Source organism: Pseudomonas fluorescens (assembly GCF_902497775.2).
Lineage (GTDB): Bacteria > Pseudomonadota > Gammaproteobacteria > Pseudomonadales > Pseudomonadaceae > Aquipseudomonas > Aquipseudomonas putida_F.
In genome coordinates this window covers 3,736,760-3,793,286 of sequence record NZ_OZ024668.1, presented here as the reverse complement: position 1 = coordinate 3,793,286, position 56,527 = coordinate 3,736,760, and the positions used below count along the sequence as shown (strand labels likewise).

Here is a 56,527-nt window from a genome sequence, read left to right as displayed (position 1 = left end):
AGCCCAGGGCATTTCCACCGTGGTGGTCAATTATTCGAACCAGAGCTGGCAAGAAATCGCCACCACCTTGGGCAAAGCCACTGGCCACGAGGCGCAAGCCCAGGCGGCAATCAAGGCCTTCGATGATTACGCCGCGCAATCCGCTGCCCGGATCACGCCACCCAAAGGCGGGGTGAGCATTGTCGGTTACAACATTGGTGGCAGCTATTCCATCGGGCACGCCTCCAGCCCGCAGGCACGCTTGTTCAACGTGCTCGGGATCAAGGTCGCGAGCCTGCCGCCAGCCTTGAGCAGGGAGGTCACTCGATCCGCGGATTTCGAGTTCATCTCGCGCGAGAACCTGTCTGCAGCCATCAGCGGTGAAAGCGTCTTTCTGCTCGGTGCCACTGACGCCGATGTGCAAGCGTTTCTCGCCGACCCGCTGCTGGCCAACCTGCCGGCGGTCATCAGCAAGCAGGTCTATGCCCTGGGCCCGACCTCGTTTCGTATCGACTATTACTCCGGTCGACAGATGATCGACACCATTGCCCGGAACCTGCGCTGAATCATGGCGATGGCCGGGCAGTTCGCCTTGAGTTTGTCCCGATCTCGGCGCCCGCGCTCATCGGGCCTGGTGATCGGCCTGGGCGTGCTCGCCCTGTTGGTGGTCTGCAGCCTGCTGATCGGTTCACGGGGCATTGGTCTGGCTGACATCGCTGATGCTTTCTGGCGGTATGACCCAGGCAACGATCAGCATCTGGTGATTCGAGAACTACGTATTCCCCGCACTTTGGTAGCCATTCTCACCGGTTTGGCCCTGGGCGTTGCCGGCGCACTGATGCAGGCGCTCACCCGTAATCCACTGGCCGAACCCGGGTTGCTGGGTATCAATGCCGGGGCGGCACTGGCGGTGATCATTGGCGTGACCCTGTTCAAACTGGTGAGCATCGTCGAGTACCTGGGTTTCGCCTTTGTCGGTGCCGGGTTGGCCGGGGTTGCCGTGTTCATGCTGGGCCAGGCTCGTGAGACCGGTACCAACCCGGTGCGTCTGGTGCTGGCCGGTGCAGGGCTGTCGGTGATGCTGGGGTCTGTCACCGGGATCATTCTGCTCAATGCGCCGCTGGAGGTGTTCGAGAGCTTTCGCAAGTGGTCGGCGGGTTCGGTCGAAAGCAGCGGTTTTCAGACCTTGGCGGTGCTGGCGATCGTGGTTTCTTTGGGGGTGGCCGTGGCGGTGGCCATCGTCGGCAACCTCAATGCCCTGGCGCTGGGCACGGATCTGGGTCAGGCCCTGGGGGTCAATGTTCGCGCCACCTGGTTACTGGCTTGCCTGGCGATCATGCTGCTGGCCGGGGCTGCTACAGCGGCCGCCGGGCCGATCGGCTTTGTCGGCCTGGTGGCCCCGCATCTGGCGCGAAGGCTGGTGGGGGCGGATTATCGCTGGATAGTGCCGTACGCCGGGTTGTTTGCCGCGATTCTGCTGCTGGGGGCCGATGTCATCGGGCGGGTGGTGGCAGCACCTGCAGAAGTCGCGGCCGGGATCATTGTGCTGTTGATCGGTGGGCCGTTTTTCATTGTCATCGTACGCAGGTTTCGGGTGAGCCGCTCATGACCGGTTCGGTGCTGCGCCTGGGGCGCTATTCGCTGCGTTGGCGGCCACGCACTGCCTTGGTTTGTGTGCTATTGGCGCTACTGGTGGTGGGCCTGGCGATTGTTTTGCTGGGGGTCGGGTCGTTGCCGCTGACAGCCCGTGAGGTGCTCGACAGCCTGCTGGGGGGAGGGGCCAACCCGACTGCGGATCGGGTCATTCAGCGCGTTCGCCTGCCTCGGGCACTGACCGCACTGCTGGTGGGCGGGGCGTTGGGCATGGCCGGAGCGATCTTCCAGTCGATTTCGCGCAATGCCCTCGGCTCGCCGGACATCATCGGTTTCACCACCGGGGCGGCCAGTGGCGCCATCGTGCAGATCATCCTGTTCGATGCCGGTCCCTTGGGAACCTCGCTGGCTGCGGTACTGGCCGGTGTCGGCACCGCGTTGCTGGTGTTTGTAGTGTCGATGCGCGGACGTAGTACGGGCGGCTATCGCCTGGTGCTGGTGGGGATTGGTGTCGGCGCCATGCTCTCGGGCTTGAATACGGTGCTGCTGGTTACCGGCGACCTCGATCGGGCCATGTCGGCACAGATCTGGCTGGCGGGGTCGCTCAATACCCGAACCTGGTCTCATGTGCTGCCGGCGGCGTTGGGGTTCATCGTCATTGTGCCGGTGGTTGTTTGCCACGCTCGGCGTATCGACCTGCTGGAGATGGGCGATGACGCTGCCAGCCAGTTCGGTATTGCCCCGGAGCGTACACGGCTGATCTTGGTCTTGACCGCGGTGGGGTTGACCGCGATTGCCACTGCCGCTGCCGGGCCCATAGCCTTTATCGCCCTGGCCGCGCCGCAACTCGCCCGGCGCTTGACCGGCGCGCCAGAAGTACCGCTGGTGTCCGGGGCGCTGATGGGGGCGGTGCTGTTGCTGGGCGCTGACCTGCTCAGCCAGCGCCTGGCTTTCAACCTCAACTTGCCCATCGGCTTGAGCGCCGGATTGCTGGGCGGTTGCTACCTGCTGTGGCTGCTGTCGCGTAGCAAGCGGGTTTGATTCAGGCAATCAATAGGGGGTTTTGGGAGTCCTGGCTGGGATGTTGAGGCTGTGGGCTGATCCAGTCGCTTTGGCGCGGCTGATGGCCCCTTGCGCCTTTACGGCCCGAAGGTGCTACGCACTGCCCCTACAGGCACCTACGCTCAGCCTCCTGAAGTCGCTTTTCGCGGCGCCTGGAAGTGAGTGCATGTCACGTGACAGTTCCATGCCTACCTTTTCCCAAGAGAAAAGTAGGCCGCCGTAAAGGCGCAAGGGGCCAGCAGCCCCACACTGAATGGATAAACTCGCCGTCTCAACATCCCAACCCTGGTTTCCTGAAGAGCCAAAAAAAGGCCAATGCACGGGCATTGGCCTTTAGTGATTGTGCCACGGAATCAGGAAGCGTCAGCTGCCATCTCGGCGTCATGGGCAATCAACGATACCAGCGCATTCTGCTGGCGATGGGAAAGCTGGCGGAAACGTTGCAACAGTTCGCGCTCGTGCAGGGACAGTTCCGGGCTGTCCAGACGCATGCTCAGTTCTTCACCCAGTGCACCTTCCTGAATAAGGCTCTGTTCCAGGCGAGCGATGATTTCCGAGTTCATGCTGCGGTGGTGGTTGCGCGCTACCTCGGCAATGCGCTCACGCATTCCGTCGGGGAGGCGGACGACGAATTTGTCAGCAGTGCGGCTTGAGTAAATAGCCTGTTTCATTGGGCGCATATAATTGACCGGTTTTAGTTCAGGGGGAAGCGGTTCTCGAAATTGGCCGCACGATGTCACTACGACCATCCCGGCGTCAAAATGTTCAACCTGAATTGTGAATGAGGCGTGAATCATGCCTCATTATCGCCGGTTCCTTGGCGTCAATTCTGTGACAAATATTGAACCGGATAAAGGCGTTTTGCCAGTACCAATTATCAGAAATGAGCACTGGTTTGAAAAGTTTTCATTTTCTCGATTTCCGGCTCAGTGGACCTTCGTCGGCAACGGCATGCATCAGGCAGAAAAGGCCCTGGAAAGCGTCTAGAATGCGCGTGCTTTCCTACCATTGAGCATAGTGGCTATGCAGCATGACGCAAGCGCGACGCGGCGTACAGTGAACCCGGGTCGTCTGGTGTACCTGATGGGACCATCAGGAGCCGGAAAAGATTCCCTGATCGATGCGGCGCGCCCTGAACTGCAGCGCCTGAACGTGCACATTGCTCGGCGCGTGATCACCCGTTCGGCCGAGGCCAAGGGTGAAGATGCCATTGGTGTCTCCCCCGAGCAGTTCCAGCGCCTGAGCGCTGAGGGCGCGTTTGCCCTGCAGTGGCAGGCCAATGGCCTGGCCTATGGCATACCGGTGCAGATCGATGCCTGGCTGGCTGAGGGGCGCACGGTGCTGGTCAATGGCTCGCGCGCGCATTTGCAGCAGGCCCGCGATCGCTATCCGAACCTGTTACCGGTGCTGTTGCGGGTTGATCATCAGGTGTTGCGCCAGCGCTTGCTGGCGCGCGGCCGGGAAACTGCGCAAGACATCGAGCAGCGTCTGGCACGGGCGCAGCAGGTGAGGGTAGAGGATGGTGAGGTGCAAGTGCTGGACAATTCCACGTCCTTGGCCGATGCAGTTCAGCGCTTGCTGGGGCTGTTGCGCGAGCAGGGTCTGCTCGGCGCTAATTGAAACCTAGAACACCAACCGTTCGCTGCTGACCTGGGGGGCGCCTTGTACTTGCGCAGCCAGGGTGCCGAACACCGCCGGTTGCGCCTGTATCGCTGGCGCCGCGTGTGCCTGCACAGGCACGGCAACACCATCTGGTTGCACGACCAGCCCAACCAGAGCGGCCAGGGCCAGGGCGTTGAGCAGAAGCAGGGTGCTGTTCATGGGCATGCTCCGTAAAGGTGAGGGCTGACCTCAAGCCACTTTTTATGAAGTGATCAATGCACACTGCATGCCAGCCTTTTTACCGAGTTTTACCCTTTAAAATCAGTAGCCTATGCATCTTTTTCAAGGGCTTTCCCGTGCAATCTGCAATGATGGCTGACTGCCTCATTGCAGATTGCACGATCTGTTAAAAAGCCCACAGGCAAAAAGCCCCACGGATGACATGACAAATGCCGGGCTGCTGGTTAACATGCACGCCGTCCTTGCCGCGCGACGCTCGTTGCCGGCTTTGTGTCTCAGTAGCTCAATTGGATAGAGCATCCCCCTCCTAAGGGGAAGGTTGGCAGTTCGAACCTGCCCTGGGACACCATCTCACTTTTGCCTCTCTGGCCATTCTTCTGACTACTGCGTTTCTCTGTGGCAACGGCGCAGCTGCATGAAGAGTCAATAAAGCCCCTGAAAATGAAAAGACTATTCATCGCTGCGCTCGGGATTTTATCGTTGATTCAGGCATCCGCGTCCTTTGCGGATAATGCCAATGGGAAAAATCTGTTTTTACAGCGGTGCGTCATGTGCCACGGGGCAGATATCAAGGGGACCGGGCCATTGGCCAATAAAAGCAACCCGCCCACCCCTGATCTGACCACCTCCGCTTTCAAGAAGCGCTTGAAAGATTACCCGGGCGTGATTGTTTCATCGGTAATACTTCGTCCCAATGGCGACTTGATTCCCAGAACGTTGCGAGAGAACGGAGTAAAGGTGGCACCCTACGCGTGGAGGGTTCAGGACTTTCGCGATTTGAATCAATACATGAGCGCTGTGATTGCAAAAAGTCAGTGATTTTGCGGCGCCAGGCCGCAGCGTCAGCAGCGGCCTGGGGCCTACCAGTCTTGCCGCAACGGCAACGGCCCTTCATGGGACGCAAACAGCGGCAGCACTTCTTCTGCCAACTCCTGAATCACCTCAGCCGCCGGCCGCGGGCAAAACTGAATGCCCAGCGCCGCGTGATTGACCCCGGCATCCTGCCATTCCCCGAGCAGATCAATCAGCCCTTTGCGCCCGGTCCTGAGCACATAGCCGCCTTGCAGGGCCGTGCGGGGAAAGTCGGGGTTGGCGTCGAGGTCGATCCACTCGTTGGTCACGTGCGGGCGAAAGCCGCCACCGGGAATGCAGTCGCGCCAGGCGCGGATTTTCTCGGCCAGGCGCCGTGGGCCGAGGATGTTCTCGGTGGTGTCGGGGAAGGTCAGCCAGCCATCGGCCTGTTCGCCCAGCCACTGCATGGGCTGGCGCGAGCTGCCGGTGACCAGCAGCGGAATCGTACCGCTGACCGGCTTGGGCAGCAGTTGTGCGCCGCTGAGGTGGCCCAGTACTGATTCAATCGGCTGGTCGCCAGCCTGCAGTAGTTGGCGAAAATACCGCACTGCCTCGGCAAAGCGTTCGCCACGCGCGTTGTGTTCCAGGCCGTAGGCGGGAAACTCCACCGGCCGATCACCGGAGGCGATGCCCATGACCAGGCGCCCGCCGGACAGTTGATCGATGGTGGTCGCGGCCTTGGCCAGGTCGATCGGATGACGCAAGGAGAAGATCGCGCTGCCCGTGGCCAGGGCGATTCGTCGGGTTTGAGCGGCCAGGTAGCTCAGGTAGGCAAAAGGATCGAACAGCTGGCCGGCATCGCCAAAGTGCGGATCGTACAGCGGCACATCACGCACCCAGGCGGCGGCAAAGCCCAGGCGGTCAGTCTCGCTGACCAGTGCGGCCTGGCCATTGAGCACCGCCATGTTGCCGCGGTAGAAGTGCAGCGGCAAAAAGATGCCCAGGGTCAGGTGGTCTGCGGCGAACATGCGTCGATAGCCGGGGTGCTGGGCGAAGGCATGGGCGCTGGCGCCCGTCGGTGTCGGGTTCATCGATAAAATCCTTTTCTCGGTTCAGGGGCCAGTGGCAGGTGCCGGCAGGCGGATGCCGCGTTGGACGGCAGGGCGTTGGCTGACGCGTTCATGCCAGGCGCTCAGATGCCGGTACTGGCTGAAGTCAAAGTCGATAACCCGGGCGATATGGGTCCAGCCGAAGGTGGCGATGTCAGCGATCGAGTAGGTGCTGCCCGCCAGCCAGGGCTGACCGGCCAGGCGCTGGTCGAGGGTGTTGAACAGTTCTTCGCTCAGATGCCGGTAGCGGGCGATGGCCTCGGGGCAGGGCTGTTGGGCGAACAGTTCGAAATGCACGCGCTGACCAAGAATCGGCCCCATGCTCGCCGCGTGAAACTGCAACCAGGTGATGGCTGCCCAGCGTTCGCTGGGGATGCTCGGCAGCAGGCGTGCACTCTTTTCAGCCAGATACAGCAGAATCGCCGCCGATTCGAACAGGGTGATATCGCTCTCGGGATCAACCAGCACCGGAATACGGCCATGGGGGTTGAGTTTGAGAAAGTCAGCCTGGCGATGCTCGCCATGGTCGATCTGCACGTGCTTGAGGGTGTAGGGCAGCCCCAGCTCTTCCAGGGCGATGGTGATCTTGAAGCCATTAGGTGAGCTATCGCTATAAAGAATCAACGGCATGGGCCTTCTCTTCAGGATGGTTCAGAGAAGGGCTATGCTAGGCAGGTCTTGGCCGATTGAAAAACGATCAATCCTGCGCTAAGACGATAGATTTTCTAAACCATGGAGCGGGTGAAAATGGGCGCGGTTATACCGTTGTTGGCATTGCGGGCCTTCACTGAAGCGGCGCGTCTGGGCAGCCTCAAGGCGGCCGCCGAGCGCATGGGTGTAACGCCGGGCGCGGTCAGTCAGCAGGTACGCCTGCTTGAGGCGCGTATGGGCGTGGTGCTGTTCGTGCGTGGCCGCCATGGCGTGCACCTGAGCGAAGCTGGCGCGCGCGTGTATCCAGGGTTGCTCAAGGGCTTCGATCAGATCGAGGCATCGCTGGCCTTGCTCGAACAACTGACGCCGGGCAAGACCCTGACCATCAGCACCGTGCCGTCGTTCGCGGCCTCCTGGCTGGTGCCGCGCCTCGGCCGATTCAATGCCCTGCACCCGCAGATCGAAGTGCGTGTCGAGGCTTCGGCCAAGCTGGTGGATTTGCAACGTGAGCGCATCGATGTCGCCCTGCGCCATGGGCTCGGACAGTATCCGGGGCTGGAGTCTGTCCGCCTGATGGCGCCGGTTTTGCTACCGGTAGCCAGCCCGCAGTTGCTGGCGCAAGGGCCGGCTTTGAAACGGCCGGCCGATTGCCTGAAGTATCCGTTGTTGCACGATGCCGATCGCGCTGACTGGATGCTTTGGCTGCAGGCCCATGGCGTGGCCGATGACCCGCGGGCGGCACGCGGTGCCAGTTTCGAGGATGACCTGCTGCTATTGCGTGCCGCGGCTGCAGGCCAGGGCATAGCCCTGGTGCAGGACACTCACGCTGCAGAAGACCTGGCCAGCGCCAAGCTGCAACTGGCCCTCGACAAACCCTGGCCCGCGCGTTTTGCCTACTACCTGGTTTGTCGTGAAGAAGCCTTGCAGCGCTCCGAGGTTGTCGCGTTCGTAGACTGGGTCAAGGCTGAAGTTGGTGAGATGGAAAGGCGCTGATTGCAGCGTCAGTCAGCGGCACCCCTGGGCGAGCGGACCAAAGTATCAGGCAGGAGCATGTTCCGTTCGGCAGGCTAGCGCCAGATCAATGATCCGCTGTTGTATATCAGTCGACAGGTGCGAATGAATCGGCAGGCACAGGACCTGACGCGACACTTGCCAGGCATGGGGCAGGCCCTTTATGTCGGCGCTGGGCAGCCCACGATACATCGGGAATTCGGTGATCAACGGATAGAAATACCGGCGTACCAGGATATCGTCCTCTCGATAACGCCGGTAAAGCTCATCGCGGGTGCATCCGAAGCGCTCGGCATCGACCAGTATCGGGCAGTAGGCATAGTTCCATTCAAGCCCAGCCGCAGGTTCGAGCAGGCGCAGGCCTGGTACGCCTTCCAGGGCTTGGCGGTAGCGTTCGAAGACCTCCCGGCGCCGTTCCAGCGCATTATCGATGTGACGCAACTGCAGCAAGCCAAAGGCTGCCTGGACTTCATTCATCTTGCCATTGATGCCGGGCGCCATGACCGTGACTTCATCGGCAAAACCGAAATTCTTCAGGTAGTCGATGCGCTGCTTGATCTTGGCATCGGGGCAGATAATGGCGCCGCCTTCGAACGTATTGAACACCTTGGTCGCATGAAAACTCAGGATCGACAGATCGCCGTGGTTGAGTACGCTCGCCCCGTTGTCGCGAACACCAAAGGCGTGGGCCGCGTCATAGATGACTTTCAGGCCATAAGTGTCGGCGACTCGCTGGAGACCGGCGACATCGCAAGGAATGCCATAACAGTGGACCGGCAGGATCGCGGTGGTCGCCGAGGTGATGGCTTCTTCGACGCGCTTGGGGTCGAGGTTGTTGGTCAGCGGGTCGATGTCGACGAAGACTGGCTTGAGGTTGTTCCACAGCAGCGAGTGCGCGGTTGCGACGAAGGAGTAGGGCGTGGTGATGACTTCGCCGGTGATGCGCAGCGCCTGCAGTGCGGTGACCAGGGCCAGGGTGCCATTGGAAAACAGCGAGAGGTGTTTTACCCCGAGGTAATCGGCCAGTTCCTGTTCCAGTTGCTCATGAAAAGGGCCGCCGTTGGTCAGGCGCTTGCTGTCCCAGATTTGCTGCAGGTAGGGAATGAACTCCTCCAGCGGTGGCAGCAGCGGGCTGGTGACGGGAACGGATTCGGCCATGGCAATGGGTGCTCGTGATGACTGAAAAATGGCACATGGCATGACAGGGGCTACGCCATGGCACTGAGTCATGGTCCGGATCAACGGGCAAGGGCGCCATGAATCCGACAACTGACTGTGATTGCCCTAGCTCAGCAAGAATTCGGCCAACATCAGCTTTACAGGACGCTGCTGCCTTGGGCGACAGCAGCGCGCAGGTGGGGTCAGGCGCTGAGGTCTTTTTCCCGATTGTCATAGGTGGTGCCTTGGTTGGCATCTTGCGTCGCGGTCAGGTTGGCCACCAGCTTGGCTGACACTGCCGGCCCTTGCAGCTCGGAGTTGAGGCTGGCCAGCGACTCCAATTCGGTCTGCTTTTTCATCTGCTCGGCGATCTTGCGTTCGATCTTGTCCTTTTCGGCTGGCGGCAAGGCCTCGAATTCTTCCTGGCTGATGCCCAGTTCATTGAGCAGCTTGAGCTTGATCTTCTGGGCTGGGCTCAGGGCCATGTATTCGCGAAACTCCTGAGCGGCGCTCTTGCCGGTTTCGCTGGTGCCGATACTGGCCTGCTCGCGCATGTCGACATCCGGGTTCTGCAGCTGCACCTTGAGTTTGGCGAAGGCTTCCTCGCGGGCGTCTTCGGCACTTTGCTGCGAGGTGTTGGCGTGGCTTTGCTGCTGGCGGTTGGCGCTGCTGGTCGGCACCGGCGGGCGGAACTGGGCCTGTTCGGCGGCGGCCGCTTCGGCCACGCCACGGGTCGGGTTGATGGCTGGCGTCTGGGCGCCGAGGGCATTGATGCTACTCACCTGATCACGCTCCTTGATGGATGCAAGTTGACCTCCGATCAATGGCAAGTCTTGTGCCAGCTCGGCTGGCAGGGCCACGCGCTAGTATATTCAGGGGTTGGCGCTGTACGGCGGGTAGTGAAACGGAGCATGCTTTGCCCCGAAGAGGAAAACCCTTGCCGTCAGCGGCAAGTCAATTCAAGCCGGCAGCACCAACATCTGGCTGGGGCGCAGTTGCTGGACAAGGGAGATCGTCCATGAGTCAAACGTCAGATGCACCACCTTTGAAGGCCCCGCTCGGCGATTTCAGGGAAGAACAGCTGCAAACCCTGCTGGACCTGATCAGCGACGGGATCTGGGACTGGAACGCCAACACCGGCTACGTCTACCGCAACCCCGGCTGGTACCGGATGCTCGGTTATCCAAGCCACTCGCTGGACAATACCGTACTGACCTGGGAAAGCGTGATTCATCCTGAGGACTATCCGCAAGTGATGGCTCATTTCGAGGACTACGTCAGTGACCGATCCGGGCAATACCGTATCGAGTACCGCTGCCGCTGCCAAGATGGCAGCTTCCTGTGGATCGAGGACCGCGGCCACATCATTGCGCGCAATCAGGACGGCTCGGTGGCGCGCATGCTCGGTGCCCATCGCAATATCGACGATGCCAAGCGCCTGGTCGAGCGCCTGGAGCAGGAGAACCTGTCACTGGAGGCGCAGATCGCCGAGCGCACCCGCGAACTGTCCTGGGTCAATCAGCAACTGCAGCGCCAGCTCGATGAAAACCGCGACCTGGCCGAGCGCGATGCCCTGACCCTGGTGGCCAACCGTTACCGCCTGGAAAAGGTCCTGCAGCAAGAGTGCGAGCGGGCGCGGCGTTTCCGCCAGCCGTTGGCGCTGATCATCATGGATATCGACGATTTCAAGCCGATCAACGATCAGTATGGCCATGCCCAAGGTGACCAGGCGCTGATCGCATCGGTCGAGCGGATCAAGGTGTGCCTGCGCCCCGGTGACTTGCTCGCACGCTGGGGCGGCGATGAGTTTGTCGTGGTGCTGCCGGGCACGCAACGCGAACAGGCACTGCAACTGGCGCGGCAGATTCGCCAGGCGCTGGAGCTGGCACCGCCGGTGGGCGCGCAAGTGCTGACCATGAGTTATGGCGTGGTCGAGTGGCTGGAAGGGGAAGGGCAGGCGCAGCTGCTGTGCCGGGCGGACCAGGCACTGTACCGGGCCAAGGCGGCCGGCAAGGATGAGATCGGTGAATGAAAAAGGACCCGCTGCACGGGGCAGCGGGTCAAATCGGCCTCAGCCGCTTCAGTGTCTACAGATGCAGGGCGTGACCCAGGGCGCGTAGTGCCGCTTCCTGCACCGCCTCACCCAGGGTCGGGTGAGCGTGGATGGTGCCGGCGATATCTTCCAGGCAAGCGCCCATTTCCAGTGACTGGGCAAAGGCGCTCGACAGCTCCGAGACGCCCACGCCAACCGCCTGCCAACCGAGGATCAGGTGGTTGTCGCGACGGGCGACCACGCGCACGAAGCCGCTTTTCGATTCCAGGGTCATGGCCCGACCGTTGGCGGCGAACGGGAACTGTGCAACGATGCAATCCAGGCCCTCCTGCTCGACCTGCTCCGGGGGTTTGCCGACCACTACCAGTTCCGGGTCGGTGAAACACACCGCGGCGATGGCAGCCGGCTCGAAGCGTCGTGACTTGCCGGCAATGAGTTCGGCAACCATTTCACCCTGGGCCATGGCCCGGTGGGCGAGCATCGGTTCGCCGCTGATATCGCCGATGGCCCAGACGTTGCGCATGCTGGTCTGGCACTGCTCATCAATGGCAACCGCCGCACCGTTCATCTTCAGCGCCAGGCTCTCAAGGTTGAAGCCCTGGGTGCGCGGTTTGCGACCCACCGCAACCAGCACCTGGTCGCTGCTCAGTTGCAGTAGCTCGCCTTGCGGATCGCGAACCTGCAACGCTTGTTTGTCGGCATCGTAGCCTTCGACGCTGTGCTTGAGGTAGAGCTTGATCCCCAGCTTCTTGAACGACTCGGCCACCGGCGCGGTCAGTTCGCTGTCGTAGGTCGGCAGGATACGCTCGCGGGCTTCGACCACGCTGACCTCCACGCCCAGCTTGCGATAGGCGATGCCCAGCTCCAGGCCGATGTAGCCGCCGCCGACCACGGTCAGGTGCTTGGGCAGGGCCTTCGGCGCCAGGGCTTCGGTGGAGGAAATGATCGGGCCGCCCAGAGGCAGCATCGGCAGTTCGACGCAGCTGGAGCCGGTGGCCAGCAGCAGGTGTTCGCACTGGATGCGCTGGCCGTCGACTTCGACGTGCTTGCCGTCGAGAATCTGCGCCCAGCCATGGATCACCTTGACCCCGTGCTTTTTCAGCAGGGCGGCGACGCCGCTGGTCAGGCGATCGACGATGCCGTCTTTCCAGGCCACGCTCTGGGTGATGTCCAGGCTCGGTGGCGAGACCTTGATACCCAGGTTCGACTGCTGGCTGTGCAGTTGGGTCTGGTGGAACTGCTCGGCGACGTGGATCAGCGCCTTGGACGGAATGCAGCCGATGTTCAGGCAGGTGCCGCCCAGGGCTTGGCCTTCGACCAGCACCGTGGGAATGCCCAGCTGGCCGGCGCGAATGGCGGCGACATAGCCGCCGGGGCCGCCGCCGATGATCAGCAGGGTAGTGTTGAGCGTCTGTTGCATGGTCACTCCACAAACAGGCTGGCAGGTTGTTCGAGCAGGCCGCGGATGGCCTGGATGAAGAGTGCCGCGTCCATGCCATCGACCACGCGGTGATCGAACGAGCTGGAGAGGTTCATCATCTTGCGAATGACGATCTGGCCGTTGATGACCATCGGCCGTTCGACCATGCGGTTGACTCCGACGATCGCCACTTCCGGGGTGTTGACCACCGGTGTGGTAACGATGCCGCCGAGAGCGCCAAGGCTGGTCAGGGTGATGGTCGAGCCCGACAGTTCTTCACGGCTGGCCTTGTTGCCGCGGGCGGCGTTGGCCAGGCGCACGATCTCGCCGGCGTTGCTCCACAGGCTGCCGGATTCGGCATGGCGCAGCACCGGCACCATCAGGCCGTTGTCGCCCTGGGTGGCGATGCCGACATGCACCGCGCCGTGGCGGGTGATCACCTGGGCTTCGTCGTCGTAGGTGGCGTTGATCTGCGGGAACTCGCGCAGGGCGACGACCATGGCGCGCACCAGGAGCGGTAGCAGGGTCAGCTTGCCGCGGCTGTCGCCCCACTTCTTGTTCAGGTGCTGACGCAGCTCTTCGAGGGCTGTCACGTCGATTTCCTCGACGTAGCTGAAGTGCGCGACGCGGCGCTTGGCATCCTGCATGCGCTGGGCAATCTTGCGGCGCAGGCCGATCACCGGAATCTGCTCGCTGTCATTGCGTTTGGCATAACCGCCAGGAGCGCTCTGGCTGCTGGTGGTCGGCTGCGCCAGGAAGGCGTCGAGGTCGTCGTGCAGGATGCGCCCGGCCGGGCCGCTGCCGTGGACGTAACGCAGCTCGATGCCGGCATCCAGGGCGCGCTTGCGCACGGCAGGCGAGGCCAGTGGGCGTTCGTGGGCTTGGCGCGGGACGATAGCGGCGGGCTGGTGGGCCGAGGGTGCGGGTGCCGCCGGTTTGGGGGCAGGTTCCGGGGCCTTGGCAGGAACCGCTGGAGCCTCTTCGCGGGGCAAGCCCGCTCCCACAGGTGCTGCTGGCGCTGCAGCAGGTTGGCTGGTGCCTTCCTGGTGGTTACCGGCGCCTTCGACTTCGATGCGGATCAGCTCGCTGCCCACCGCCATGACTTCACCGGGCTGGCCGCCCAGGGCCAGGACCTTGCCGCTGACCGGCGAAGGGATTTCGACGGTGGCCTTGTCGGTCATGACATCGGCCACGACCTGGTCTTCAGTGACGGTGTCGCCAACTTTGACGAACCATTCCACCAGTTCAACTTGTGCGATGCCTTCACCGATATCCGGCATCTTGATGACGTGCGTGCCCATTCAGACCTCCATGACCCGTTTCAATGCCGCACCCACTCGCGAAGGGCCGGGGAAATACGCCCACTCCTGTGCGTGCGGGTAGGGGGTGTCCCAGCCGGTGACGCGTTCGATCGGGGCTTCGAGGTGATGGAAGCAGTGTTCCTGGACCAGCGCGATCAGCTCGGCGCCAAAACCGCAGGTGCGCGTGGCTTCGTGGACCACCACGCAGCGGCCGGTCTTTTTCACCGACTCGACGATGGTTTCCAGGTCCAGCGGCCACAGGCTGCGCAGGTCGATGACCTCGGCGTCGACGCCGGTTTCTTCAGCGGCCACTTGCGACACGTAGACGGTGGTGCCGTAGGTCAGCACGGTGACGTCCTTGCCCGGGCGGGTGATCGCCGCCTTGTCCAGCGGCACGGTGTAGTAGCCATCCGGCACGGCGCTGGCCGGGTGTTTCGACCACGGGGTTACCGGGCGGTCGTGGTGGCCGTCGAACGGGCCGTTGTACAGGCGCTTGGGCTCAAGGAAGATCACCGGGTCGTCGTTTTCGATCGAGGCGATCAGCAGGCCTTTGGCGTCATAGGGGTTGGACGGCATCACGGTACGCAGGCCGCAGACCTGGGTGAACATCGCCTCAGGGCTCTGGCTGTGCGTTTGCCCACCGTAGATACCGCCACCGCACGGCATGCGCAGGGTCAGCGGGGCGACGAACTCGCCGGCCGAGCGATAACGCAGGCGGGCCATTTCCGAGACGATCTGGTCGGAGGCCGGGTAGAAGTAGTCGGCGAACTGGATTTCCACCACCGGGCGCAGGCCGTAGGCACCCATGCCCACGGCGGTGCCGACGATGCCGCTTTCCGAGATCGGCGCATCGAAGACCCGCGACTTGCCGTACTTGGTCTGCAGGCCTTCGGTGCAACGGAACACGCCACCGAAGTAGCCGACGTCCTGGCCGTACACCACGACGTTGTCATCGCGCTCTAGCATGATGTCCATGGCCGAGCGCAGGGCCTGGATCATGGTCATGGTGGTGGTCGCCATGGCGGTTTCCAACTGGATTGAAGTGTTGTGATCGTTCATCTCAGATCCCCAGTTCCTGGCGCTGCCGGCGCAGGTGCTCCGGCATCTCCTTGTAGACATCCTCGAACATCGAGGCCGGGCTCGGCATCTGGCCACCGGCCAGGGTGCCGTACTGCTCGGCTTCTTTCTGCGCCTTGATGATCTCGGCTTCGAGCTCGGCGGTAACCGCCTGGTGCTCTTGCTCGGACCAGTGACCGATGGCGATCAGGTGCTGTTTGAGGCGGGCGATCGGGTCGCCCAGGGGGAAGTGACTCCAGTCGTCGGCCGGGCGGTACTTGGACGGATCGTCCGAGGTCGAGTGCGGGCCGGCGCGATAGGTGACCCATTCGATCAGTGTCGGGCCCAGGCCGCGGCGGGCGCGTTCGGCGGCCCAGCGCGAGGCGGCATAGACAGCGATGAAGTCGTTGCCGTCGACGCGCAGGGAGGCGATGCCGCAACCCACGCCACGTCCGGCGAAGGTGGTCGATTCACCACCGGCGATGGCCTGGAAGGTGGAGATCGCCCACTGGTTGTTGACCACGTTGAGGATCACCGGCGCGCGGTAGACGTGGGCAAAGGTCAGGGCGGTGTGGAAGTCCGATTCGGCGGTGGCGCCGTCACCGATCCAGGCCGAAGCGATCTTGGTATCGCCCTTTATGGCCGAGGCCATGGCCCAGCCGACCGCCTGGACGAACTGGGTCGCCAGGTTGCCGCTGATGGTGAAGAAGCCGGCTTCGCGCACCGAGTACATGATCGGCAACTGGCGGCCTTTGAGCGGATCGCGCTCGTTGGACAGCAGTTGGCAGATCATCTCTACCAGCGAGACGTCGCGGGCCATGAGGATGCTTTGCTGGCGGTAGGTGGGGAAGCACATGTCGCTGCGGTTCAGGGCCATGGCCTGGCCGCTGCCGATGGCTTCTTCACCCAGGCTCTGCATGTAGAACGACATCTTCTTCTGCCGCTGGGCGACCACCATGCGGCTGTCGAACAGCCGGGTCTTGAGCATGGTGCGCATGCCCTGGCGCAGGATCTCGGGGCTGACGTCCTCGGCCCAGGGGCCCAGGGCATTGCCCTTGTCATCCAGTACCCGGATCAGGCTAGAGGAGATGTCCGCAGTATCGGCGGCTTCTACATCGACGGGAGGTTTACGAACCTGACCGGCATCGTTCAGACGCAGGTAGGAGAAATCAGTCTGGCAGCCTGGCCGGCCTGTAGGCTCGGGCACATGCAAACGCAGGGGGGCGTACTCGTTCATGCTTTTTTACGCTCGCTCTGTCTTGTGTTTTTGTTGAGCTTTGAAGCGGTCGCTACTGACACCCGGCTTGTGACCAGGGAGTCAGTCTTGTCCTACATGATATTCCGGCGCCTGAAGAATATTTTTCTCAAGTTCGTTGCCTTTGCTTCGGCTTGCGGATAAACATTCCTTATAAAGACAAAAATCAGGTGATTTTCTCTCATGCGCAAACTGGATCGTACGGATATCGGCATTCTCAACAGCCTCCAGGAAAATGCCCGCATCACCAACGCCGAGCTGGCGCGCTCGGTGAACCTTTCGCCGACCCCTTGCTTCAACCGGGTCAAGGCCATGGAAGAACTCGGAGTGATTCGCCAACAGGTGACCTTGCTGGCGCCGGAGGTGCTGGGCCTGGATGTGAACGTGTTTATTCATGTCAGCCTGGAGAAGCAGGTCGAGCAATCCCTGCATCGTTTCGAGGAGGAAATTGCCGAGCGCCCGGAGGTCATGGAGTGCTACCTGATGACCGGCGACCCTGATTACCTGTTGCGTGTGCTGCTGCCGAGCATTCAGGCGCTGGAGCGTTTTCTCGACTACCTGACCCGCTTGCCGGGGGTCGCCAACATTCGATCGAGCTTTGCCTTGAAGCAGGTGCGCTACAAGACCGCGTTGCCGCTGCCGGCCAATGGATTGACGTTGCCAGGGTCAGTGTAGGCAGAAGCGGCGCAGCACTGGCTTGGAACTTGCTTTGGCGCTAGGCGCGGCTCGCGGTGTCGGCTTTTTGGCTGTTCGGCGCGGGTGTCCTGTCTATTTGTCGGTGGTGCCTGAATCCTTATGCTTACGTCGAACCCGCTGGTCAGCATCGTAATTCCTGCCTACAAGGCCGAGTATTTCGAAGCTGCGCTGCTGAGCGCTTGCAACCAGACCTACGATAACCTCGAGATCGTGATCTGTGACGATAATCGCAGCGGCGCAATCGCGGCGATCGTCGAGCGCTATCGCCACAGCAGCCGGGTGCCGATTCATTACTTTCATAACGACCCGGCGCTCGGTGAGATTCGCAATGCCGTCGCCTGTGTCGAGGCGGCGCGTGGCAAGTACATCAAAACCCTGCACGATGACGACGAACTGCTGCCTCAGAGCGTTGCCGCGCTGGTCGACGTCATGGAGCGCGATCCATCGATCGCCCTGGCATCCTCCCGGCGCCTGGTGATCAACGAGGAGGGTGAAATTACCCCGCCGAAGTTGCCTTACATGTTCCCCTTCTCTGGCGACGTGGTGATCGATGGGCCACAACTGGTCTCGTTCCTGGCGCGCTACCCGCTCAACTTCATCGGTGAGCCGAGCTGCATGCTGTGCCGACGTGAAGATTTGCTCGAGCTTGGCGACCAGGTGATGTCGCTGCAGGGCAAGTTGATCCTCGGTTTCGGTGACATGGCCATGGCTGCGCAACTGTTCCAGCGTGGCAACCTGGCCTTGCTTGCCCAGCCACTGACCCGCTACCGGGTGTCGCAACAGCAGGGCAGTCGGGTCAACTGGGTTCAGTTGGAGAGTGGCCAGGGGCAGAAGGACTTTACCCGCAGTGTCTATGAGCTGGGCTGGGCCGACCCTGAAGGGGGTGTACTGGTTGAGGTGGCACCGCTGCAACCGGGTGCATTGTTCCAGCCCGTCAACCTGATGAAGCTGATCATCGACAACTCCATCCGCGTGCAAACGGCGCAGTTTACCGCCCACTGGATGGATGGCCGAGTCTCGGGGACCGAACACAGCCGGTTACTCGCCGAGCATTTGTTGGGGCGGCCGCATCAGCCAAGCATCGGCGTTATTGTCCTCGACCCTGACGCCGATCGTGAAGCATTGCAGCGTACGCTTCACAGCCTGTATCGCCAGGATTCGGCGTATACCCCGCACGTCACGGTACTCAGTGTCGACCCTCAAGTGCAGGATCGCACGTTGCCTTGCTCATTGATGCAGCTGCAACCGCAGGAGCTGGCTGCCCAACTCAATCAGCTGGTTCAGGACAGCAATTGTGATTGGCTGCTGCTGGTTCACGCAGGAGAGGCGTTTACCGCCGCCGGCCTGACTGGCGTCGCCCTGGAGCTGCCGGGTGCTGCTGGATGTGCGGCGGTGTTTGCGGATTACGCCACGCGCGATGCACAGGGGCAGGTCAGCATCGGTTTGCGGCCGGGCTTCAACCTGGACTTGCTGCTCGGCAATCCTTCGGTAATGGCCGGGCACTGGCTGTTCAGCCGCGAGGCACTGCTGGGCAGTGGCGGTTTTAGCGAGGGGTTCAAGGGGGCGATGGAGTTCGAGCTGATCCTGCGCCTGATCAACCAGCATGGCACCAATGCTTTCGGGCATATCCCCGAGCCCTTGTTGTTCAGCGGCGCGCGTGTCATTGAGGCGAGTACCGGGCGTTTGGCCATCGAGCAGCATCTGCATGTGCGTGGCTACAACCAGGTTCAGGTGACGCCGCTCGATACAGGCCACTTTGTCATTGACTACGGACATGTGCACCAGCCGCTGGTATCGATCGTGGTCGTCGCCAACAGTGATCTCACGGCATTGGAACGTTGTCTCACCAGCGTGCTGGAACATACCCCATACCCGCATTATGAATTGCTGGTGGTCGAGTGTGGGGATGAGTCACCGCAGGTCAGTCGGTGGCTGCAGGACGTCGAGCAGTTTACTCAGGGGCAGTTGCGCATTGTGCGTGGCCAGGGCCCGCTTACTGTCAGTGCGGCGCGCAATCTCGGTGCCGAGCAAGCCTCGGGTGAGTTCCTGCTGTTCTTCTCCAGCCAATCGGTCGTGATCCATGGGCAGTGGTTGCAGCAACTGCTCAATCACGGTTTGCGCCCGGAAGTGGCGGTAGTCGGCGGCAAGGGCTTTTCGGCGGACGGCAAGATCTCCCACGCCGGCTTGCTGCCTGGGGTGTTCTCCGGTGCGGGCCGGGTGTTTGCCGGCGAGGCAGGCGAAGCGACCGGGTACCTCAACCGTTTGCAACTCGACCAGAACTACAGCGCAATTTCCCACGATTGCATGCTGGTGCGTTCGGCCCTGTTTACCGAAGCGGGAGGCTTCGATGCGCCGTCTTTCGCTGATGAAGGCGCGGACATCGACCTGTGTTTGCGCCTGGGGCAGCACGGTTACCTGATGGTGTGGGCGGCGCGCTGCATGTACATCAACACGGCCGAGATCGCGCCGTTTGCCGCAGCCACCCAGCATGCACTGTGTGAGCGCTGGCTGGCGAACCTTGCCCGCGATCCGGTCTGCAACGCTAACATTTCCCTGGATGATCGCAGCGCCACCATGCTGGGGTCGCTGGCCTTGAACTGGCGGCCGTTGTTCTGCCTCGGCGCCCCGGTCGTGCTGGCCCACGTCGATCCGCACAGTGACAGCGCATGGCATCGTCTGGGTCAGTCACTGCACCAGCATCAGCAGCGGGCAATACTCCAGGCTGCCCAGGTCGAGCGTATACCCGGGATTGTCGAGCTTGAGCGCTTTGGTGCTCAGGCAATTATCCTGCACGGGCACCCTGAGCAGGCCAAGCTCCAGGCGCTGCGCGATATCAAAAAATACACCAGCGCTGCACGGGTCTATGAGCTGGACGTGCTGCCGCAGACGCGTGAAGACATGCAGTTGCTGCGCGAAATGCTTGCCGAGGTCGATCGGGTGGTGGTGGCCACCTCGATGATGGCGGAGGTGGGCCGGCATCTGCATCACGATGTACGCCTGATCGAGACCCGTCTGAACCCTGAGCTGTGGCTGAACGTGCCGCAGCCTTGCGTACAACGTTCTGCGCGGCCACGGGTGGGTTGGCTGGGCTTGCCGGCCGATGCGGATGATCTTGCCTCGATTGCCGCAGTGATCGAATGCCTGTCCGCCGAAGTGGATTGGGTGATACACGGCGCCTGTCCACCGGCGTTGCGCGGGCATATCAAGGAACTCTATCCGGCCGTTGCGCTGGCACAACGGCCCCAGGCGCTTGCCCGTCTTGACCTGGACCTGGCGCTGGCACCGCTGTGTACCAGCATGGCCAGTGAATTCAAGGGTCCTGAGCGACTATTGGAGTACGGTGCATGTGGTTTCCCGGTGATCTGCAGCGACATGCCGGGCTATCGCAACACCTTGCCGGTCACACGGGTCAGCAACAATGCCGAGGACTGGGTGCAGGCCATTCGTGCGCAGCTCGCCGATCGACCCGGCTTGCGTCAGGCGGGCTTGCAGTTGCGTGCGGCCGTGCAGCGTGAATGGATGCTCGACCAGGCTACCCTTGATGCATGGCGTAGCGCCTGGCTCGGCGACTGAGGCAGATGGCTGCCGGGGCAACCGCAAGCGTTGCCCCAGCGTGAGTGCTTGATATTTTTAACACCCCAGGACTATGTTGAGGGGTCGCCGTTCGCGGCTTGTTAAAAATAACAAGGATAAAGTCATGACGACCAATGGCCAACGTTCTCTCGCCGAGCGATTGACGGGCATTGATGAGATCGAGTGCATTACCCCGGACCTCAATGGCGTGCCCCGCGGCAAGGTGATGACCGCTGAAGGCTTTCTTGAGGGCCGCCGCCTGCAGATGGCCCGTGGCGTTCTGCTGCAATGCATCATGGGCGGTTACCCGGCGGCGCGCTTTTACGGCAGCGATGACGGCGACCTGGCGCTGGTGGCCGATCCACAGCATATTTATCGCCTGCCCTGGAGCGACGAGCCTCGGGCCCTGGCCATTTGCGATGCGGTCGAGCTCAGTGGCGCAAGCTCCGGGTTGTCCAGTCGTGGCCTGCTCAAGGCCGTCATCGCCCGCTATGCCGCCCGTGGCCTGGCACCCGTAGTGGCGACTGAGCTTGAGTTCTTTGTCTTCGCCCCCAATAACGATCCCAAACAGCCGTTTCTGCCGCCGCTGGGCAAGGATGGTCGGCGCGAAGAGGGTCATTCGGCGTTCAGCGTCAGCTCCAACAACGGCCTGCGCCCATTCTTCAACGAGGTCTATCGCTGCATGGCGGCCCTGGGTTTGCCGCGCGATACCTTCATGCACGAGATGGGCGTCAGCCAGTTCGAGATCAACCTGTTGCACGGCGACCCGCTGCTACTGGCCGACCAGACCCTGCTGTTCAAACACCTGCTCAAGGAAGTCGCGCTCAAGCACGGCCTGACCGTGGTGTGCATGGCCAAGCCACTGGCACACACGCCGGGCAGTTCCATGCACATCCACCAGAGTGTGGTCGAGGTGGACAGCGGGGTTAATGTGTTCAGCGATGCCGAGGGCAAGCCGACGCCGACCTTCTACCATTTCATCGGCGGCCAGCAGGCGTGCATGGCGGACTTCACTGCCTTGTTCGCGCCAAACGTGAATTCCTACCAACGCCTGTGCCACCCCTATGCCTCACCCAACAACGCCTGCTGGTCCGAAGACAACCGCGCCGCCGGCCTGCGCATTCCAGCCAGCTCGCCCGTAGCGCGCCGGGTCGAGAATCGTTTGCCGGGTGCCGATACCAACCCGTACCTGGCGATTGCCGCCAGCCTCGCAGCGGGGCTGCACGGTATTGAACAGCAGCTCGAACCGGCGCCGGCGATCCAGGGTGAATTCGAGGTGCCGGATCAGTTGAGCCTGCCTTGTACCTTGCATGCGGCCCTGGAGCGTCTGAAGCGCAGCGAGCTTGCCCGGGAACTGTTCGGCAAGGAGTTCATCGAAGGCTACATCGCCACCAAGACCCTGGAGCTGACCAGTTTCTATGATGAGATCACCCCGTGGGAGCGCCGCGTGCTTGCAGCGCAGGCATAACCGGCGAGGCGTTTTCGCCGCCGTAACGCACTCAGCATCAAGGCAGGTGGCAGACTTCTTCGTGAATGGTCTGCCGCCTGTTTTTTTATCTGCGGCGCCTGCAAGTCGGTTATTTTCACTTATGCTTTCACGCAGTTTTTCCACCAGCTCAAGGAGCCGTTCGGGACGCTGATGCGACAGATCTGGAAGTCTTTTCGCGCGCTGTATTTCGCTGCGCTGATGATGTTGATCGGCTCCGGCTTGTTGAGTACCTACCTGGCCTTGCGCCTGGCTGCCGATCATGTCGACAGTCTCTGGGTCGGTGCGTTGATGGCCGCCAACTATTTCGGCCTGGCCCTGGGCGGCAAGATCGGCCACCGGCTGATTGCCCGGGTCGGGCATATCCGTGCCTATGCCACCTGCGCTGGGATCGTCGGTGCGGCGGTGCTTGGCCATGGCCTGGTCAGTTGGTTGCCGGCCTGGGTGGTGCTGCGGGTGATCGTCGGTTTGGGGATGATGTGCCAATACATGGTCATCGAGAGCTGGCTCAACGAGCAGGCCGATGCCAAGCAGCGCGGTGCGGTGTTCAGCGGCTACATGATCGCCTCGTACCTGGGGCTGGTGCTCGGCCAGTTGATTCTGGTGGTGCATCCAGAGTTGGGGCTTGAGCTGCTGATGCTGGTCGCCATGTGCTTTGCCCTGTGCCTGGTACCGGTAGCACTGACCCGACGGATTCACCCGGCGCCGCTGCGGCCGGCGCCGATGGAGCCGCGCTTCTTTATCAAGCGGGTGCCGCAGTCGCTGAGTACCGTGCTCGGGGCTGGCCTGATCGTCGGTTCCTTCTACGGTTTGGCGCCTCTGTATGCGGCCAAGCAAGGGCTGAGTACCGAGCAGGTCGGTCTGTTCATGGGCAGCTGCATTTTCGCCGGGCTGCTGGTGCAATGGCCGCTGGGCTGGTTGTCCGATCGCTACGACCGGGCTTTGCTGATTCGCAGTGTTGCTGTGGGCCTGGCCATTGTGGCCTTGCCGCTGGCGATCATGCCGACTGTGCCGCTGGAAGTGCTGTTTGTTGCCGGCTTTGCGGTGTCGCTGCTGCAGTTCTGTCTGTACCCGCTGGCGGTGGCGTTCTCCAACGACCACGTCGAGGGCGAGCGTCGCGTTTCGCTGACGGCAATGCTGCTGGTCACCTATGGCGTAGGAGCGAGTATCGGGCCGCTGGTGGCCGGGGTGCTGATGAAGGTGCTGGGCAATCAGATGCTCTATGCCTTCTTTGTGTTTTTTGCCCTGGTACTGGTCTGGCGGATCCGGCCGAAAGCGGTTACCGGCTTGCACCAGGTCGACGATGCGCCGCTGCATCACGTGGCCATGCCGGCGGCAGGTTCGCCGTTGTCGGCGGCGCTGGACCCACGGGTTGACGAGCAGGTAGTGCAGGATCAGATGCAGGCGCCGGTGGGCGCTGAGGATACCGAGGCGCAGGAGGGGGCTGAAGCTGAGGTTGCGGCTGAAGAAGTCAAGCCAGATAAGGTTTGATGTCATCGCGGGGCAAGCCCGCTCCCACAGTAATCCTTCTGTGGGAGGCTTGCCCCGCGATGCGGTTCGACTCAGTAATCGTCTTTATCGAACCGTCGCGCTTCACGCTGCAACTGGTAGACAAAGGTTTCTACCTTGCGCTGCATTTGCCCGTTGAGGTTGTGAAAACGCACGCCAGCGAAGGTGGCGTTGATGCGCTCTTCGAAATGCAGATGGCGCAGCTCGACCTCGACCTGGGACAACCCCAGCGGCGCGCCGGTAGCGAATTTTTCGTAGACCTGGCCCAGTTGCAGGCGCTCTTCGACATTGCCTTCAAAGCGCAGCTTGCAGCCCGTGGCGGAAACATCCAGCAGTTTGCCGCGCAGGGCGCCATTGCCCTTGAGCTTTTCGCCGTCGAGTACGACATCCACCAGTTGGGTCAGCTTCAGCGCTGCGCGAAAGGCATTGCGGCGCTGGTGGTAGGCCACTTCGGTGGGCAGGGTGCCGTGGTAGCTGCGATGGCCATCGGCCTCGACGATGCTCAGCGGCGTGTTGCACTCCCAGGCGATGCGAACGCCATCATGAAAGCCTTCAACGCGAAACGGCTCGCCATTTTGCAGGTAGCGTTCACCGTCACGGGGGATCATTTCATCAAGGGCCAGGCGATTGTCTTCGCGGTCGACGTCGACCACATAGCTTTGAAAGCGCTGGCTGCGTTCGTGGAAAGTGATGATCAGCGGGTCATGGCTCTCTTGCAGCGACCGCAAGTTGGCGGCAATTTCCAAAGGAGTCGTCAGTACCTTTGGAGGCTGCGGAGCTTCTGCTTCATTGAACACGGTTAATCATTCTCCAGGCAAAAACGTCACACGCAAGTTACGGCATTTTGCCAGTATGTTCCGCGCCTTGATACAGGGAATCAAGCCTGGCTGAGCGCCTGTGGCTTGGCGAGGGGAGAGGTCGACCCACGGCTGTCATACAACGAAGGTGCTTCGCCGCCCATGAGGATTTTGATCTGGTTGGCCGTGGTGCTCTGCTGGAGTTGGATGGCGCGACCGTTGCGCTCATTGACTGCCTGGCAGTCGGCCAGCAATTTGCCCAGTGCATCCAGTTGCTGCAGCAGCAGCTCGCCCAGGGATGACTGGCTGGCCAGTTGTGCGACACCCTCGCGGTCCTGGGAAAGACCCAGGCTGGCGAGCAACTCACTGCGCCGCCGGCCTTGCTGATCGAGCTGGATTACCAGCGACTGCTTGCGTGCCAGGATGTTTTCCAGCAGCGGCATGTCGCGACCGTGCAGGGCTGCTGCTTCGGTTTGCAGTAACTCGAGCAGATCTTGCGCTGGAGCAATATCGGTCTCGATCAGTTGCAGCAGAGTAGTGTCGTGCATGGCTGGCTCTTTGGTTCAAGCGTCCTGAAGTCAGCGCGCCAGGGGCTAGCGCTGGGCTTCGAAATTAAGCAGTTTGCTGGCGACGCGGTTGCTGTCGACCTGGTAGCTGCCGTCGGCGATAGCCTGTTTCAACTCGGCCACTCGGGCGCTGTTGACAATCGGCTGATCGCGCAGTTGGTCGCTGACCTTTTGCAACTGCTGGGCCTCGTGACTGAGGTGTACGGTTTCCCCGCTGGCGCTGTTCTCAGCGACGCTGCCGGCCTTGGCCGAAGCCGTGCTGGCGGTGCTTTCCTGGCTGTTGCCAGTGCGCACGCCGCCGGCAACCGACGGGGAGTTATTCAAACGACTGAAGTCGATGACCATGATCAGAAAACCTCTGGGTATTTGGACGCTTGCCTTGTTTTCGGCCAACCCGAAAGAAACTTTAGGCGCAAATGCTCAATGGCGTGCGCGGCCGGTTCGGGGCATCCAATGGGACACAGTTTAGGAAAAGCAGTTCCTGATCGCCAGCATTGTTGTTGATTCAAGTACCTACATGGCCACTTCTACCTGTCCGGGCCCGGTGACCCTGGCCTTGACCACCCGCTTGGAGTTGAGGTTGCGCACCCGGATCTGTTCGCTCAGGCCGCCTTTGCTCAACGCCTCGCCCGGCATGCGCACCGCCAGGCTGCCGCTGCGTGCGGTGATCACCACCTGGTCACCCTTGCGCACCACCTCGGCCTGCTCCAGATGCTGGGGAGTGAGGACCTGATCCATGACCGTTGGTCGGATAAGTTTGAGGCCTACCGCCTGGTCGAGGCTGCCGAGAAAACCCTGGCTGAGCATGCCCACGTCGCGTTCGCGCAGGGCCACGTCCTGTTCGCCGACAATACTGTCGCGCTTGAGCGGGCGGACCACGGTCACCACGTTGCGAAACAGACGTACCTGGGCGGGCACGAATACCGTCCACGGTGAGCTGCCATCGCAGCGAACCCGCACGGTGACACGGCCCAGCGGCTGCGCCGGGCTCTCCAGTGAGGCGCCCAGTTGCTGGTCGCACAGCGGCATGCGCAGGCGCGGGTCGAGGTTGTTGACCTGGATCTCGTAGCGGCCTTCGGTCTGGCTGGTGGCCAGGTAGTCTTCTACGGTGAATTCAAGAAACCCCTGGGTGACACCGATAAGCTGTTCAGGCAAGGTGAAAGCGTCAGCCAGAGTTCGAACGCCAGGGGCCATCAGGCACAGCGCAGCAAGGAAGCCGGGCAGGTGGCGGGTCAGGCGTCGGAAAAATGTCGTTTTCATGTTCATACGATTAAAAAAAGCAAAGCGCGTGCCGACTGGGTACGAAGCTCGAAGCGTTTGGTGAAGGAGTCTGGCATGGCTGGTGTAATGGATTCGGTGAACCAGCGCACGCAACTGGTAGGGCAGAACCGCCTGGAGCTGCTGTTGTTCCGTCTCAATGGCGAACAGCTCTACGGCATCAACGTGTTCAAGGTGAGGGAGGTGCTGCAGTGCCCGAACCTGACCGTAATGCCCAAATCCAGCCCCGTCGTGCGCGGTGTCGCGAATATTCGTGGGGCAACCATCCCGATCCTCGATCTGGCGATGGCGACCGGGATGCCCGGTCTGAGTGAAGAAACCAGCAAGAGTTTCGTCATCATCACCGAGTACAACACCAAGACCCAGGGGTTTCTGGTGCACTCGGTGGAGCGCATCGTCAACATGAACTGGGAGGAGATCCATCCGCCACCCAAGGGCACCGGGCGCGATCACTACCTGACGGCAGTGACCCGGGTCGACAACAAGATGGTCGAAATCATCGACGTGGAGAAAATCCTCGCCGAAGTGGCGCCGACCTCCGAGGCGATTTCCGCCGGCGTGGTCGATGCCGAGGTGCAGGACAAGGCGGTAATGCTGCGGGTGCTGACGGTCGATGACTCGTCGGTGGCGCGCAAGCAGGTCAGCCGTTGCCTGCAGACCGTTGGCGTCGAAGTGGTGGCGCTCAACGACGGCCGCCAGGCGCTCGACTACCTGCGCAAGCTGGTCGACGAGGGCAAGCGTCCGGAGGAAGAATTCCTGATGATGATCTCCGACATCGAGATGCCGGAGATGGACGGCTACACCCTGACCGCCGAGATTCGCAGCGACCCGCGCATGCAAAAGTTGCACATCATCCTGCATACTTCGCTTTCCGGGGTGTTCAACCAGGCGATGGTCAAGAAGGTCGGTGCTGATGACTTTCTGGCCAAATTCCGCCCGGACGACCTCGCCCAGCGCGTTGTTGATCGGATCAAGGCCACGCACTAACGGCCGGGGGCGTTCGCCCCTGGCGGTACATACGATTTAAGAGGCGGCATCATTGTCTACGGGTAATTTGGATTTCGAACAGTTCCGGGTATTCCTGGAAAAAGCCTGTGGCATCCTGCTGGGCGAAAATAAGCAATACCTGGTCTCCAGCCGTCTCAACAAGCTGATGGAACAGCAGGGCATCAAGTCCCTGGGCGAACTGGTGCAGCGTATCCAGAGCCAACCGCGCAGCGGCTTGCGCGAGCAGGTGGTCGATGCCATGACCACCAACGAAACCCTCTGGTTTCGCGATACCTATCCGTTCGAAGTGCTCAAGAACAAGGTTCTGCCCGAGCAGATCAAGGCCAACCCTGGCCAGCGTCTGCGCATCTGGTCGGCCGCCTGTTCGTCGGGGCAGGAGCCGTACTCGATCTCCATGGCCATCGACGAGTTCGAGCGCAGCAACATCGGCCAGTTGAAGATGGGCGCGCAGATCGTTGCCACCGACCTGTCCGGCTCGATGCTGACCAACTGCAAGACCGGCGAGTACGACAGCCTGGCCATTGCCCGCGGCTTGTCCCAGGAGCGCCTGCAGCGCTACTTCGACGTCAAGGGTCCGGGGCGCTGGGCGGTCAAGGCACCGATCCGCAGCCGTGTCGAGTTTCGTTCGTTCAACCTGCTCGACAGCTACGCGAGCCTGGGCAAGTTCGACATCGTGTTCTGCCGCAACGTGCTGATCTACTTCTCGGCCCAGGTCAAGAAGGACATCCTCCTGCGTATTCACGGCACGCTCAAGCCGGGCGGTTACCTGTTCCTGGGTGCCTCCGAAGCGCTCAACGGTTTGCCGGATCACTACCAGATGGTCCAGTGCAGCCCGGGGATCATTTACCAGGCCAAATAGGCCTTAGCGGCAAGCTTCAAGCTTCAAGCGGCAAGAAAGAGCAGATCGTGCACCGCCTGGCTTTTTCTTGCCGCTTGAAGCTTGCCGCTTGCCGCTCTTTGCCACTTTTCTGGCATTGCCGCTACCGGTAACCCCCTCAAAGCCCCGTATTTACGGGGTTTTGTTTTTTGGCATGGCTCTTGCTCTGACTCAGTCAACGAAAAACCTTCGAAGGTTTCCACGACATGAGCATCAGCTTCGACAAAGCGCTCGGCATCCACGAAAAGGCATTGGGCTTTCGCGCCCAGCGTGCCGAGGTGCTGGCCAACAACATCGCCAACGCCGACACGCCGAACTACAAGGCGCGCGACATGGACTTCGCGTCGGTCCTGGCGGCGCAGGCCGAGCAGACCAGCAAGGGGCATTTCGCACTGGATCGGACCAACGCCCGGCACATCGAGGCCGAAGGCCTGAGCATGGGCGACGAGACCTTGCAGTACCGCACGCCGATGCAGCCGTCGATCGACCAGAACACCGTCGATGCCCAGCTCGAGCAATCGAGCTACGCGGAAAACGCCGTGGGTTTCCAGGCCAGCTTCACGCTGCTCAACAGTAAATTCAAAGGGCTGGTATCGGCCCTGCGCGGAGAGTAAGTCATGTCCCTCGCCAGTGTCTTCAACATTGCCGGTAGCGGCATGAGCGCCCAGACCACGCGTCTGAATACCGTCGCTTCGAACATCGCCAACGCCGAGACCGTCTCCTCGAGCATCGACCAGACCTACCGTGCTCGCCACCCGGTGTTCGCCACCACTTTCCAGCAGGCTCAGGCCGGTGTCAGCCAGTCGCTGTTCCAGGATCAGGATGCCGCAGGCCAAGGCGTGCAGGTGCTTGGCGTGGTCGAAGACCAGAGCAACCTTGAGGCGCGCTACGAGCCGAATCATCCGGCTGCGAACAAGGACGGCTACGTCTACTACCCGAACGTCAACGTGGTGGAAGAGATGGCCGACATGATCTCTGCCAGCCGTTCGTTCCAGACCAACGCCGAGCTGATGAACACGGCTAAAACCATGATGCAGAAGGTCCTGACCCTGGGTCAGTGATAAAGGACTAAGCCAATGGCTACCACCGTCAATGACAGCACGCTCAGCCTGAACGATGTCATCAAGTCTTCCGGCAAGAAGACTGCCGAGACCAGTACTCTGGGCAATACCGTCGCCGCCAAGGCCGGCAACAAGCAAACCTTGGGCAAGGACGCGTTCCTGCAGCTGCTGGTTACCCAGATGCAGCACCAGAACCCGCTCGATCCGCAGGACAACAGTGAATTCGTCGCCCAGTTGGCGCAGTTCAGCAGCCTGGAAGGCATCACCAGCCTGAACGAGTCGGTCAATGCCATCACCGGCAACTACAAGTCATCGCAAGCCCTGCAGGCCTCGTCGCTGGTCGGTCGCTCGGTGATTACCCAGAGCGACAAGGCCGTGGTCGACACGACCAAGAGTTTCACCGGCTCCGTGGTGGTGCCGCAGAGCATCAGTGCCGCCACCGTCACCATCACCGACAAGGATGGCAAGGTGGTCAAGACCGTGCAAATGGGCGAGACCAAGGCCGGCAATGCCGAGTTCATCTGGGACGGTACCAACGATGCGGGCGAGAAAGTCGACCCGGGTACCTACAGCTTTACCGCCAAGACCAAGGTCGAGGGCAAAGAGGTGGAGATGTACACCTTGCTGCCGGCCACGGTCAGCAGCGTCACTATCAGTCAGACGGGTGGCGAGCTGATGCTCAACCTCGCCGGCCTGGGCAGCGTTGCCCTGTCCAAAGTCCAAACCATCGGTATATAGAGCCGGCTAACGCGGCACAAGGAGTGGAAAGATGTCTTTCAATATCGGCCTTAGCGGTCTCTATGCAGCCAACAAGCAACTGGACGTGACCGGCAACAACATCGCCAACGTCGCGACCACCGGTTTCAAATCGTCCCGCGCCGAATTCGCCGACGCCTACTCGGCGAGCAAGCTGGGCGTGGGCAGCAAGACTGTCGGTAACGGTGTGACCCTGGCAGCGGTTTCGCAGCAGTTTGGTCAGGGCGATGTCAACAACACCGGCAACGTGCTGGACATGGGTATTCAGGGGCAGGGCTTCTTCGTCCTCAGCGACAACGGTTCGCTGAGCTACACCCGTGCCGGCGCCTTCCAGACCAACAAGGACAACTACGTTGTCACTGCGGACGGTATCCGCCTGCAGGGCTATGCCGCCGACTCCACCGGCAAGATCGCCAAAGGCGTGCTGACCGACCTGAAGATCGATACCTCGGCACTGGCGCCGAAGTCGACCACGCTGATCGACCAGGGTATCAACCTGAACTCCTCGGCGTCGCCGATTCCATTGACAAAGGATGATCCGGCCAATCCGGGTACGCCGATCGCCAATGCGCCGTTCAATCCGACTGACGAGAGCACGTACACCAAGTCGTTCCCGACCAAGGTCTACGACAGTCAGGGTAACGAGCACGTCATGGAGCAGTACTACCGCAAGACCGGTACCAACGAGTGGACCATGTACACCCTGGTCGACGGTCGCAACCCGTACGATCCGACCAGCGCCACGCCGCTGACCGGCACCATGAGTTTCAACTCCGATGGCAGCATCAAGGCCATGACCGCGAGCAATACCGGTGTGCCTACCACGCCGCCAGGTCAGTACGAGTTCAGCGTTGCCAACAACACCTTCACCATGAAGGGTTGGATTCCGGCGGTGTACAACAAGACCACCAATACTTGGGGTCCCAACGGTTCGAGCGGCAACCCGGATGGTATGCGTCTGTCGATGAACAGCACCACCTCCTACAACACTGAAACCGCGCGGATGTCTCAGTCCCAGGATGGTTATGCCACCGGCATCCTCTCCAGCCTGAGTATCGACTCCACCGGCGTGATGTTCGCAAGCTTCAGCAACCAGCAATCTCGCGCCATTGGCCAAGTGGCCATCGCCAGCTTCGCCAACGAGCAAGGGTTGGAGCAGATGGGCGGTACGCGCTGGAAAGAAACCTTCGCCTCGGGTATTCCCGGTATCGATACGCCCACCACTGGCACCCTGGGTGCGATCAAGTCCAATTCCCTGGAGGCCTCGAACGTCAACCTGACCAACGAACTGGTCGAGCTGATCAAGGCGCAGAGCAACTACCAGGCCAACGCCAAGACTATCTCCACCCAGAGCACTATCATGCAGACCATCATTCAGATGACCTGATGACGGTGCGATGAGTTGAGTTGTGGACAGGCCCCTTTCTCGGAAGGGGTCTGTTGTTTCAGGAGTAAGGATAATGTTGCAGCGTTTGGGTGTTGTCTTGCTGTTGGCAGGGCTGCTGATTGCCCCGGCTCGGGCCGATATGGCGCCCTGGTATCGCTGGGAAAGCCAGGCCGATGGGCGCCTGGTGTGCTCGCAGTTTTCTCCGGGCCCGGGCTGGAAACAGTTTGCCGGGCCGTTCAACAATGCCGGTTGCCGTGATAACTGAAACTTGCCGCTAGCGGCAAGCCGGCGCCGTATTTTCGACGGCGCTTCTTTTGCGTGAGTTCTCGCATAGGCCTGAAACCCTTGCCTTGCGGGGCTTTTCCGCCTTTTTCAAAAGTTGGTTTGAAACTTGCTACAGGCACTGCAGAGCAGCGGCGGACGGCAAGTGTTCGCCAGCGCAGCGGAGGATGACTGTGGACAAGATGCTATACGTGGCCATGACCGGCGCCAGCCAGAACGCGCTGGCGCAGAAGGCCCATGCCAACAACCTGGCGAACATTTCCACCAGCGGTTTCCAGCGCGACCTGGAGCAGGCGCGTTCGATGCCGGTGTTTGGTGACAGCTTTCCGGCGCGGGCCTATGCCATGACCGAGCGCCCGGCCACCGATTTCAGCCCGGGTTCGATGCAGGAAACCGGTCGTGACATGGACATCGCCATCGGCGGCGACGGCTTCATCGCTGTGCAGGCTCCAGACGGCAGCGAAGCCTATGTGCGTACCGCCAGCCTGAACATTGACGGCCTGGGTGTGCTGCGCGCCGGCAACGGCATGCCGGTGATGGGCAATGGCGGGCCGATTGCGGTGCCGCCAGAGCAGAAGGTCGAGATTGGTCAGGACGGTACCATCAGTATTCGCGCCATGGGTGAAGGCCCACGGGTGATGGCCGAGGTTGACCGCATCAAGCTGGTCAACCCGGACCTGAAGACCATGACCAAGGGCCTGGACGGTATGATCCATACCAGGAGCGGTCAGCCCGCGCCTGCCGATGCCAACGTCCAGGTGGTTTCCGGTTTTCTGGAGTCGAGCAACGTCAACGCGGTCGAGGAAATGACCTCGGTGCTGGCGCTGTCCCGTCAATTCGAATTGCACATCAAGATGATGACCACGGCCAAAGAAGGCGATGAAGCCATGGCTCGGGTTTTGCAAATCGGCTAATTACACAGACGTAGCGCCGTAAAACAGGCGCGCGAGGAGAACAGCATGCTTCCGGCTCTTTGGGTCAGTAAAACCGGTTTGTCCGCCCAGGACACCAACCTGAGCGTCATTTCCAACAACCTGGCCAACGTTTCGACCACCGGCTTCAAGCGTGATCGTGCCGAGTTCCAGGACCTGCTCTACCAGATCAAGCGCCAGCCCGGTGCCCAGTCGACCCAGGACAGCGAGCTGCCGTCGGGCCTGCAAGTGGGTACCGGTGTGCGCATCGTCGGCACCCAGAAGAACTTCAGCACCGGCAGCCTGCAGACTACCGAGAACCCGCTGGACATGGCGGTCAACGGTCGCGGTTTCTTCCAGATCCTGCAGCCGGATGGCACTGTTTCGTACAGCCGTGACGGTACGTTCCACCTGAACTCCGATGGCCAGATTGTCACCGCCAACGGTTTTGCCCTGGAACCTGCGATCGTCGTGCCGCCTGAGGCGCAGACCTTCACCGTCGGCCAGGATGGCACCGTGTCGATCACCACTGCCGGCAACCCGGCGGCGCAGATCATCGGCAACATCCAGACCGCCGACTTCATCAACCCGGCCGGCCTGCAGGCCATGGGTAGCAACCTGTTCCTGGAAACCGCCGCCAGCGGTGCGCCGCAAATCGGCACGCCGGGCCTCAACGGTTTTGGTGTGGTGCAGCAGCAGACCCTGGAGAACTCCAACGTCAGCACCGTGGAAGAGCTGGTCAACATGATCACCACCCAGCGTGCCTACGAAATGAACTCCAAGGTCATTTCCACCGCTGACAAGATGCTCGCGTTCGTTACCCAGAACCTGTAAGTGAAGTCTTCGAGGTCGCTTGAACGGCGCCTGTTACACCGTGAGGTCAGAGTCATGAGTCGTTTGTTTTCCGTACTAGCCCTGAGCGGGATCGCCTTGCTGGCCGGTTGCGTCGCGCCGACGCCCAAGCCCAACGATCCGTACTACGCGCCGGTATTGCCGCGTACGCCTTTGCCGGCGGCGGCCAACAACGGCTCGATCTACCAGGCCGGTTTCGAACAGAACCTGTACAGCGACCGCAAGGCCTTCCGGGTTGGTGACATCATCACCATCACCCTCAACGAGCGCACCCAAGCGAGCAAGAGCGCCAACTCGCAGATCGCCAAGAACAGCAAGGCCGATATCGGCCTGACCTCGTTGTTCGGCGGGGGCATGACCACCAACAACCCGTTCGGTGACGGCGACCTCAGCCTCAGTGCCGGCTACAGTGGCGACCGTGCAACCAAGGGCGACAGCAAGGCGGCCCAGGGCAATACCCTGACCGGCTCGATCACCGTCACCGTTGCTGACGTTCTACCCAACGGCATCATTGCCGTGCGCGGCGAGAAGTGGCTGACCCTCAACACCGGCGATGAGCTGGTGCGTATCGCCGGGATGATCCGTGCCGATGACATCGCTACCGACAACACCGTGCCTTCGACCCGTGTTGCCGATGCGCGTATCACCTACTCGGGTACCGGCTCGTTTGCCGACGCCAGCCAACCGGGGTGGCTCGACCGCTTCTTCATCAGCCCGCTTTGGCCTTTCTAGGTTCGGATGACCATGTTCAACTTCAAGCAGCTGATTGCCGCTACGATTCTGCTGTCCACTGCGTTCGCCGTGCAGGCCGAGCGTCTGAAGGACATCGCCAGCATTTCCGGCGTGCGCACCAACCAGCTGATCGGCTACGGCCTGGTGGTGGGGCTCAACGGCACGGGTGACCAGACCACCCAGACGCCGTTCACCCTGCAGACCTTCAACAACATGCTCTCGCAGTTCGGCATCAAGGTGCCGCCGGGCTCGGGCAACGTGCAGCTGAAAAACGTGGCCGCGGTGTCGGTGCATGCCGACCTGCCGGCGTTTGCCAAGCCGGGCCAGGTAGTGGACATCACCGTCTCCTCGATCGGTAACTCCAAGAGCCTGCGCGGTGGCAGCCTGCTGATGACCCCGCTCAAAGGTATCGACGGCAACGTCTACGCCATCGCCCAGGGCAACCTGGTGGTGGGTGGTTTCGATGCCGAAGGCCGCGACGGTTCGAAGATCACCGTCAACGTGCCGTCGGCCGGTCGCATCCCTGGCGGTGCCTCGGTCGAGCGTGCCGTGCCCAGTGGTTTCAACCAGGGCAACAGCCTGACCCTGAACCTCAATCGCCCGGACTTCACTACCGCCAAGCGCATCGTCGACAAGGTCAACGAACTGCTCGGCCCGGGCGTCGCCCAGGCTCTGGATGGTGGTTCGGTGCGGGTCACTGCGCCGCTCGATCCAAGCCAGCGGGTCGACTACCTGTCGATTCTCGAGAACCTTGAAATCGATCCGGGTCAGGCCGTGGCCAAGGTCATCATCAATTCGCGTACCGGTACCATTGTCATTGGCCAGAACGTCAAGGTGTCGCCGGCGGCGGTCACACACGGCAGCCTGACCGTGACCATCACCGAAGACCCGATCGTCAGCCAGCCGGGGCCGTTCTCCAATGGCGAGACCGCCGTGGTGCCGCGCTCACGGGTCAATGCCGAGCAGGAAGCCAAGCCGATGTTCAAGTTCGGCCCGGGTACCACCCTGGATGAAATCGTCCGTGCGGTGAACCAGGTGGGCGCGGCACCGGGCGACCTGATGGCGATCCTCGAAGCCCTGAAACAGGCCGGCGCCTTGCAAGCCGACCTGATCGTGATCTGAGGGGGTTGGCCATGGATATGCCGAAAAGCGCATTCAATGCCGCCGACAGTGGCGCCTACACCGACCTCAATCGCCTGAACTCGCTGAAGGTCGGTGATCGCAATAGCGACGCCAACCTGCGCAAGGTAGCCCAGGAATTCGAGTCGCTGTTCCTCAACGAGATGCTCAAGTCGATGCGCTCGGCCAACAATGTGCTGGCCGAGGACAATCCGCTCAATACCGAAACCACCAAGCAGTTCCAGCAGATGTACGACCAGCAACTGGCGGTGAGTATGTCCCGCGAGGGCGGTGGCATCGGCCTGCAGGACGTGCTGATGCGTCAGCTGTCCAAGCAGAAGGCGACTGCGGCGAGCAATAACAGCCCGTTCCCGCGGGTAGATATCCAGCAGCGTCCGTTGTGGGCGAGCAAGGTGGCCGAGCCTGTGCGCAGCGAAGAAACCGCTGTCGCTCGCAACGATATGGCCGCGCTCAACTCGCGTCGCCTGGCGCTGCCGGGCAAGCTGACCGATCGCCTGCTGGCCGGTATCGTGCCGTCAGCCGCCGCGGCCACCACCAACACCGCTGCCTTGGCGCAGCGCACCACGGCCATGACCGATGCCGTGGTCAAAGGTGACTGGCAGTCGGCTCAGAGCTTTGGCGCACCGGGCTCGATGCGTATCTATGGCCGCGCCGTGGCCCAGCCGCCGCTGGCGCCGGCCAAGCGTGCGTTTGGCTCGTCCGATGAATTCGTCGCCACCATGCTGCCGATGGCCGAGCAGGCGGCCAAGCGCATCGGTATCGATCCGCGCTACCTGGTGGCCCAGGCCGCGCTGGAGACCGGCTGGGGCAAGTCGGTCATGCGTCAGGCCGATGGCAGCAGCAGTCACAACCTGTTCGGCATCAAGGCTACCGGCAACTGGCAGGGCGGTCAGGCGCGGGCGATCACCAGCGAGTTTCGTGACGGCCAGTTCGTCAAGGAGACGGCAGCGTTCCGCTCCTACGATTCCTACCAGGACAGCTTCCATGACCTGGTCAGCCTGTTGCAGAACAACGCGCGCTATAAAGATGCGGTGAAGTCGGCCGATAAGCCAGAACAGTTTGTGCGAGAGCTGCAGAAGGCCGGGTATGCAACTGACCCGGACTACGCCAGCAAGATTTCGCAGATCGCAAAACAGATGAAGTCGTACGAGAGCTACGCGGCTATCGGTACTACAACGAAACTATAAGGTTTGAACCATGGCGAGTTTGATCAATATCGGCTTATCCGGTGCCAGCAATGCCCAATCCGGCATGCACACCACGGGTAACAACATCACCAACGTCGATACCGCTGGTTACTCGCGCCAGCAGAATATCCAGAGCGCCAAAGGCTCGATTCGCGAAGGCCATGTGTTCATCGGTACCGGTACCACCCTGGCCGACGTGCGTCGGGTGTACAACAACTTCCTGGAAAACCAGCTGCGTACCACCACGTCGCTGAGCAGCGACAGCAGCGCCTACATGAGCCAGATCGGACCGATCGACAAGCTTCTGTCCGATAAGGACACCGGCATTACCGGTGCCCTGAAAAGTTTCTTCTCTTCACTGCAGAATGCCGCGGCCAAGCCCACTGAAGACGCTTCGCGGCAGTTGCTGCTGACCAGTGCCCAGGCCCTGAGCAAGCGCTTCAACACCATCGCTTCGCAGCTCAACCAGCAGAACAGCAACCTCAACGGCAACTTGTCGTCGATGGCCACCCAGGTCAACAACCTGACCTCGGCCATTGCCCAGTACAACGACCAGATTTCGCGGGTTTCGGTGGTGCAGGGCAGCCCCAACGACCTGCTCGACAAGCGCAATGAAGCGGTGCGCCAGCTCAGCGAACTGGTGGGTGTGGATGTCACCGAGCGCGAAGGCAACCTGGATGTCTACCTGAAAAACGGCCAGTCGCTGGTGTTGGGTACCAGCACCAATACCTTGTCGACGGTCGCCAGCCCGACCGATCCGACGCGGATGAACCTGCAGCTCAATCGCGGTACGACCCAGATCGACATCACTGCCAGTGTCACTGGCGGTGAAATCGGCGGCCTGCTGCGCTACCGCACCGATGTCCTCGATCCGAGCCTGAACGAGCTGGGTCGGGTTGCCCTGGTGGTTGCCGATCAGATCAACAGCCAGTTGTCCCAAGGGATCGACAAGAACGGTAACTTTGGCGCCTCGATGTTCAACGACATCAACAGTGCTGCCCTGATCAGCCAGCGCAGCATCGCCAAGGCCGGTAACAGCGCCGGTTCCGGCAACCTTGATGTGACCATCAAGAATACTGGCAAGCTGAGTACCAGTGACTATCAGGTGACTTTCACCAGCGCGACCGGCTACAGCGTCAAGAAACTGCCTGAGGGTACCGACATGGGTACTTTCGACCTGAACGACAATCCGCCCAAGGTAATCGACGGCTTCAGCCTCAACCTCAATGGCGGGCCTGTACAGGCCGGCGATTCGTTCAAGATCACCCCGACCCGAGGGGCGGCCAGCAGCATCGACACCGTGCTCACCGATCCCAAGCGTATCGCCCTGGCAGCTCCGCTCAATGCCACCAGTGGTGCGGGCAACCAGGGTACCGGGATCATCGGTCAGCCCAACCTCACCTCCAAGCTGGATATCTACGATTCGGCCCAGCGCCTGGCGCTGGAGAACGGCCTGAAGTACTCGACGCCGGTCAAGCTGGTGTTCGGCGACGAAAAAACCGTTCCGCAGACCTATACCGTGCATAACGCCAAGGGTGACCCGATCGCTAGCGGAACGATCATTCCGGGGCAGGAAAACAAGCTGCAGATCAACGTGCCAATCGTCGATGCCAATGGCAACGCCGTGACGCCGGCGGCGACCTACAGCTTCGACATGACCGTGGCTGGCGCACCGAAGGCGGGTGACAACTACACCGTGGCCCTGACCGGTGCCGGCTCGGCCGACAACCGCAACGCTCAGGCGGTGATCGACCTGCAGACCAAGCAGACCATCGACCTGGGCGATAACGGCAGGGGTGTCAGCTTCACTGATGCCTACGGCAAGCTGGTGGAGAACATCGGCGGCAAGACCGCCCAGGCCAAGCTCGATGGCGACGCCACCGGTGCCCTGCAGAAGTCGGCCAGTGAAGCCAGTAACTCGGTATCGGGTGTCGACCTCGATGAAGAAACCGGCAACCTGATCAAGTATCAGCAGTACTACACGGCCTCGTCGCAGATCATCAAGATCGCCCAGGAAACTTTCAGCACGCTGATCAACAGCCTTTAAGGAGACGTAGACCGTGCGTATCTCTACCGCCCAGTTCTATAACAACAGTACTTCGAACTATCAGCGCAACTTCGCCAAGGCTGTCGAATCCCAGCAGCAGGCCAGTGACATGCTGCGCATCCGTACCGCTGCCGATGATCCGGTTGGCGCTGCTCGCCTGCTGCAGCTTGAGCAGCAGAGCAACATGATCGACCAGTACAGCGGCAACATTGCCAGCCTGCGCACGAGCCTGAGCACGTCGGAAACCACCCTCAACAGCATCAACAACGTGCTGGCGCGGGTGAAGGAGCTGGCACTCAGCTCCGGCAGCGGCAACATGACCGACAAGGATCGCCTGGCCAACGCGCAAGAGCTGAACGAGCTGGAAGAGCAGCTGTTCAGCCTGATGAACAGCCGCGACGAGAACGGCAAGTACATTTTCTCGGGCTCGCGCGGCGATACCAAGCCGTTCGAGCGCAACGCCGATGGCACCTACTCGTACAAGGGCGACCAGGGCACCACCAGCCTGCAAGTCGGCGACATGCTCAGCGTTGCCTCCAACGAAAGCGGCTACAGCGTCTTCGAGCAGGCCCTCAATACCAGCCGCAGCCAGACTTCGTTGACCGCGCCGACCCCGGATGACGGGCGCGTCAGCCTGTCCAATGGCCAGGTGTCGGGAAGCACGACGTACAACGATCGCTTTCGCAGCGGCGAGCCCTACAAGGTCGAGTTCACCAGCAGCACGCAGTTCAAGATCACCGACGCCGGTGGTAACGACGTGACGCTGGAGGCCAGCAAAGGCGGTACTTTCGATCCCAAGGGCGACGATGACTACATCAGCTTTCGCGGTGTCGATCTGCGCATGGCCATCACCTTCAAGCCTGGCGATGAAGCCGACCCGGATGCCGCGATTGCCGGGCATACCTTTACCCTGGGTTCCAAGCCGGACGAGATCGGTGGTTCGCGCAGCCCCGGCAACACCTCCATGGCGCAGGTGGGCAGCGTGGTGATCGGCGACAAGGCCAAGTATGACGCCGCATTCCCAGGCGGCGGGGCGGTCATCAAGTTCAAGACGGCCACCACCTTCGATGTCTACGCACAACCGATGACAGCTGACAGTCGCCCGTTGGGCAGCGGTGATACCGCGGTCAGCCCGACCCGAGTCATGGGTGTCGACTTCACCTTCAGCGGCACGCCAGCGACGGGTGACCAGTTCTCGGTGCAGGTCAACAACCACCAGAACCAGAACGTGCTGGACACCATCAGGCAACTGCGCACCGCGCTGGAGAGCCCAGTCGATAAAGATCCGGTCGCCCGGCAGAATTTCCTCGCCTCGCTGGACTCGGCGATTGCCAACGTCGCCAGCGCTGGCGACAAGATCACCGAGTCGATCAGCTCGATCGGTGGCCGCGGCGCGGCACTGGACGTGCAGGCGGAGACCAACGAAGCGCTGCAGTCGGCCAACACCATTACGCAGAGCTCGATCCGTGAAGCCGATCCGGCTGAAGTACTGATTCGTCTGAACCTGCAACAGAACATGCTGCAAGCCTCGCAACTGGCCTTCAGCAAGCTTGCCGGCCTTGGTTTGTTCAACCGCCTCTGATTGATCCTTTCGCGTTGTATCTACCCGGGTGACGCCAGACGGCACCCGGGGCCTTCCCCAGGTCTGTGCCCATGAACGAACTGCCTCTCGTCAGCATCGCAATCCCCGCTTTCAACCCTGAATTCCTGACCCGAACCCTGATCAGTGCCATCTCCCAGCGCTACCCCAGTCTTGAGGTGATCGTCTGTGATGACAGTCAGGGCGACGAGATCAAGGCCATTTTCGATGAATGGGCCGGGCAGGCGAGTTGCGAGCTGCGCTATGTTCGCAATCCGCGCACCTTGGGTTTTGCCCGCAACCTGTTGACCTGCCTGGAGCAGGCACGCGGGACGTTCATCAAATTCCTTTGCGACGATGACTGGCTGGTGGACGGCTGTATCAGCCAGCAGGCGCAAGTGCTGATCGATTGCCCGCCCGTCAGCCTGGTGGTCAACCATCGGCTTATCTGCGCCGCGGATGAAACGCTGCTACCTGCGCGTCCAGCCAATTGCCTGCTGTCGCAGTGCAATGCGGTGATCAAGGGCAGTGACTTGCTGGCAGCCATCGAGTCCAACGTCGCGAACGTGTTCGGCGGGATCAGCCATGCGCTGATGCGCCGTGACCAGGTTCAGGAGTTTCTGCCTCAGTTGGTGCAAGAGGGTGAGGGCTTTCGCGCGCGGGTGGATTTCGCCCTGTACATTTGCCTGCTCAGTCGCGGGCACCTGGGTTACCTGATCTCGATGCTCAGTCTGGAGCGTATGCATCCGGGGCGCTTGAGCAACCATGCAAGCATGACCCTGGCATTCAAGACGGAAACCGAGTGGCTGACGCAGATGTTGACCTCGCGCTCTGGCGAGCCGGCGCCAGCGTCCGGCTGGCTGCGCTATCTGCCGATCGAGGATTTCCGGGCTGATGAGCAGGTGGCCTGGGAAGAGTTCGAGCTGACGCGCTTCTATGCTGGCCAGATTGCCGGTTTCCAGCAGCAGGTAGGCACTCGCAGCATGAGCTTTAACGAGCTCTATGACGAGTGGCTGGGGTGCCGCACGCTGTCGCCTGCGCAAATACGCTTGCTGCCCAAGCGTGTCGAGCAATGGCCTGTGCAGCCGCGTATCGCGGTAGTGGTGTTTGATGCCGAGAATGATCCCCAGGCGCTGAAAGCAACCCTGGCCAGCGTCGAGCAGCAGTCCTATGCCGCCAGCCAGGTCTGGGTGTTTGGTGTCGGACCACGGCAAGACGGGGTGGAGCATATTGCCTTGCGTGGCAACGGCTTCGAGCAGCTCAATCAGCGCCTCACCCAGGCCAGTGGCATCGACTGGGTCTTCTTGTTGCAGGCCGGTGATAACCTGCACCCTCATGCGCTGGTAATCATGGCTGAGCGCATGGCGCTGCAGGCAGGCCGCTATTGCCTTTACACCGATGAGGGCAGCGACGACGGCTTGCAGGCCAGTCAGCCTATTTTCAAACCGGACTTCAACCTCGACCTGATGCGCACCTTTCCCTATGTCGGGCGCATGCTTGCTTTCGAGCGAAGCCGGTTGCTCGAACAGGGTGGGTTTGCTCCCGAGTTCGACGTGCTGGCGCCCCAGGACATGCTCTGGCGTCTGGTTGAAACCCATGGTTTGCAGGCTGTCGGGCATGTGGCCGAGTTGCTGGTGCAGTGCCGCGAAGGCTATGCCCAATGGCAGTCCGATCCTGCCTGCGTCGCCCAGGCCTCCTCGGTGCTGAAGGCTCACCTGCAACGCCTGGGCGTGGTTGCTGATGTGGTCAGCGCCGATGAATCGATGCTCAGCCGCGTGCAGTATTTGCACAATGAAACCCCATTGGTATCGATCCTGATCGCTGCCGGGCAAGAGTTGAACCTACTGATACGCTGCGTCGAATCGATATTCGAGCATACCGCCTACCCCCACTATGAGCTGTTGTTGGCGGTGACAGGCGATGAGCCTGCGCACGTGTGCGACTGGATCGAGGCAATGCGCGGGCTTGGCAGCGATCAACTGCGCATCGTCCAGGTGGCCGGTCAAGCTGGCCCGCAGTTGTTCAATCAGGCCAGTGAGTACGCACGCGGTGCGTACCTGTTGCTGACCGATGTCGGCAGTGTGTTCTTCGACAAGCTCTGGCTGAGCGAAATGCTTGCGCAGGCGCAGCGCCCTGAAGTCGGGGTAGTGGGGCCCAAGCAGGTCAGTTCCACAGGCTTTGTGGTGAATGCGGGGCTGGTGCTCGGCCTGCATGGAGCGGTGGGTACGCCATTCATGGGTCAGCCTGCAGCCGCCAGTGGTTACATGAATCGGCTGATTGCCGTGCAGAACCTGAGCGCGGTGAGCGCCGACTGCCTGCTGGTACGCCGGGACATCTTCGTCGACCTGGGCGGCCTGGATGCCCAGGCGTTCGAGGCAGAACTGTTCGATGCCGACTTTTGCCTGCGCGTGCGCAACCATGGCTACCTGGTGGTCTGGACCCCCTATGCGCTGGTGGCCCGGCTGCCCGTTCGTGAATCGACCAAGGCCTCGGGCGAGGGGGGTGATCAGAACACTTTCTATGATCGCTGGTTGCCGAAGGTCGTCGATGACGCTGCCTACAACCGCAATCTCAGCCTGAAAATGTCCAGCTACAACCTTGAACCCGGATTGCGCGCGGGCTGGGATCCGTTCACTAGCCGCATCTTGCCGTATGTGATGGCGCTGCCGGTCAACAACACTGCCGTCGGCCATTACCGCGTCGCACAGCCGTTCACCGAACTGGAGAATGCAGGCTGGATCCAAGGGCAGATGGACTATGGAACCCCGAGCACGATTGTGTTGGGGCGCCACGAGCCCGATGTGATCATCCTGCAGTGCCGCTACATGCCGCAGTCGCTTAAGGACTTTGATCGCATTAAGCGCTACTCCAATGCGCGGCGAATCTACGAGCTTGATGATTACATCATCGATGTTCCAAAGAAGAACGCGCATAGCCGCAATATGCCGGACAACATGCGCGAAATGGTCAGCCGCGGCATTGCCATGTGCGACCGGGTGGTGGTGTCGACTGCGCCGTTGGCCGAGGCCTTGTCGAGCATGCACCACGATATTCGCGTGGTACCGAACATGCTCGCATCGCACCTGTGGACCGGGCTGAAAAGCCGCCGGCAGACCTCGATCAAGCCGCGGGTGGGTTGGGCCGGCGGCACCAGCCACCGAGGTGACCTGGAGTTGATCGTCGATGTGGTCAAGGAACTCGCCGACCAGGTCGACTGGGTGTTCTTCGGTATGTGCCCGGACCTGCTGCGTCCGTACATCAAGGAGTTTCACAGCGGCATTGCCCTGGCGTATTACCCGCAAAAGCTGGCCAGCCTCAACCTGGACCTGGCGGTGGCGCCACTGGAGTCGAACCTGTTCAACGATTGCAAGAGCAACCTGCGCTTGCTCGAGTATGGCGCCTGCGGGTTTCCAGTGGTGTGCGCCGACACCAAGGCGTACGAGGGCTATCTGCCGTGCACCCGGGTGATCGGCAACTCGCCGCAGGCGTGGCTGGAGGCGATTCGCATGCATCTGGCTGATCCCCAGGCCAGCTATCGCATGGGGGATGAGTTGCGCGAAGTGGTGCTGCGTGACTACGTACTGACCCAGGACAATCTGCAGCATTGGGCCAACGCCTGGTTGGCCGATTGACGAGCGCGGCCGGCAATGGTGCCGGCGCGAATCAGAACAACATGAGTATTGGGTGCGCTATGGGCGAAAAACAGATCGATTCGGCCGCAGGTGCGGAAGACCTCAGTATTGTCCTGCTGGGGCAGGACGATGCCGTTTACCGGGAGCGAGCCGGCTTTTACTACCGCGAGAACTTCCCGCGTCACGCTCTGTTCGAGGTTGCGGTGCAGGGCGCCACGGCCCAGAGCTGGCAGTCGCAACTGCTTGAGGTTCTGGAGCAGATCAGCACGCCGTTGGTGGTGTTGACGCCGGACAGCGACTTTCTTCTCGCCGATACCACTGCGCTGCTGGTGCAGGCTCTGGATAGCGCTGCGCAGTACCAGATGGCCCACGGTTATGCCCTGGGTTATCGCCCGGGCAGCAGTGAGGTGGCCTACCACAAGCAGGGTGGCGCGATTAAGCCGGACGGCGCAGCCGACAATGCTTACGAGCGCATTGCCTTGTACGCCGAACAAGGCGTGCAGGCATGGCGCTCGGTAGTCAGGGTCGAGGCCTTGAAGGCAGTAGTGCGCAGTGCGCCGACAAACCTCAGGTTCGATGCTTGGTGCGTGGCACTGTCCTTTGGCTTGCTGGCCCAAGGTGCGGCCAGGGTCGTTGAGCGAACCACCCTTGTCGCTGAGTATCGCCCCTGCGACCTTTCGCAACTGGTACGCGACGAGCAACAGGCCCTGGCGGTTCGCCAGATTCGCCAATGGGATGCCGAACAGGGCGCGGTGTGTGCCGACGCCAAGGGTTTTGAAGCCCTGACGGCGTTGGTCGGCAATACCAGCGCAGGGCGTGAGTGGCCGCGGCTGTTCATTTCCCGCTGGGCCGGTGTGAAGGATGCGCCGTTGTGTGTATTCGAGCCTGTGCAGTATGTTGCGATGCCGTACTACAGCGCGCCGTTGTTCGAGCAACTGCAAAGCCTCGAGTTCCTCCTGCACGCCTGGCCAGCCGGCAAGGTCCACGGCGAGTCGCTGGAGGGTATCTGGGTTCAGCAGCAGGCATTGATGGTCCGGCATCCGAATGACAGCGCCGAAAGTCTCAAGGCGCGTTACTGGCAAGCCTTTGAACTGGGTGCATTCAATCCTGCTGTCTGCCATAACCTGCTCGGCGCGTTGGGGGGTGACGAAGAGCAAGACTTCAAGCCTCATCTGCACCGTTGGGCGGAGCAACTCGATCAGTTGCCTGCGACAGATCTGCAAGCACGGTTGGCGGCATCGCCTTCGGGCCAAGTGCTCGCGGCCATTGCTGCGGCAACGCCGGACAGCAACGCTCGTCAGCGTATTCAGGCCCACCTGGGCGCGATCCAGTCGCCACAGATTGCCTTCCTGGTCGTGGATCTGGACGACAACGACACCGCCCTGCAAGCTACCTTCGACAGCTTGCTGGCCAGCGGCTTACGCAATTTCAAGATCGTGGTGTTCAAGGCAGGTGCGTTGCCAGCCATTACCACCGCGAAGGATACGCTGCATTTCATCCGCGTCACGGCGAGCAACCTGGTCGCCCACCTCAATCAGGTGGTGGGGCAGCTGTCCAGTGAATGGCTGCTGCAGCTGCAGGCGGGTGACGTGCTGACGCCCGGCGGGCTGCTGCGTCTGCAGGTGGAGTTGTCCACCGCGCAAGGCTGTCAGGCCATCTGCGCCAACGAAGTCCAGCGTGATGACCAGGGGCGTTTGCTCAGTGTGGTGCGTCCGGGGGCTAACCTGGACCTGTTGCGCGCGCGTCCGGACTTGATGTCTCGCCATTGGCTGGTGCGTCGCGAAAGCGTCGTCGAGTTGGGCGGGTTCAGCGAGGCCTGCCCGGCGGCCCTGGAATTCGATCTGTTGCTGCGTCTGGTTGAGCACAATGGCATCGCCGGCCTGGCCCATCTGGACGAGTACCTGGTCATTGGTCAACAGGCGACCGAGGCAATGCGCATCGATGCCCTGGCAACGCTCAAGCGTCATTTGAACGTGATCGGTTACCGAGGTCAGGTCAGTGAGGGGCGAGATGGCACCTTGCAGATCGACTTCCGTCACCCAACCACGCCTCAGGTCAGTATTTTGCTGTCGATCGACTCTGATCTTGAACAGCTCAAGCGCTGCCTGGCGAGCATCGTCCAGCGCACCCGCTATGCCCGTTATGAAGTGATCGTGATGGCCGACGCGGCCAGCGCTGAAGCGACAGCGGCCAGCCTTGGCAGTCTTCAGGGGCTGGGTGGTCGGGTGAAACTGATGGCCAGCGAATTTGCCGGCACCCGGGCCGAGAGGGTCAAGATGGCGGCCAAGCAAGCCCAGGGCGACTACCTGGTGCTGATGTCCAGCCGCTGTCAGGTGGTGACGCCGGCCTGGATCGAAGCCTTGCTCAACCAGGCGCAGCGCCCTGAAGTGGGTGTGGTCGGTTGCCAGATGCATGATGACAATGGCTTGATCACTCACGGCGGCTACGAGTTGCTGGTCAGCCAGCAGGTGCGTGGCGCCTGGCAGGGGGTAGCGCGTCAGGCACCGTTGGCAGTATTGGGTCTGGCGGCGGTGCGCAGTTGCCAAGCGGTATCCGCTGATTGCCTGATGATCGCCAAGGCGTTGCTGGAGCAGTGTGCTGGCCTGGATGCAATTGAAGGGGCCGATGTCGATCTGTGCCTGAAGGTTGGCCAGGCGGGTCAGTTGGTACTGTGGACACCGCAAGCGCAAATGCTCAACGCCGGTGTTCCGACTCTGGACGCCCAGGCATTGAACGCTCGTTGGCCGGCCGCGTTCAGCACCCGGGTGGAGCTTGATCTGCACAACGCTGTGGATATCTCTCGCCTGCCCGCCGCTGGCATGTCGGCTGAATTGGAGTGGCTGGCCGAACTGGCCTGACCGCAGTGTACAAAAGCCGGGCCATGGGCCCGGCTTTTTCGATCCTGCTCGCAGCATCGGCCAGTCGGGGTGCAACGCCCCGCACAATGGTCGATTGACAACGGCGCAGTTGCCCCGGGTTTTCCGCGCAGCCGCTCAAATCTCCGTCTGTTTGCCCTCCGTTTCGGGACTGGTCGTCGTTTTGTGTTGAGTAATGATTGTGCAACAGTGACTTGGCAGTCGAAACGGGCATCTTTAATCTATTGAGTCGTCGGGCGGTACTGGCGGGCGGGGTGTGCGCAGGCTCGCAAGCCCTTGGTTACCAGGTTCCAGTGCCCGTGAAAATCCGCATATCTATCGGGAAGCCACAATGATTGGCATCAAAAGCATTGCGAGTTACGTACCAGTCGAGGGTGTGGACAACTACGCCCAGGGTGCGAAGTTCGCCAAGGATCAAGAGTTCATTCTCGGCAAGATCGGTTCGACCTTCTTGCCGCGCAAGGACGCAGGCCAGGAAACCTCCGACCTGTGTGTGGAGGCGGTCAAGGCCCTGTTCGCTGCCAATCCGAGCCTGATGCCTGAATCCATCGATGCGCTGATCGTCGTTACCCAGAATGGCGACGAAGAAGGTTTGCCACACACCGCCGCCATCGTCCAGGACAAGCTCGGGCTGCCAACGCACGTGGCGGCCTTCGATATTTCCCTGGGCTGCTCGGGCTATGTCTATGGCCTGTACGCAATGAAAGGCTTCATGGAGGCGGCGGGGCTGAAAAACGGTCTGCTGATTACCGCTGACCCGTATTCGAAGATCGTCGATCCGCAAGATCGCAATACCACCATGCTCTTTGGTGATGCCGCGACCGTGACCTGGATGGGCGAGGGCGCCCAATGGCAATTGGGCAAGGCCAAGTTCGGTACCGATGGTGGCGGCGCTGCGCACCTGAAGGTCAGTGACGGCGTGTTCTTCATGAACGGTCGCCAGGTGTTCAACTTTGCCTTGCTCAAAGTGCCTGCGCATTTGCATGAACTGTTGGGCGAAAGCCAGTTGGCACCGGCGGATATCGACCTGTTCTGCATTCACCAGGGCAGTGCGGCAATTGTCGATGCCGTCGCCCGTCGTTTCGAAGACGACCCGGACAAGTTCGTCAAGGATATGGTCGAGACCGGTAACACCGTGTCGTCGAGTATCCCGCTGCTGCTGGAGAAGCACGTGCTGGGCTCGCAGCACAAGCGCGTGGCCCTGAGCGGTTTTGGCGTTGGCTTGTCGTGGGGCTCGGCGATCATTGAGCGTAAGGACTGATTTCAGTCTTTGCCTGTAAATAAAGCGCTGCCGGTTGCACCGGTGGCGCTTTTTTTATCTGTGGCATTAATTAGGGGGTGTTTTTCTGGCGTCAAACCCTTGATTTCATTGGGGTGGCAGGGTGCCATTAAAAAATTTGCAAAAAGCCCTAAAGCAACCGCGCCAGACGACGATAACTATTACGAAGGTTCTCTAGGCCACACCCGGCGGATGCCAGGGCCGGAAGCCGCAGTATCCCAAACACGAGGAATTCGTCATGGCATTAACCGTTAACACCAACACTACCTCCCTGGGCGTTCAGAAGAACCTGAACCGCGCTTCCGACGCTCTGAGCACCTCGATGAGCCGTCTGTCCTCCGGCCTGAAAATCAACAGCGCCAAAGACGACGCCGCTGGCCTGCAGATCGCTACCCGTATGACCTCGCAAATCCGCGGTCAGACCATGGCAATCAAAAACGCCAACGACGGTGTTTCGATCGCCCAGACCGCTGAAGGCGCGATGCAAGAGCAGACCAACATTCTGCAGCGTATGCGTGAACTGGCTCTGCAATCGCGAAACGACTCGAACGACTCGGTCAACCGTACTTCCCTGGACAAAGAGTTCAAGGAAATGGCGGCGGAACTGACCCGTATCGCTCAGTCCACCCAGCTGAACGGCAAGAACCTGCTGGACGGTTCGGCTAGCGTCATGACCTTCCAGGTTGGTTCCAACACTGGCGGCGAAAACCAGATCAAGATCGACCTGACCGGCAAGTTCCTGGCCAGCGACCTGGGTATCACCAGCGCCATCACCATCGCCGGTAGCGACAGCGCCACTGCTGAAACCAACTTCTCGGCTGCCATGGTTGCAATCGACAAGGCTGTTGCCACCATCGGTGACTCCCGCGCTGCGCTGGGTGCTGTACAAAACCGTATGACCAGCACCATCAACAACCTGCAAAACATCAACGAGAACGCCGAAGCTGCTCGTGGTCGCGTACAAGATACCGACTTCGCCGCTGAAACCGCTCAGATGACCAAGCAGCAAACTCTGCAACAAGCTTCGACTTCGGTTCTGGCCCAGGCCAACCAACTGCCGTCGGCGGTACTGAAGCTGCTGGGCTAATCGCCTAGTGGTTTACGGCGGGGGAGTGCATCTATGGTGCTCCTCCGCCTTTTGCATTGAGAGGTGGTGACATGGATATGAGCGTCAAGCTGAACCTGTCGTACCCGACGGTGAAGCCGGTCGAACCGACCACCGAACGCCCAGCGGCCAAGCCCGTTGCGGCTGTTGAAGCCATCACGCCAGCCAGGGATGCCGCCGACAAGGGCCTGTCCGAAGCTGAGAAGGTCAAGAGCGCGGTCAAGGACATCGAGAAGTTCCTTGCGTCATCGCGACGTAACCTTGAATTTTCCACGGATGAAGAATCCGGCCGAATTGTAGTAAAAGTCATCGCCAGTGAGACCGGAGAGCTGATCCGCCAACTTCCTTCGGAAGAGGCGTTGAAGATCGCTCACAGTCTCAGCGATGTAAACAGCCTGCTGTTCAATGCCAAGGCCTGAAACTGGCAGCTGAACCGCAAGTTCGCTAGTCTGGCAAGGCTAGGGCGGCGCGTAACCATGAGGGAGTAGCAATGGCGAGTACAATTTTACCGAGTCTGGGGCTGGGTTCCGGCGTAGACATCAACAAGATCGTTGATGTGCTCGTCAAGGCAGATACTGATCCCAAGGCGAATCAGATCAAGCGCCAGACCGCCAACAACACGGCCATGCTTTCCGGTGTAGCGTCGCTCAAGAGTGCGCTTTCTGTGTATCAGGAAGCGATGAAAAAGCTCAATGATCCGAAAGCGCCGTCGTTCAATGCCTACACGGCGACCTCCAGCAGTGATACCGCGGTCAAGGCGACCTCGAACAACACTGCGGTGCCCGGTACTTACTCGGTCCTGGTCGAGCAGCTCGCCACTTCGTCCAAAGTGGCCAGTCAGAACTTTGCCGGGGGTGCCGGCACGACGATCCCTGAAGGCGATCTGACCATCACCCAGGACGGTGTAACCCATACCGTGAAGGTCGGCCCGGGTGCGACCCTGCAGACGGTGCGCGACTCGATTAACACTTCGCTGGCCGAGAAAGGCATCAGTGCCAACATCGTCAACGGCAAGGATGGCTCGCGCCTGGTGTTCAGTTCCACCAAGACCGGTGCGGGCACCGACATTTCGGTCGATGGCATTGCCGAGCTGAAAATCAACGGCACTCAGCAATTGTCGGGTGATGGTGCCGGGTTTATCGGCAAGATTGCCCAGGACGCCAAGCTGACCATCGATGGTCTGCCGGTTACCAGCAAGACCAATACCGTTGATGGTGCGATCAGTGGCATGAGCCTGGAATTGCTCCAGGAAGCCGGGCCCGACAAAAAGGCTATCACGGTCACTGTTGGTGAAAACACCGAAGGCCTTAAGACTTCGGTCAAAGCCTTTGTCGATGCCTACAACACCCTGGTCAAGGCAGCCAATGCCCTGACGGCGGTGTCGAAGGACAAAGATGGCAACACCGTGCTCGGGCCGCTGACCAGCGATCCGACCACCCGCTCGTTGCTGTCCGACCTGCGCAAGCAACTGACTACCGCGTCCGGTAGCGGTCGTCTGACCACCCTCAGCCAGCTGGGTATCAACACCGCCAAGGACGGTACCCTGGAGTTCAACTCCACCAAGTACGACGCGGCGATGAAGGATAAAAAGCTCGGCCCTGACGTGCAGGCGCTGTTCACCGGTACCGATGGCGTGTTCGCGAACATGAACAAGGCTGTCGAGCCGTACCTGCAGACGGGCGGCATCCTCGATACGCGCAAGGCCGGTCTGGACAAGCTGCAAAAGGACCTCTCCGACCAGCAGTTGGCGCTTGATCGTCGTATCAAATCGCTCACCGAGTCGCTGAGCAAGCGCTACGTGGCCATGGATACCCTGGTCGGCAAGCTCGAAGCCCAGCGCAAGAACATTGCCTCGATGTTCGCCTCGATCGAGGCGCAGCAGAAGAACTCCTGATCGATCGGTTCGCCAGAAGCCCGGCAGTACCCTCATGGGGTCTCCGGGCTTTTTGCTGTGGGCGCTAAAGTTTTTTGACGCGCAGGCGATATAAGCGGTATACGAAACCTTTTTTGCGGTGACGAGGTAGAACATGAATCCGATGTTGGCCCTTCGGCAGTATCAGAAAGTCAACGGCGTGGCCCAGACCTCTGTGGCCAGCCCGCATCGTCTGGTGCAGATGCTGATGCAGGGTGGCCTTGATCGCATTGCCCAGGCCAAGGGCGCCATGGCGCGTAACGACGTAGCTCAGCGCGGTATCCTGATTGGCAAGGCGATCGGTATCGTCGGCGGTTTGCGTGAAGGTCTGGACCTGGAAAACCATGCTGACTCGCTGGCCGATCTGGATAACCTGTATTCGTACATGAGCAAGCGCCTGGTCGAGGCGAACGTGCAGAACGATCCGGAAATCCTCAACGAAGTGGCGCGTCTGCTGATTACCGTCAAGGAAGGCTGGGACGCGATCGGCGATCAACTCGCCGACGCCTAGGAGATTGCAATGAGTGTCGTGCTCGAACGTATCGAACAAACCCGCGAGGCATTGCTGGGTGCCCTGGCCAGTCGTGACTGGGAGGCGATCAGCGAGCTCGACGTCAGTTGCCGCCTGTGCGTGGACGATGTGCTGGCCGAAGCGTCGGTCGATGAGGCGACGCTGCGCGGCAAGCTCGAGGAGCTGCTGGGCGTTTACAGGGAATTAATTGAGGTTGCAAGTGGGGAGCGTCAATCAATAGTCGATGAGATGACGCAGATCCGACAAGCCAAAAACGCGGCAAAGGTATACCATTTGTTCAGCTGAAACTGGGCAAAACCAAAAAGCAGTGCGCCATAAATTTGACTATGTACGGTTTTTTGACTTAACTAGTGGCTGTTTTCTAATTTCAGACGTCCGAACACTGACCGTTCAGTCGGAATGATGTCGAGCTTGCCCTTACAAGGGCGCCGAGATGACTAGGGAAGTTGTTATTGCATGTGGCGTGAAACCAAAATTCTCCTGATCGATGACGATAGCGCTCGCCGCCGTGATCTGGCGGTAGTGTTGAATTTTCTTGGCGAAGAAAATTTGCCCTGCTCGAGCCATGACTGGCAGCAGGTTGTCGAGTCGTTGTCATCCAGTCGTGAAGTGCTCTGTGTCCTGATCGGGACCGTGAATGCTCCGGCAAGTCTGATGGGCTTGCTTAAGACAGTGGCTGGGTGGGATGAGTTCCTTCCGGTTCTGCTTCTGGGTGAAATTTCTTCTGCCGAGCTGCCGGACGACCTGCGCCGTCGCGTTCTTTCCAACCTTGAAATGCCGCCGAGCTACAGCAAGTTGCTCGATTCGCTGCACCGTGCCCAGGTCTATCGCGAGATGTACGACCAGGCCCGCGAGCGCGGCCGCCAGCGCGAGCCCAACCTGTTCCGCAGCCTGGTCGGTACCAGCCGGGCCATCCAGCACGTGCGGCAGATGATGCAGCAGGTGGCCGACACCGACGCCAGCGTACTGATTCTCGGTGAGTCGGGCACGGGCAAGGAAGTGGTTGCGCGTAATCTGCACTATCACTCCAAGCGCCGCGAAGCGCCGTTCGTGCCGGTCAACTGCGGGGCGATTCCGGCCGAGCTGCTTGAAAGCGAACTGTTCGGTCACGAGAAGGGCGCCTTTACCGGGGCGATCACCAGCCGTGCCGGGCGTTTCGAACTGGCCAACGGCGGTACCCTGTTCCTCGACGAAATCGGCGACATGCCGTTGCCGATGCAGGTCAAGCTGCTGCGCGTGCTGCAGGAGCGCACCTTCGAGCGCGTGGGCAGCAACAAGACCCAGAGCATCGATGTGCGCATCATCGCCGCGACCCACAAGAACCTCGAAAGCATGATCGAGGTGGGTACCTTCCGCGAAGACCTGTACTACCGCCTCAACGTTTTCCCCATCGAGATGGCCCCGCTGCGCGAGCGCGTCGAGGACATTCCGCTGCTGATGAACGAGCTGATCTCGCGGATGGAGCACGAGAAGCGCGGTTCGATCCGCTTCAACTCGGCGGCAATCATGTCGCTGTGCCGGCACGGCTGGCCGGGCAACGTTCGCGAGCTGGCCAACCTGGTCGAGCGCATGGCGATCATGCACCCGTACGGGGTGATTGGCGTGTCGGAGCTGCCGAAGAAATTCCGCTACGTCGACGACGAAGACGAGCAACTGGTTGACAGCCTGCGTTCGGACCTGGAAGAGCGTGTGGCCATCAACGGCCATACGCCGAACTTCGCCAGCCACGCGATGCTGCCGCCCGAAGGCCTGGACCTCAAGGACTACCTCGGTGGGCTTGAGCAGGGCCTGATCCAGCAGGCGCTGGATGATGCCAACGGTATCGTCGCCCGTGCCGCCGAGCGCCTGCGCATCCGCCGTACCACCCTGGTGGAAAAAATGCGCAAGTACGGCATGAGCCGTCGCGAAGGGGATGAACAGGCGGAGGATTGACGCCTGTGTAGCCATGATGGGTCGCGCAACGCGCTCATCATGGCTAATAACCCTATCTTTTAAGGGGCTGTAACGCCCGCCCCATCGGCCTTTGCCGCCGCCCCGCAGCTTCGCTCGCAACCCTTTCCAAACTATCCGGCACGGCTATTGCTATATCGCTGACACCATACCGTTTTATGACGGTCAGCCACGCGAGAGAGCACGATGCCCCAGGTCGCCACCATCTCCTGTGTCCCTGAACCGAAGGGGCCGAACGCCGCCGAGCAGGAAAGCCGTCTTGGCCTCGAGCAGGCTTTTGCCATGTTCGATCAGGTGTCCAGCCAGCTCAGTGAATCCTACAGTCTGCTCGAAGCCCGGGTCACCGAGCTCAAGGGCGAGCTGGCGGTGGTCAGTGCCCAGCGCATGGCCGAGCTTGCCGAGAAGGAGCGCCTGGCCAACCGTCTGCAGAATTTGCTGGCGCTGTTGCCGGGCGGGGTCATCGTCATCGATGGCCTGGGCCGGGTGCGCGAGGCCAATCCTGCGGCCAGCGACTTGCTTGGCGAGCCGCTGGTGGGCGAGTTGTGGCGTGAGGTGATCGCTCGCAGTTTTGCCCCGCGCGAAGATGACGGCCACGAAGTGTCGTTGCGTGATGGCCGGCGCTTGTCGATTGCCACCCGTTCGCTGGACGCCGAGCCCGGGCAGCTGGTATTGCTCAATGACCTGACCGAAACCCGTCACCTGCAAGACCAACTGGCTCGCCACCAGCGTTTGTCCTCCTTGGGGCGCATGGTGGCGTCCCTGGCCCACCAGATCCGCACGCCCTTGTCGGCGGCCATGCTCTATGCCAGTCACCTGGCCGAGCAGAGCCTGCCGGTGGAAACCCAGCAGCGTTTCGCCGGCAACCTCAAGGAGCGCCTGCACGAACTGGAGCACCAGGTGCGTGACATGCTGGTGTTTGCCCGTGGCGAGTTGCCGCTGACCGATCGACTGACGCCCAAGGCCCTGTTCCAGGCCCTGCAGCAGGCCGCGCAGACCCATGTCCAGGGGCATGCGGTGCGCTGGCAGTGCGACAGTCACTTGGGGGAGCTGCTGTGCAACCGCGACACCCTGGTCGGCGCCATGCTCAACCTGATCGAGAACGCCCTGCAGGCCAGTGGCGAGCCTGCGCGACTCAAAGTTCACCTGTACCGGCGCGAGCAGGTCCTGCACCTGTGCATCAGCGATGCCGGTGCCGGTATCGACAGTGCCTTGCTGGTACGCCTGGGTGAGCCGTTCCTGACCACCAAGGCCACCGGCACCGGGCTCGGCCTGGCGGTGGTCAAGGCCGTGGCAAGGGCTCACCAGGGCAGTTTGCAAATACGTTCGCGACCCGGTCGCGGCACCTGTGCACGGATCAGCCTGCCGCTGATCGGCGCGCAGCCGGCGGAGACAGAGTAATGAAAGCAATCAAGGTGCTGCTGGTCGAAGATGACCGCGCGCTGAGGCAGGCACTGGCCGACACCCTGGAGCTGGGCGGCTTTGCCTATCAGGCCGTGGGTTCGGCCGAAGAGGCACTGGAAGTGGTCGCCGGCGAGGCATTCAGCCTGGTGGTCAGTGATGTGAACATGCCAGGCATGGACGGGCACCAGTTGCTGGCCTTGCTGCGTGCGCGCCAGCCGCAGTTGCCGGTATTGCTGATGACCGCGCATGCCGCCGTCGAGCGTGCGGTCGAGGCCATGCGCCAGGGCGCGGCCGATTACCTGGTCAAGCCGTTCGAGCCCAAGGCCTTGCTTGAGCTGGTGGCACGTCACGCCCTGGGTGTGGTCGGCGCTGGCGAAGGTGAAGGGCCGGTGGCGCGCGAGCCTGCCAGTGCGCAGTTGCTGGAGCTGGCGGCGCGGGTCGCGCGCAGTGACTCGACCGTGCTGATCTCGGGCGAGTCCGGCACCGGCAAAGAGGTGCTGGCGCGCTACATTCACCAGCAATCGTTGCGCGCCGAGCAGCCGTTCGTGGCGATCAACTGTGCGGCGATCCCGGACAACATGCTCGAAGCCACCCTGTTCGGTCACGAGAAGGGCTCGTTCACTGGCGCTATTGCCGCCCAGGCCGGCAAGTTCGAGCAGGCCGACGGCGGCACCTTGCTGCTCGACGAGATTTCCGAAATGCCCCTGGGCCTGCAGGCCAAGCTGTTGCGGGTGCTGCAGGAGCGTGAAGTGGAGCGGGTCGGTGGGCGCAAGCCGATTGCCCTGGATATTCGCGTGGTCGCCACCACCAACCGTGACCTGGCTGGCGAAGTGGCGGCGGGGCGTTTTCGTGAAGACCTGTTCTATCGCCTGTCGGTGTTCCCGCTGGCATGGAAGCCGCTGCGCGAGCGTAGCGCCGATATTCTGCCGCTGGCCGAGCGCTTGCTGGCGCGCCACGTCAATAAAATGAAGCACGCGCAGGTGTGCCTGTCGCCTGAGGCCCAGGCCTGCCTGCAGGGCTATGCCTGGCCGGGCAACGTGCGCGAGCTCGACAACGCCATCCAGCGGGCCTTGATCCTGCAGCAGGGCGGGGTAATCGAGGCGGCGGATTTCTGTCTTGCCGGCGTCTTGCCGATGTTCGCCGCAGCGCCTGTAGCGACAGTCGCACCGATCGAGGCCGAGGCCGCAGGCGGTCTGGGCGATGACATGCGCCGTCATGAGTTTCAGATGATCATCGATACCCTGCGTGCCGAGCGCGGCCGCCGCAAGGAGGCTGCCGAGCGCCTGGGCATCAGCCCGCGCACCCTGCGCTACAAGCTGGCGCAGATGCGTGATGCCGGTATGGATGTCGAGGCCAGCCTGTACGCCAGCTGACCAGTTATTGAATTAGAGTTTTTGTTCGGGCTGCGGGCAGAGCTGGCACTCTTGTTGCTATGTCCTGCCTATCCGCTGCGTGAGTGTCAAAAAAATGCGGGCCGTCGGAGAGAGAAGTCCATGAGCCAAGGTGTTGAATTTAATCGATTGATGTTGGACATGCGGGCCATGCAAATGGACGCCATGTCGATGCCGAAGGCTGCCGCCGCGCCTGAGCTCGGTTCGAGCAATTTTGCCGATATGCTGGGGCAGGCCATCAACAAGGTCAGCGACACCCAGCAAGCCTCCACGCAGTTGGCGAATGCCTTCGAGATCGGTAAAAGTGGCGTAGACCTCACCGACGTAATGATCGCTTCGCAGAAAGCCAGCGTGTCGTTCCAGGCCTTGACCCAGGTGCGCAACAAGCTGGTGCAGGCCTATCAAGACATCATGCAGATGCCGGTATAAGGGCGAGATTGAGT

General features: G+C 61.2%; 53 protein-coding genes and 1 tRNA gene (1 of these 54 only partly in view). 40 read left to right on the top strand and 14 right to left on the bottom strand.

Going from position 1 to position 56,527, the window contains the following annotated elements; translation table 11 throughout:
* The 3 genes in view from fepB to F8N82_RS17375 are tightly spaced (at most 9 nt apart) and all read left to right on the top strand, a layout consistent with a single transcriptional unit that may run on beyond the window.
* Positions 1-544, top strand: the 3' portion of a protein-coding gene (gene fepB / locus F8N82_RS17385) for a Fe2+-enterobactin ABC transporter substrate-binding protein (RefSeq protein ID WP_038996435.1). The gene continues 383 nt to the left of window position 1, outside the view; 544 of the gene's 927 nt are visible here — the last part of the coding sequence; its start codon lies off the left edge, out of view; it ends in the stop codon at positions 542-544.
* A gap of 9 nt (positions 545-553) precedes the next feature.
* Entirely contained in the window at positions 554-1,588 is a 1,035-nt protein-coding gene (locus F8N82_RS17380; protein WP_038999538.1) for a FecCD family ABC transporter permease, read from the top strand.
* Entirely contained in the window at positions 1,585-2,613 is a 1,029-nt protein-coding gene (locus F8N82_RS17375) for a FecCD family ABC transporter permease (protein WP_038996434.1), read from the top strand. The genes F8N82_RS17380 and F8N82_RS17375 overlap by 4 nt, the downstream gene beginning before the upstream one ends.
* A 374-nt stretch (positions 2,614-2,987) precedes the next feature.
* On the opposite strand, the gene F8N82_RS17370 is transcribed toward F8N82_RS17375, so the two are convergent.
* Positions 2,988-3,314, bottom strand: coding sequence for an Arc family DNA-binding protein (locus F8N82_RS17370; RefSeq protein WP_010226671.1), 327 nt, complete (start codon positions 3,312-3,314; stop codon positions 2,988-2,990).
* 115 nt (positions 3,315-3,429) lie between these two features.
* Between F8N82_RS17370 and F8N82_RS17365 the strand changes: the two genes are divergently transcribed.
* Positions 3,430-3,621, top strand: coding sequence for a hypothetical protein (locus F8N82_RS17365; RefSeq protein WP_080764785.1), 192 nt, complete (start codon positions 3,430-3,432; stop codon positions 3,619-3,621).
* 36 nt (positions 3,622-3,657) lie between these two features.
* Positions 3,658-4,254 carry a phosphonate metabolism protein/1,5-bisphosphokinase (PRPP-forming) PhnN gene (gene phnN / locus F8N82_RS17360; protein WP_038996433.1) on the top strand — a complete coding sequence of 199 codons (597 nt, stop codon included), beginning with the start codon at positions 3,658-3,660 and terminating at the stop codon, positions 4,252-4,254.
* A gap of 3 nt (positions 4,255-4,257) precedes the next feature.
* Here the strand turns inward: phnN and F8N82_RS17355 are convergent, their stop codons facing one another.
* The gene (locus F8N82_RS17355) at positions 4,258-4,455 is read right to left on the bottom strand and encodes a hypothetical protein (protein ID WP_038996432.1); all 198 of its coding nucleotides are present in this window, start codon (positions 4,453-4,455) and stop codon (positions 4,258-4,260) included.
* Between the two features lie 293 nt (positions 4,456-4,748).
* On the opposite strand from F8N82_RS17355, the gene F8N82_RS17350 reads away from it, so the two are divergent.
* A tRNA-Arg gene (locus F8N82_RS17350) sits at positions 4,749-4,825 on the top strand.
* Positions 4,826-4,917: 92 nt separating this feature from the next.
* Positions 4,918-5,295, top strand: a complete 378-nt coding sequence (locus F8N82_RS17345; RefSeq protein WP_038996431.1) for a c-type cytochrome — start codon at positions 4,918-4,920, stop codon at positions 5,293-5,295.
* A gap of 41 nt (positions 5,296-5,336) precedes the next feature.
* Here the strand turns inward: F8N82_RS17345 and F8N82_RS17340 are convergent, their stop codons facing one another.
* Complete coding sequence (locus F8N82_RS17340; RefSeq protein ID WP_038996430.1) at positions 5,337-6,359, bottom strand: LLM class oxidoreductase; 1,023 nt, start codon at positions 6,357-6,359, stop codon at positions 5,337-5,339.
* A 21-nt stretch (positions 6,360-6,380) separates the two neighbouring features.
* Positions 6,381-7,007: a glutathione S-transferase family protein gene (locus tag F8N82_RS17335; RefSeq protein ID WP_038996429.1), complete on the bottom strand. Its 627-nt coding sequence runs from the start codon at positions 7,005-7,007 to the stop codon at positions 6,381-6,383.
* A gap of 117 nt (positions 7,008-7,124) precedes the next feature.
* On the opposite strand from F8N82_RS17335, the gene F8N82_RS17330 reads away from it, so the two are divergent.
* Positions 7,125-8,021: a LysR substrate-binding domain-containing protein gene (locus tag F8N82_RS17330; protein ID WP_038996428.1), complete on the top strand. Its 897-nt coding sequence runs from the start codon at positions 7,125-7,127 to the stop codon at positions 8,019-8,021.
* A gap of 45 nt (positions 8,022-8,066) precedes the next feature.
* On the opposite strand, the gene F8N82_RS17325 is transcribed toward F8N82_RS17330, so the two are convergent.
* Positions 8,067-9,197: a DegT/DnrJ/EryC1/StrS family aminotransferase gene (locus F8N82_RS17325; protein WP_038996427.1), complete on the bottom strand. Its 1,131-nt coding sequence runs from the start codon at positions 9,195-9,197 to the stop codon at positions 8,067-8,069.
* A 203-nt stretch (positions 9,198-9,400) separates the two neighbouring features.
* A complete protein-coding gene (locus F8N82_RS17320; RefSeq protein WP_141231039.1) occupies positions 9,401-9,979 on the bottom strand; it encodes a hypothetical protein in 579 nt (192 codons plus the stop codon).
* Between the two features lie 236 nt (positions 9,980-10,215).
* Between F8N82_RS17320 and F8N82_RS17315 the strand changes: the two genes are divergently transcribed.
* Positions 10,216-11,229, top strand: coding sequence for a sensor domain-containing diguanylate cyclase (locus F8N82_RS17315; RefSeq protein ID WP_038996426.1), 1,014 nt, complete (start codon positions 10,216-10,218; stop codon positions 11,227-11,229).
* A gap of 55 nt (positions 11,230-11,284) precedes the next feature.
* Here F8N82_RS17315 and lpdA read toward each other — a convergent pair whose 3' ends face one another.
* Genes lpdA through F8N82_RS17295 form a run of 4 tightly spaced genes read right to left on the bottom strand, consistent with a single transcriptional unit; the run spans position 11,285 to position 16,264 of the window.
* Positions 11,285-12,670 carry a dihydrolipoyl dehydrogenase gene (gene lpdA / locus F8N82_RS17310; RefSeq protein WP_038996425.1) on the bottom strand — a complete coding sequence of 462 codons (1,386 nt, stop codon included), beginning with the start codon at positions 12,668-12,670 and terminating at the stop codon, positions 11,285-11,287.
* Between the two features lie 2 nt (positions 12,671-12,672).
* Positions 12,673-13,971: a dihydrolipoamide acetyltransferase family protein gene (locus tag F8N82_RS17305; protein WP_038996424.1), complete on the bottom strand. Its 1,299-nt coding sequence runs from the start codon at positions 13,969-13,971 to the stop codon at positions 12,673-12,675.
* Entirely contained in the window at positions 13,972-15,030 is a 1,059-nt protein-coding gene (locus F8N82_RS17300; protein ID WP_038996423.1) for an alpha-ketoacid dehydrogenase subunit beta, read from the bottom strand.
* Between the two features lies 1 nt (position 15,031).
* Positions 15,032-16,264 carry a 3-methyl-2-oxobutanoate dehydrogenase (2-methylpropanoyl-transferring) subunit alpha gene (locus F8N82_RS17295; RefSeq protein WP_038996422.1) on the bottom strand — a complete coding sequence of 411 codons (1,233 nt, stop codon included), beginning with the start codon at positions 16,262-16,264 and terminating at the stop codon, positions 15,032-15,034.
* A gap of 201 nt (positions 16,265-16,465) precedes the next feature.
* Between F8N82_RS17295 and bkdR the strand changes: the two genes are divergently transcribed.
* The 4 genes from bkdR (at position 16,466) to F8N82_RS17275 (ending at position 23,528) form a co-directional block, all read left to right on the top strand.
* The gene (gene bkdR / locus F8N82_RS17290; protein ID WP_038996420.1) at positions 16,466-16,957 is read left to right on the top strand and encodes a Bkd operon transcriptional regulator BkdR; all 492 of its coding nucleotides are present in this window, start codon (positions 16,466-16,468) and stop codon (positions 16,955-16,957) included.
* A gap of 120 nt (positions 16,958-17,077) precedes the next feature.
* The gene (locus F8N82_RS17285; protein WP_038996419.1) at positions 17,078-20,551 is read left to right on the top strand and encodes a glycosyltransferase; all 3,474 of its coding nucleotides are present in this window, start codon (positions 17,078-17,080) and stop codon (positions 20,549-20,551) included.
* A 226-nt stretch (positions 20,552-20,777) separates the two neighbouring features.
* The gene (locus F8N82_RS17280) at positions 20,778-22,019 is read left to right on the top strand and encodes a glutamine synthetase family protein (protein WP_176470420.1); all 1,242 of its coding nucleotides are present in this window, start codon (positions 20,778-20,780) and stop codon (positions 22,017-22,019) included.
* Between the two features lie 171 nt (positions 22,020-22,190).
* The gene (locus F8N82_RS17275) at positions 22,191-23,528 is read left to right on the top strand and encodes an MFS transporter (protein WP_038996417.1); all 1,338 of its coding nucleotides are present in this window, start codon (positions 22,191-22,193) and stop codon (positions 23,526-23,528) included.
* A gap of 71 nt (positions 23,529-23,599) precedes the next feature.
* Here F8N82_RS17275 and F8N82_RS17270 read toward each other — a convergent pair whose 3' ends face one another.
* The 4 genes from F8N82_RS17270 to flgA form a co-directional block, all read right to left on the bottom strand.
* Positions 23,600-24,343, bottom strand: coding sequence for a flagellar brake protein (locus F8N82_RS17270; RefSeq protein WP_038996416.1), 744 nt, complete (start codon positions 24,341-24,343; stop codon positions 23,600-23,602).
* 80 nt (positions 24,344-24,423) lie between these two features.
* Positions 24,424-24,891 (bottom strand): flagella synthesis protein FlgN, encoded by a 468-nt coding sequence (locus F8N82_RS17265; protein ID WP_038996415.1) that lies wholly within the window; start codon positions 24,889-24,891, stop codon positions 24,424-24,426.
* A gap of 45 nt (positions 24,892-24,936) precedes the next feature.
* Positions 24,937-25,254 (bottom strand): flagellar biosynthesis anti-sigma factor FlgM, encoded by a 318-nt coding sequence (gene flgM, locus F8N82_RS17260; protein WP_038996414.1) that lies wholly within the window; start codon positions 25,252-25,254, stop codon positions 24,937-24,939.
* A 168-nt stretch (positions 25,255-25,422) separates the two neighbouring features.
* On the bottom strand, positions 25,423-26,175 hold the full coding sequence (flgA, locus tag F8N82_RS17255; RefSeq protein WP_038996412.1) for a flagellar basal body P-ring formation chaperone FlgA: 753 nt from the start codon (positions 26,173-26,175) through the stop codon (positions 25,423-25,425).
* 69 nt (positions 26,176-26,244) lie between these two features.
* Between flgA and F8N82_RS17250 the strand changes: the two genes are divergently transcribed.
* The 27 genes from F8N82_RS17250 (at position 26,245) to fliE (ending at position 56,513) form a co-directional block, all read left to right on the top strand.
* Positions 26,245-27,174 carry a chemotaxis protein CheV gene (locus F8N82_RS17250; RefSeq protein ID WP_010224956.1) on the top strand — a complete coding sequence of 310 codons (930 nt, stop codon included), beginning with the start codon at positions 26,245-26,247 and terminating at the stop codon, positions 27,172-27,174.
* A gap of 52 nt (positions 27,175-27,226) precedes the next feature.
* The gene (gene cheR / locus F8N82_RS17245) at positions 27,227-28,054 is read left to right on the top strand and encodes a protein-glutamate O-methyltransferase CheR (RefSeq protein WP_038996410.1); all 828 of its coding nucleotides are present in this window, start codon (positions 27,227-27,229) and stop codon (positions 28,052-28,054) included.
* 224 nt (positions 28,055-28,278) lie between these two features.
* Positions 28,279-28,686 carry a flagellar basal body rod protein FlgB gene (gene flgB / locus F8N82_RS17240; RefSeq protein ID WP_038996408.1) on the top strand — a complete coding sequence of 136 codons (408 nt, stop codon included), beginning with the start codon at positions 28,279-28,281 and terminating at the stop codon, positions 28,684-28,686.
* Positions 28,687-28,689: 3 nt separating this feature from the next.
* Positions 28,690-29,133 (top strand): flagellar basal body rod protein FlgC, encoded by a 444-nt coding sequence (gene flgC / locus F8N82_RS17235; protein ID WP_010224960.1) that lies wholly within the window; start codon positions 28,690-28,692, stop codon positions 29,131-29,133.
* Between the two features lie 15 nt (positions 29,134-29,148).
* The gene (gene flgD / locus F8N82_RS17230; RefSeq protein ID WP_038996406.1) at positions 29,149-29,871 is read left to right on the top strand and encodes a flagellar hook assembly protein FlgD; all 723 of its coding nucleotides are present in this window, start codon (positions 29,149-29,151) and stop codon (positions 29,869-29,871) included.
* Positions 29,872-29,902: 31 nt separating this feature from the next.
* Complete coding sequence (gene flgE / locus F8N82_RS17225) at positions 29,903-31,276, top strand: flagellar hook protein FlgE (protein ID WP_038996405.1); 1,374 nt, start codon at positions 29,903-29,905, stop codon at positions 31,274-31,276.
* A gap of 73 nt (positions 31,277-31,349) precedes the next feature.
* Complete coding sequence (locus tag F8N82_RS17220; RefSeq protein WP_080764784.1) at positions 31,350-31,541, top strand: hypothetical protein; 192 nt, start codon at positions 31,350-31,352, stop codon at positions 31,539-31,541.
* Between the two features lie 190 nt (positions 31,542-31,731).
* Positions 31,732-32,472, top strand: a complete 741-nt coding sequence (locus F8N82_RS17215; protein WP_038996403.1) for a flagellar basal body rod protein FlgF — start codon at positions 31,732-31,734, stop codon at positions 32,470-32,472.
* Between the two features lie 45 nt (positions 32,473-32,517).
* Positions 32,518-33,303, top strand: a complete 786-nt coding sequence (gene flgG, locus F8N82_RS17210; RefSeq protein WP_038996401.1) for a flagellar basal-body rod protein FlgG — start codon at positions 32,518-32,520, stop codon at positions 33,301-33,303.
* A 54-nt stretch (positions 33,304-33,357) separates the two neighbouring features.
* A complete protein-coding gene (flgH, locus tag F8N82_RS17205) occupies positions 33,358-34,053 on the top strand; it encodes a flagellar basal body L-ring protein FlgH (protein ID WP_038996399.1) in 696 nt (231 codons plus the stop codon).
* A 12-nt stretch (positions 34,054-34,065) separates the two neighbouring features.
* Entirely contained in the window at positions 34,066-35,175 is a 1,110-nt protein-coding gene (locus tag F8N82_RS17200) for a flagellar basal body P-ring protein FlgI (RefSeq protein WP_010224970.1), read from the top strand.
* 11 nt (positions 35,176-35,186) lie between these two features.
* A complete protein-coding gene (gene flgJ / locus F8N82_RS17195; protein WP_038996397.1) occupies positions 35,187-36,380 on the top strand; it encodes a flagellar assembly peptidoglycan hydrolase FlgJ in 1,194 nt (397 codons plus the stop codon).
* A gap of 10 nt (positions 36,381-36,390) precedes the next feature.
* A complete protein-coding gene (gene flgK, locus F8N82_RS17190) occupies positions 36,391-38,427 on the top strand; it encodes a flagellar hook-associated protein FlgK (RefSeq protein ID WP_150776932.1) in 2,037 nt (678 codons plus the stop codon).
* 13 nt (positions 38,428-38,440) lie between these two features.
* Positions 38,441-40,009 (top strand): flagellar hook-associated protein 3, encoded by a 1,569-nt coding sequence (locus F8N82_RS17185; RefSeq protein WP_038996395.1) that lies wholly within the window; start codon positions 38,441-38,443, stop codon positions 40,007-40,009.
* Between the two features lie 71 nt (positions 40,010-40,080).
* The gene (locus F8N82_RS17180) at positions 40,081-43,638 is read left to right on the top strand and encodes a glycosyltransferase (RefSeq protein ID WP_038996394.1); all 3,558 of its coding nucleotides are present in this window, start codon (positions 40,081-40,083) and stop codon (positions 43,636-43,638) included.
* 41 nt (positions 43,639-43,679) lie between these two features.
* Complete coding sequence (locus tag F8N82_RS17175) at positions 43,680-46,496, top strand: glycosyltransferase (RefSeq protein ID WP_224793784.1); 2,817 nt, start codon at positions 43,680-43,682, stop codon at positions 46,494-46,496.
* Positions 46,497-46,845: 349 nt separating this feature from the next.
* Positions 46,846-47,775, top strand: a complete 930-nt coding sequence (locus F8N82_RS17170; protein ID WP_038996392.1) for a ketoacyl-ACP synthase III — start codon at positions 46,846-46,848, stop codon at positions 47,773-47,775.
* A 9-nt stretch (positions 47,776-47,784) separates the two neighbouring features.
* On the top strand, positions 47,785-48,048 hold the full coding sequence (locus F8N82_RS17165) for a hypothetical protein (RefSeq protein WP_162195913.1): 264 nt from the start codon (positions 47,785-47,787) through the stop codon (positions 48,046-48,048).
* Entirely contained in the window at positions 48,032-48,880 is an 849-nt protein-coding gene (locus F8N82_RS17160; RefSeq protein WP_038996391.1) for a flagellin domain-containing protein, read from the top strand. Before F8N82_RS17165 ends, F8N82_RS17160 begins: the two co-directional genes overlap by 17 nt.
* A 71-nt stretch (positions 48,881-48,951) precedes the next feature.
* Entirely contained in the window at positions 48,952-49,317 is a 366-nt protein-coding gene (locus F8N82_RS17155) for a flagellar protein FlaG (protein WP_038996390.1), read from the top strand.
* 71 nt (positions 49,318-49,388) lie between these two features.
* Positions 49,389-50,792 (top strand): flagellar filament capping protein FliD, encoded by a 1,404-nt coding sequence (fliD, locus tag F8N82_RS17150; RefSeq protein ID WP_038996388.1) that lies wholly within the window; start codon positions 49,389-49,391, stop codon positions 50,790-50,792.
* Between the two features lie 133 nt (positions 50,793-50,925).
* Positions 50,926-51,321, top strand: a complete 396-nt coding sequence (fliS, locus tag F8N82_RS17145) for a flagellar export chaperone FliS (protein ID WP_038996387.1) — start codon at positions 50,926-50,928, stop codon at positions 51,319-51,321.
* 9 nt (positions 51,322-51,330) lie between these two features.
* Positions 51,331-51,627, top strand: coding sequence for a flagellar protein FliT (gene fliT / locus F8N82_RS17140; protein ID WP_038996386.1), 297 nt, complete (start codon positions 51,331-51,333; stop codon positions 51,625-51,627).
* 171 nt (positions 51,628-51,798) lie between these two features.
* Positions 51,799-53,274, top strand: coding sequence for a transcriptional regulator FleQ (gene fleQ / locus F8N82_RS17135; protein WP_038996385.1), 1,476 nt, complete (start codon positions 51,799-51,801; stop codon positions 53,272-53,274).
* 204 nt (positions 53,275-53,478) lie between these two features.
* Positions 53,479-54,690 (top strand): sensor histidine kinase, encoded by a 1,212-nt coding sequence (locus F8N82_RS17130; RefSeq protein ID WP_038996384.1) that lies wholly within the window; start codon positions 53,479-53,481, stop codon positions 54,688-54,690.
* Positions 54,690-56,066, top strand: a complete 1,377-nt coding sequence (locus tag F8N82_RS17125; RefSeq protein ID WP_038996383.1) for a sigma-54-dependent transcriptional regulator — start codon at positions 54,690-54,692, stop codon at positions 56,064-56,066. The genes F8N82_RS17130 and F8N82_RS17125 overlap by 1 nt, the downstream gene beginning before the upstream one ends.
* A 120-nt stretch (positions 56,067-56,186) precedes the next feature.
* Positions 56,187-56,513: a flagellar hook-basal body complex protein FliE gene (gene fliE / locus F8N82_RS17120; RefSeq protein ID WP_010224994.1), complete on the top strand. Its 327-nt coding sequence runs from the start codon at positions 56,187-56,189 to the stop codon at positions 56,511-56,513.
* Positions 56,514-56,527 lie beyond the last annotated feature (14 nt).

Excerpts from the sequence above, each read along its gene's own strand:
- F8N82_RS17380 (WP_038999538.1), top strand. The coding sequence starts at position 554 with ATGGCCGGGCAGTTCGCCTTGAGTTTGTCCCGATCTCGGCGCCCGCGC.
- F8N82_RS17375 (WP_038996434.1), top strand. The coding sequence starts at position 1,585 with ATGACCGGTTCGGTGCTGCGCCTGGGGCGCTATTCGCTGCGTTGGCGG.
- F8N82_RS17370 (WP_010226671.1), bottom strand. The coding sequence starts at position 3,314 with ATGCGCCCAATGAAACAGGCTATTTACTCAAGCCGCACTGCTGACAAA.
- F8N82_RS17365 (WP_080764785.1), top strand. The coding sequence starts at position 3,430 with ATGCCTCATTATCGCCGGTTCCTTGGCGTCAATTCTGTGACAAATATT.
- phnN (WP_038996433.1), top strand. The coding sequence starts at position 3,658 with ATGCAGCATGACGCAAGCGCGACGCGGCGTACAGTGAACCCGGGTCGT.
- F8N82_RS17355 (WP_038996432.1), bottom strand. The coding sequence starts at position 4,455 with ATGAACAGCACCCTGCTTCTGCTCAACGCCCTGGCCCTGGCCGCTCTG.
- F8N82_RS17345 (WP_038996431.1), top strand. The coding sequence starts at position 4,918 with ATGAAAAGACTATTCATCGCTGCGCTCGGGATTTTATCGTTGATTCAG.
- F8N82_RS17340 (WP_038996430.1), bottom strand. The coding sequence starts at position 6,359 with ATGAACCCGACACCGACGGGCGCCAGCGCCCATGCCTTCGCCCAGCAC.
- F8N82_RS17335 (WP_038996429.1), bottom strand. The coding sequence starts at position 7,007 with ATGCCGTTGATTCTTTATAGCGATAGCTCACCTAATGGCTTCAAGATC.
- F8N82_RS17330 (WP_038996428.1), top strand. The coding sequence starts at position 7,125 with ATGGGCGCGGTTATACCGTTGTTGGCATTGCGGGCCTTCACTGAAGCG.
- F8N82_RS17325 (WP_038996427.1), bottom strand. The coding sequence starts at position 9,197 with ATGGCCGAATCCGTTCCCGTCACCAGCCCGCTGCTGCCACCGCTGGAG.
- F8N82_RS17315 (WP_038996426.1), top strand. The coding sequence starts at position 10,216 with ATGAGTCAAACGTCAGATGCACCACCTTTGAAGGCCCCGCTCGGCGAT.
- lpdA (WP_038996425.1), bottom strand. The coding sequence starts at position 12,670 with ATGCAACAGACGCTCAACACTACCCTGCTGATCATCGGCGGCGGCCCC.
- F8N82_RS17305 (WP_038996424.1), bottom strand. The coding sequence starts at position 13,971 with ATGGGCACGCACGTCATCAAGATGCCGGATATCGGTGAAGGCATCGCA.
- F8N82_RS17300 (WP_038996423.1), bottom strand. The coding sequence starts at position 15,030 with ATGAACGATCACAACACTTCAATCCAGTTGGAAACCGCCATGGCGACC.
- F8N82_RS17295 (WP_038996422.1), bottom strand. The coding sequence starts at position 16,264 with ATGAACGAGTACGCCCCCCTGCGTTTGCATGTGCCCGAGCCTACAGGC.
- bkdR (WP_038996420.1), top strand. The coding sequence starts at position 16,466 with ATGCGCAAACTGGATCGTACGGATATCGGCATTCTCAACAGCCTCCAG.
- F8N82_RS17285 (WP_038996419.1), top strand. The coding sequence starts at position 17,078 with ATGCTTACGTCGAACCCGCTGGTCAGCATCGTAATTCCTGCCTACAAG.
- F8N82_RS17280 (WP_176470420.1), top strand. The coding sequence starts at position 20,778 with ATGACCGCTGAAGGCTTTCTTGAGGGCCGCCGCCTGCAGATGGCCCGT.
- F8N82_RS17275 (WP_038996417.1), top strand. The coding sequence starts at position 22,191 with ATGCGACAGATCTGGAAGTCTTTTCGCGCGCTGTATTTCGCTGCGCTG.
- F8N82_RS17265 (WP_038996415.1), bottom strand. The coding sequence starts at position 24,891 with ATGCACGACACTACTCTGCTGCAACTGATCGAGACCGATATTGCTCCA.
- flgM (WP_038996414.1), bottom strand. The coding sequence starts at position 25,254 with ATGGTCATCGACTTCAGTCGTTTGAATAACTCCCCGTCGGTTGCCGGC.
- flgA (WP_038996412.1), bottom strand. The coding sequence starts at position 26,175 with ATGAACATGAAAACGACATTTTTCCGACGCCTGACCCGCCACCTGCCC.
- F8N82_RS17250 (WP_010224956.1), top strand. The coding sequence starts at position 26,245 with ATGGCTGGTGTAATGGATTCGGTGAACCAGCGCACGCAACTGGTAGGG.
- flgB (WP_038996408.1), top strand. The coding sequence starts at position 28,279 with ATGAGCATCAGCTTCGACAAAGCGCTCGGCATCCACGAAAAGGCATTG.
- flgC (WP_010224960.1), top strand. The coding sequence starts at position 28,690 with ATGTCCCTCGCCAGTGTCTTCAACATTGCCGGTAGCGGCATGAGCGCC.
- flgD (WP_038996406.1), top strand. The coding sequence starts at position 29,149 with ATGGCTACCACCGTCAATGACAGCACGCTCAGCCTGAACGATGTCATC.
- flgE (WP_038996405.1), top strand. The coding sequence starts at position 29,903 with ATGTCTTTCAATATCGGCCTTAGCGGTCTCTATGCAGCCAACAAGCAA.
- F8N82_RS17220 (WP_080764784.1), top strand. The coding sequence starts at position 31,350 with ATGTTGCAGCGTTTGGGTGTTGTCTTGCTGTTGGCAGGGCTGCTGATT.
- flgG (WP_038996401.1), top strand. The coding sequence starts at position 32,518 with ATGCTTCCGGCTCTTTGGGTCAGTAAAACCGGTTTGTCCGCCCAGGAC.
- flgH (WP_038996399.1), top strand. The coding sequence starts at position 33,358 with ATGAGTCGTTTGTTTTCCGTACTAGCCCTGAGCGGGATCGCCTTGCTG.
- F8N82_RS17200 (WP_010224970.1), top strand. The coding sequence starts at position 34,066 with ATGTTCAACTTCAAGCAGCTGATTGCCGCTACGATTCTGCTGTCCACT.
- flgJ (WP_038996397.1), top strand. The coding sequence starts at position 35,187 with ATGGATATGCCGAAAAGCGCATTCAATGCCGCCGACAGTGGCGCCTAC.
- flgK (WP_150776932.1), top strand. The coding sequence starts at position 36,391 with ATGGCGAGTTTGATCAATATCGGCTTATCCGGTGCCAGCAATGCCCAA.
- F8N82_RS17180 (WP_038996394.1), top strand. The coding sequence starts at position 40,081 with ATGAACGAACTGCCTCTCGTCAGCATCGCAATCCCCGCTTTCAACCCT.
- F8N82_RS17175 (WP_224793784.1), top strand. The coding sequence starts at position 43,680 with ATGAGTATTGGGTGCGCTATGGGCGAAAAACAGATCGATTCGGCCGCA.
- F8N82_RS17170 (WP_038996392.1), top strand. The coding sequence starts at position 46,846 with ATGATTGGCATCAAAAGCATTGCGAGTTACGTACCAGTCGAGGGTGTG.
- F8N82_RS17160 (WP_038996391.1), top strand. The coding sequence starts at position 48,032 with ATGGCATTAACCGTTAACACCAACACTACCTCCCTGGGCGTTCAGAAG.
- F8N82_RS17155 (WP_038996390.1), top strand. The coding sequence starts at position 48,952 with ATGGATATGAGCGTCAAGCTGAACCTGTCGTACCCGACGGTGAAGCCG.
- fliD (WP_038996388.1), top strand. The coding sequence starts at position 49,389 with ATGGCGAGTACAATTTTACCGAGTCTGGGGCTGGGTTCCGGCGTAGAC.
- fliS (WP_038996387.1), top strand. The coding sequence starts at position 50,926 with ATGAATCCGATGTTGGCCCTTCGGCAGTATCAGAAAGTCAACGGCGTG.
- fliT (WP_038996386.1), top strand. The coding sequence starts at position 51,331 with ATGAGTGTCGTGCTCGAACGTATCGAACAAACCCGCGAGGCATTGCTG.
- fleQ (WP_038996385.1), top strand. The coding sequence starts at position 51,799 with ATGTGGCGTGAAACCAAAATTCTCCTGATCGATGACGATAGCGCTCGC.
- F8N82_RS17130 (WP_038996384.1), top strand. The coding sequence starts at position 53,479 with ATGCCCCAGGTCGCCACCATCTCCTGTGTCCCTGAACCGAAGGGGCCG.
- F8N82_RS17125 (WP_038996383.1), top strand. The coding sequence starts at position 54,690 with ATGAAAGCAATCAAGGTGCTGCTGGTCGAAGATGACCGCGCGCTGAGG.
- fliE (WP_010224994.1), top strand. The coding sequence starts at position 56,187 with ATGAGCCAAGGTGTTGAATTTAATCGATTGATGTTGGACATGCGGGCC.